The sequence below is a fragment of the Aneurinibacillus tyrosinisolvens genome, from assembly GCF_001015055.1.
Lineage (GTDB): Bacteria > Bacillota > Bacilli > Aneurinibacillales > Aneurinibacillaceae > Aneurinibacillus_A > Aneurinibacillus_A tyrosinisolvens.
On the sequence record NZ_BBWZ01000023.1, the window covers coordinates 1 to 57,671 of the forward strand.

Below are 57,671 nucleotides of genomic sequence, written 5' to 3' on the forward strand. Positions count from 1 at the left end.
TTATACACCTTCCATTCTCCATCTTTTTTCATCCCTCCCATGGTAACCAGCATATGAATATGGGGATTGAAATTAATGCGAGAGCCAAACGTATGTAAACCAGCAATAATGCCGGGTACCACTTTACATTTCTTTTTGAACCATTCCTGTATGAGTTTCACTGCTTCATCCATGAAAGGTTTCAGCATCTCACGATGCTAAAAAAAGATATTTCTCAATCCTTCATCTATCGTAAAAATCACATGTCGGTGGCTTACTTGAAGCATATCTTCCGCCATGAGGCGCCCCCACTCTTCAGTTTCTCCATTAGAGCAACTCGTACAGAATCTCCCCTTACAACGGAAGGCTATCTTTCGGACATCATGGCACCCTTCGCATACAAAGAGTTTAAAGCCGTTCTCATATGTACCACATGTCCGAAATTTATCGACTTCTTTTATCACATTGGCACGCACGCGGTTTCCGTGCTTTTCAACAAATCGGTCCCAATGCTGATGCTCAACGAAAAAGATATACTTCAAAATATTGATCTCCATTTTTTCATTTTACAATGAATGCAAAGAGAAAGGGACCTATCGGTCCCCACCCCAAGTCACTTTATCACTTTAAAGTGACATATAGTTTCTTATACGATAAAAAAGCTATAAATACCCTTTTGAAATCAAGGATACTAAACCTTTTTTCTGTGACATTTTAAATTGAAATCATATGATAACTTAAGATGAAAAGTGTGACAAAATTGAATAAAATCGATACGACGAGTGTCGGATTACCTTTCCAATAACTGCTCTATAGTTAAACTTTTAGCTAGAATCCGTAGAAGGTCAACATTCAATGCCCATGCCGAGCGCACATAAAAACATCCAATCTTGATTAAGACTGGATGTTTTGTAAGTTTGAAGCATAACTTTGCCGTTTTGATTTTGAAGCATAACCTTGCCAAAACGGCAAGGTTATGCTTCAAGTAACAATGAGTTGAGAGCTAAGGATTTTTGATTCATTCCTGAAAATTGAGCATTCTATCGCATCCAACCCATCCTGAAATATATGAATTCCATACCGCACTTCCTTCCGCGTTTCTTAAGCAAAAGTTAATACCAGGTCTAGTGAACATTGAAGCACCTATAGTCTGTCTACTATAATGCCGATCTGCGAGTGCAACACACGCCTTATCTCCTTTATGAGTCTCAAGCCAATGACCATGTGCCAGCTCTTCAAAATGAATCGCATATTGTGTCATGTTCGATTGCCTGCAATTTCTAAGAAAATTAAAAGCTCGATGTCTTTTGTATCAGGAAGCTCCCCATCCACAACCAAAACACCATTTTTAGCACCTTCTAGTAAAAGCCTACCGCCAACCAAGTCCTCATTGAATAAAAGACAGTGAACGGCAGAAGTTTGATTATTCCCATTGGTATCAATGGCTTTTAAGCCGCTCTCTACATCGTAATTTAGTGAAGCAAATTCCACGCCCGCATCCACAACCACGTTAAAATCAACTTTCGAATTCGTAACCTTGATTAACTTAACATCGTTGCCTAATTTTATTTGTATAAACTTTTTCAATGTTTCCATCGACACAGATTCTATCATTTTTCTCTCCTCCATCATGGTCTTTTCAGTTTTATTACCTTCTTATTCCATTATGTTCAATTGTATATATGTAGTCAAAAAACACAAAGTAGACGAACTTCTCCATATAGGAAAAACAAAAACAGCCTATCGGTGTAGTTAACCGCGGCTGCTTTGACTGTCCCAGCTTATTGAGAACCCTTATTGCTATACCAATATTCAAAAATAATTATTATGTAAGCCAGATGCATGCCTATTTTCAAGAGATAGAACAAGGTATCAATTCAAATTCTAAATGGATATCAAATGGTATTTCCTTGTATTCAAGATATAAAACATAGGAGGGATTTTTCTCCTTGTAGTAAATAGAACACTTTACTGCTTTATGAATATGAATCCATACTTGATTTTCCAATCCGATGCTTAATTCTTGTTCACTCTCGTAAAGAAGCTCGAAAAACGAGAAGGTCTGTTTTTCCTCTAATCCTTCTTTCCAAACTTTGATGAACGTAATGGTAGTATCCTCTTGTAGTATCGGACGTAATATGTTATGCAATCTAGGTATGGAAGGATGAATAGCTTCTTCTATGATAGGCTTCACCTGTGTTTGAAAAGCCAGCAGAGCGATTTCATTAGCAGCACGTTCAAGGCTGTCTCTATCCTCATACAAACCAGCAATCCACTTTTCTTCGTGGTCTAAATGAATATCATTCCTGTGTGGCTCCATTAAAATCCGATGGATTTGATCACGAACTTTATAAGATGATTTAATCACTGACTCATCGTAAGGGATAATCTCTCCTTCATACGGATAAATATTACCGTTGAAATCACGATGAATTGAATATTCCTGAAATGTATCTTCGGTTTTCCATATACACAAGTCAGGATTAGGTCCTTTTTTTCCGCCCCAGCCAGGCATAGGAGGCCTTAGCACCGAGCGAATGCGTACCATTGCCCAAAATACCCGTTTTGACCGAATCCATTTTTGCTCTTCTTCGGCCGGTTCTACTAACTCTACTAATTCTGCCACGTATGCACCATTGTCATAAGCCTCATACATTACAAGTTTATTCATATGCTTCTTGGCTTCTGTTCGGTTCATAATCATCCCCCCTTACCATTACCTATTATTCCTAATTTTCAAGAAGAGTAGACTTTCTCCTGCTATGAAATAAAAAACAGGGATACTTTTTATGTATCCCCATCGAAACTTTTTTGTATTTAATTTATTATACTCTCCATCTAATAATGGCGGTTGAACTTTCCTTCTTTAAACTCACGTATCCAACGGTAAACAATTATACTGCTTAAGTGATATTGTCTAGCAATCTCACTTTTGCAACTTGATTTAATCGCCTCCTTCGCTACTTTGGTTTTAAATTCGAGGGGATAGTACTTTTTCATGTCCAATCCTCCTTCATTATTCAACCGGTTATTTACGTTTGGCTTCACTTTGAAGCTGTTTTAGGGACTCTTTTCTCATTACATCTTGATTTTTTATCTTCTGATTTTCTGCTTGCTGAATGATTCCTGGTTGGGCAACCGTTTGTTGAATGGTTGCGTATAATTTCCCATTCTTATCCCTCAAACCGCCATCCTTATATTGCCATAAATCACCTTTTTTACCGGTTATATAAACAATATCCTTTTTCATGTCATATGAAACAACTGAAATGTCTATATCCTGTGTAGGAAGCAGCTGCAAGCCGGTTGAGAAGGTATACTTATATATTTCGTTTTCCTGGTCATTTTTGGCATGAATTTAGAAAAACTCAAGATAAGGAGAGAAAAACACTTCTTGTGCCTGTCTTTTGGTCCCTTCCCACTCGTGCACCATGAGCGGCACTTTATGCTCCAATTGAAACAAATATAATTCCTGCTTATTTTCTTTTTCTATCACGTATAGCAGAGTGTTGGACTCACCAAGCCACTCCATATATTTCACTTTACCATCAGCCTGTCTCAGTAAGGTACCGTTACCATCTTGAACGACCAGCTCCTCTTCTTTATCGGATGCCAGTCTAATATAAGCAATAGCGGTATGATTGGGCGTGAGTTTATATTGAATAGCATCTTTAGGGATAGAGACTTTTTTAACAGGTGCAGCAGTAGGCTTTGGAAGAACCTTTCCCTCTGCATGTACAATATTGCCCCGTTGTACGTCTGGTGGTTTGAGAAAGTCATCAAGTTGTTGTAACCCTACAAATTGGATTACAGTGACACCTAAAACGACACTCGCCCAAAATGAAGTTCTCTTTTTGAATGGTTTTTTAATCGGCATGGTCTATACTCCTATCCACGATAAACGCGGTTGCAACATACCGTTCTCCAAGCGGATTAGATGGTGGTACGAGAAATTCATTTTTATAATAAAGCTCCGTGCTATAACCCCCATCGAGATTGGCCGCAATTACCGCCCCGTTATCCAGCATGATTTTTTGGCAATCAAGTAAGGACGCACCGACACCATTTTTCCCTCTTCCGGATATGGCGAGAAGCAGAATAGCTCCATCTTTTCTTTGCCCGATAACGGATCGGGGGGCTACTCCCCAGGAACCGTCACGATCAGTTAAATAAGGCGTTCCATCTTTTACTAGCTGAGGACCGAATGAGATAGCTTCCTTTACTTTCAGCGTCATTAAGTCCTGGTATGAATACTTTCCAACGATAAGCGCCCCCGCGTCGGTTAGCCCAATCACAGGCTGCTTTCCATCCGTACTACCCGTAATGTATTTTCCGTGTGAAATGGTTATACCCATAGGGATTCCACCTGTGCCTTTTCCTTTCACATCGTAGAACCCCCCAGCATTCAAGCCAGCTACAGCACTATCTTCTTTAACCATTTGACTTACTGTTTGTCCTACATTATTGATATGCTTTGTCACAGTAATGTGCAGGCGCTTTGGGTCTTTAACAACAAGTAAACTTCCATTATATTTTTTTGTTGAAAGAGGGATGACTTGGATTCCGTTATCGTGAACGGCGGAGAAATTATTGATTTTCATACTTCCTTCACTGACCTTATCCATTGTGACTGGTTTGTACTTTGCCAGAGCAGCCGGAGTATAGAAATATTCAGCGTACCAGGGGTGGCGACTGGTGAGAACGGCCCCTATTACGGTGCTTCTCACATTTTCATATGGTCCATATAGAACAAGTGCAACCGATGAAATAAATACATAGATGAAAAATATTAAACCTGAACCTACTTTTCGCCAGTATCTCTTGATAGTCCTAAGCAAAAAGGGTGCTGCTTTTTGCAATTTACAACTCTCCTTTTCTATGTTGTTTTTCTCTTATATTTGTCGGAATTTTTTTGGTAAATTTTAGAACAATGAGCCTGATATATGATTTTAAGCAAGGCTATCGCCCTATTTTTGTGTCCATTTTTAAAAAAAATGACGAAAATTGTCGATAATAATAATAGCTGGTATAAAATGATTACAGTTAGATGGAATGCGACGAGAATCCCATGCACCTTTCTGCCACCTTTTTACGTCATAAATATGAAGCATTCGCTAGCTTAACTTTTGGTTTACACAGAAAGGAGTTATTCTAAAAATGAACTTAGTAGAACAAACATCCACTGTAACGATTGATGATGGTGAAGAAAAAAAATCTGCTGTTTACAACAAAGTACACATCGAAAATGAAGATGAAATTGTAATTACTTACACATTTGTCGGGGAACTATCAGCTCCAAGTTTATAAAAGACCAATGGACCATAACATGGTCATCATAACAAGGCTTACTGCTGCTAAATCTAGTAATCCAAATGACAAAGAAATTAATATGCGTTTAAAAAACGTTTTTATTTAGATTTTGCATTTGTTTTAAATCCTCCCCTTTAACGTTTAATACATGAAATAACATTAAAAAAACCACACAAAGCGTCTAAAAAGACGTTTGTGTGGTTCTTCCACGCGGCAACAAGATGAAAATTTCAGGCGTTTATTCAAGATATTTTCATATTAACATGCCATTTCCAGATATTCAAGGTTAGGTAGACATTTACCCAGAATAATATTTGAACACAGCGCCGAACCCCCAAGTGTTAGTTTTGTCATGTATAAAAAATAGGAAATAAATAGCAACCAACGATAAAAAGCCACGAGTATCGCGACTGCGTGGCTTTTTAAGCATTTTTTTGAATTTAAACTGGACTATTTTTTGGTTTTAATTGAACTTTTCTGATTCATAGAGAGCATTTTCATAGAATCAAAAACCACCTTTTTAATATTGTGGAATAGGAAGTGAGCTTGTTAAAAGCCTCGTATCTGAATAAGTAGCAAGGAAATGCTGATTAAAGATTCGAGCTGCTTCACCGACGATTGTATACCCTTGAAGTTGGTTCGTTAACCTGGCCTTTTCATATAGGAATATAGCTCTCTGTACGGAATCCGGATAACTTTCTAAGTGTTCGAGCGCTCTATCAAGATACATTTCTTCTTGTGCTGGATCTTTCAAAAAATCTTTAGCTATACGTGCATACATCGCATAAATTTGAGCCCATAAAAGATCGTCCTTTAGGTTTCTATCTTGGGCGATGGAATATGATAATAGCACAAAACGTCTGCATGTGTTGTAATCTTTTTCTACGTAGGCAATTTGAGATAACTTAATTAATGTATCAATGTTCTGTTTTTCGAAATCACTGATTTCCCTTGTTGAATTACTTAAAGCCTGTATATTTGAGTTTAATTCATTTGCAATTTTTTGTCCGACATTCACAAGGAAATCCGCGATGGACGAATTCTCTTTTCTATAGATGTAATATTGACAATAAAGTACCTTTGTCCAATTTAAAATATCATTTGTCCTAAAAAATGCTTCGGCTAAATCTTCCAGTGTTTTTTTGATATTTCTCGAATACATTCCTGCTTGAATTTCAATAATGGAACTAAGCAAAGTATAGAGGTTTAATGACTCTGGTTCACAATATCGAATGGCTTGATATATACATTCTCTAGCGTATTGAAAATTATTTAAATAGCAATGAAAAAGAGCTGCATTATAGTATGTAATCGCACGTTCTCTTTTGAATTCTGCATTTACATTTAATAAATAATCTATGGTTTGCTCAGATATTTCAGCAGCATCAGCGACTTTCAAATTTTTATAAGAAATGTAAGCTAAAGCATTATAAGCTCTAATTTTAATTTCCTGATCAAAAAAGGATATAGTTTTTTCATTGATAATCTGATTCAGATATGTAGTCGCGTCATTATATTGTTCTTGGTGAATGTGAAATTGCGCCCAGGCAAAAAGAAAATATAGTTTCATACTTGGGGTACTTGCGATATCCGTTCGAGCTTCTTCTAAACTGGTTTTAGCCGCATGAAATAACCCTGTTTGAATATTAAACAAAGCAGTCACAATATTTGATTTTATTTTTTCTATATCAGGTTCTTCCGGTAATATTTCTTTTTTATCAATGCCTAATCGTATGCAAATCTGCTCTAAATCTTTGTCATCCAAGTTAGATGTTCCTCTTTCGATTCCACTATATTTACCCGAGGAGAACAAACCGTCCCATACATCTTTTTGTGTTAGTCCTTTTTTCTTTCGTATATCTCGAATTCGTCGTCCTATCTCTGCTTGATTAATAGTAATATCCACATTTTTACCCCTTTGAACCCAATTCTACGATGATATTCTACATATATGGCTTCAATTATTCATAACAACCTATATATAGTTGATTAATCTAGTAGGTGTGTTTTTATTTTACACCGTATCATAAATAGTATGTGTGTTTTTATTTTACATTGTATAACAAAGATTGGACTACAGATAGACTTTAATTTCAACAATTTTTACCATTATAATTTATAAATATGAAAATTCGATGAGGAACCGTTGAGAATACGAAAAAAAATCAAAAATTAAAAAAAGATCCCTTAACAATAAGTTAAGGGATCTACTTAATTTATAAATAGCGACTTCCACCCAATTCGATATGCTTATAAAGTCTGACTACATCTTCATCAGCCAATCTACATTCTATGCGAGCCTGTGTCTTAGCAAACGCATGAATGTTGCTACCTACTCGGTGGTAAATCCGATCCCCCTCCTCATTGACTAGCTTACGCATTGGAAGGTTCGCACTTACGGCACCCTCTAACAAAATTGATAATGTAGCAAGTTCAATTGAGGCTTCCTGTCTTGTCATATTAAGGAATGTAATTCTTTCCGCTTCTTTCGTTAAACCTGTAGACTCAATTAATTTTTGTGTTTCCGGGTATTTTGAAAAATCAAATGTATTCATGTTTCTTTTTCCTCCCCTTCTGATACGATTTATATATTTCAGTATGAGGGATTACAAACTACTTTTGCAAAAAATCAGAAGCGGAGATTTTATTTCACAACCACATGTTTCTTGATATGATTCACTACCCTTTCAATTTCCTTATCACTGACAAAAGCAGATTGAAGCCTTATCATCGGCTGCGTATTCGAGACATATAGCATGTCACCCTGCCCAAGCAATTCATTGGCACCCCTGGCATCAATAATCGTGACTGAATCAGCTGAGGAGGATACAGAGAAGGCAACGCGTGTGGGCAAGTTAGCCTTAATCGTCGGTGATAACACGGCTTTTGTCGGGCGTTGTGTAGCTACAATGAGATGGATACCACCCGCCCTTCCCAACTGAGCTAGACGCTGGATAGAATGCTCGGTTTCTGCTGCGGATACCATTAACAAATCTGCCAGCTCGTCTAATACAATGACAAAATACGGGATAGCATCATCAGGATGAAGGGCATTATAAGTCCCAATATTTCTTACTCCTGCTTTGGCAAGAATTTCATAACGATGTTCCATCTCTTGTTCCGCTTTTTTTAACATGACAGCTGCACGACGCGGATCGGTGACAATCGGTGTGATAAGATGGGGCAGTCCTTCATAACTGGATAGCTCCACTTTCTTAGGATCTACCATGAGCATTTTCATCTGTTCTGGCGAATTACTATACAGAAGAGATACGATAATGCTATTAACGAACACGCTCTTCCCGCTGCCGGTACTACCTGCGACCAGAACGTGAGGCATCTGTGCTAAATTGGCGAAAACAGGATTTCCCATGACATCAAGCCCCATTGGGAAAAAAAGCTCTTTTCTTTTGGCTAGATATTCCCGATTTTCAAGCATCGAACGCAATTGTACCGTTTGCGGTTCTTTATTTGGTATCTCTATCCCTACTGTTCGCCTTCCAGGGATAGGGACGCGAAGAGACAACTGACGGGCTTCCAATATCATCATTAAATGGCTCTCTAGTCCGTTGTACTTTTTAATATTAAAGCCCGGTTCCGGAAGAATCTCGTACCTCGTAATACGTGGCCCACGGGTCACATCAACGACCTTACCAGGTACTTTCAACATCTGTAATTCCTTCTCAATCAAACGGAACGTAGCTTTTGAAACATCTTCATTAATGACTTCTGGTAGTGGCTTATCGAGTAAGGAAAGAGGTAACAGGAGATTAGACAGTTTAGGAAATCTCCATGTCAGTTTACCGTTCTCCTCCATTTGTAATACGGCATCAAAAGTAGAGTCTTTGTCTTTTGATTTAAAGCCTTGTTTTAGTTTTGTTTGTCCTTCGGACAGGAGTAAGCGCACATCATCTTCCGTAATCTGAACACCGAGTAACGACTTGCTTATCCAAAAATTACAGGATGGATAACCGCTACATCCATAGAGCTTTTTCTTATCCACTACCTCATTATTGCAGGAAGGACATAGCCCCAAAGGCTTTTTATCCTCTGCCACTTCCTGTCCAACGGTTTGATTTGAATTAGCTTCCGATGACTCTAATGTTACCGCATTTTCTTGAATGCTATTTTTCGGCTTAGCCAGTGGTGAGCTTTCTACCGGTTTTGTACTGTTGTTTTGATTCTTATTTTCTTGGTTGTTTTCTTGTTGGGGCCCTTTATCTTTATCCTTTTTAGATTTCAAATCTACCGGTCGATATATCGGAATCCCATCTTTATTAGCAATGGCCTTATGAACAATTTCATGGATAAATACGGCAAGCTCTTCTAAGAACTGTTCCCGTGTAAATTCCCCCTTTTCAATCTCCTCAAGCTTTTGTTCCCAGCGTGCGGTCAGTTCAACAGATGCCAGGGGAGAATCATGGAGAACTTGTATTAAAAACCGTCCTTTATCAGTTAGGAATACCGTATTAGATTCAATCTTAATGTATTTTCTATCGCAGATGGATTGGATTAAACTAGCAAATGTAGCGGGCGTACCTAAACTGGTTGCCCTCATTATTTTTTCATAATCCCCATCGTTTTCTTCTGTATTCTCCCCGGTCAACTGAATGGAACCCGCTTGTTTCATGAGACGAATGAGATCCGCTTCAATATAACGAGGCTTTGCTTTTGTCATGCAATCTTTCTTTTCTGTATCACTAACAATTCCACTCTCATTTACTGAAACAACCGGCAAAAATACACTTTCATTTTCATCCTTTTCGTCAGATGAATAGAGGGCTTTCCATCCTTCGGATACCACCTGGCGCCCTGTTGACTTAAATGTGAATTGTCCCTCAACGAGCGTAACAATCTTTGTATCTTTATAGAGGGCATTCGGGTAGTAGGCTGCCAATACACGACGAACGATTAAGTCATAAATTTTCCGCTGGTCAGGAGGTAATTTGTCTATGTCAGGATAAACTTCGGTCATTAACAAGGCATAGTGATCGCCTATTTTAGAGGCGTCCGTATATCGCGAATCTTTGCTAATATCCCTTAATGACTCAGGGACGAAAGAAGCGTATTCCACAGTGGAACGGAGCCCTTCTACGATAGAAGGAAGCATAGCCGCTTCGTGTTCGGAAATGTGTACATAGTCAGTTCGAGGATAGGAAATATACCCAGCTAAGTACAGCTGCTCTAAGGCTTCAAGTATAGCATGGGAAGATAGTTTATACCTTTTATTAGCCTCTTGTTGAATGGAAGCAAGGCAATAGAATTGTGGAGGCTTATAGGCCTTTTCTTCTTCCAGAACATTCGAAACTACCGCTTGTTTACCTTTTAAAAACGTGGCAAATCTTGCTGCCATTTCTTTGTTATCGATCCGATCCACATCACCCTGGAACCATTTCCCACGGTATGCCTTGTTATTTATATTGAAATCTAAATAAACCTCATAATAAGGAGTGGATACATGATTTTCCATTTCCATTTCCCTTTGATAGATTAGATTGACGAGAGGGGTCTGACAGCGGCCGATGCTGAAAACTTCCCCTTTGCCTTCCGTTTTTTCACCAATAAGAAGAGTATAAAGCCGGCTTGCCGTCATACCTATAATCCAATCACTTGACGAACGAGCGACACCGCACTCATAAAGCCCTTGTCTAGCTGTACCAGGCAATAAGTTTTGGAAGGCTTTAGTTACAGCATCTTTGGTTAAAGAACTGGTCCACAAGCGCTCTACGGGCTTCTTATTGCCTGCCAGCATGAGTATCCACCTTGCTATAAGCTCCCCTTCACGACCCGGGTCTGAACCTATAATAATACCTGTTACACGCGGATTGCGAATCAATTTCTTAAGCTCATGGAATCGTTTGCTTTTGCTTTTTGTGACCTTATATTTCATCGGTTTAGGAAGAATCGGTAATGTCTCAAGCTTCCATGCTTTGTACGCTTCACTATGCTCTTCCGGTGTAGCAATACCAATAAGATGCCCCTGCGCCCATGAAATAAAGAGTCCGGACGGTGCAACCGGGCAAGGCGGCACCTCGAAGTAATCGCCTTTATCCTGTACTCCTTGAAAGGCAGCGGCGTATTTAACGGCCTGATCTTTCTTCTCACTCAGCACCAATTTACACATGTTATACGGCTTCCTCCTTCTTTAATTCTTACTAGTTCCTGTTAACAACTTCTTAATTTCCTCTGAATTGATTCGTTTTGAACGAATAATGACTTTTGATTCACACTCTATTTCGCCCAATTGATGTAGGAATTTTAACGTTTCCTCCATTTCTCCGCTAGATTCAAGGATGATAATATCTGGATTCAAATGTTGTATTTGTAGAAATGCTTCCGCTTCCTTTCCTTTTTCAAGCAAGATGATATGAAAACCCTCGTTTAAGGATTTTGAAATAAGCACTTTCATGTCACACGCATTATCTACGCGAATGGATATCATCCTTACCTCCAATTAGAATGGAAAAAGGGAAGCCACCCTCCTCCACGCCGCAACCCAACAGTCCTGTTGGGTCGGCGTGTTCGAAGGTACTTCCCTCTTTCTGGAATATAGCGGTCTATACTTCAAATTTTATTAATTTTTTATAGGGAGTACAATACGTCTGAACCAATCTGTTTAAATAAACAATTTGGTCAACCCTCTTGACTTTTCCTCTCCTTTATCTTCCTGCCCATTTTTCTACCCCTGCTTAACTAATCTAAACAAGCGAAGAGGCCGGAACCGAAGTGCCGACCTCCCATTGTAAATTAAAAAGGTAGTGGCGGTAACGGAATGGCTTTAGCAGCCGCCGCTTCTGCCGGTAGTGTTATTGTGGTGGCGTTATATCCGCTTACGGATAAATTTTGATTCACACTCAGTTTTTTGAAATAGCGACTATCCTTTGGCACAAGACTTATAGTAAAATTCGTTCCTTTTGTTAGGAACGTTTTCGGATCAATGGTTAATTTTCCGTTAAGGACAATGCTTCCAGATACGGTCTTGAACACAGAGAGAATATCCTTTGGCACACCAACACTTTCAAGCATTTTAATTGCATCTACGGAAGAAATAGCACCGCTATAGGTAAATTCTCCGTTTCCTTTATAGACCAGGGATAGAGTCTTAAGAAGGTTAGGTTGAAGGAACATCGGTGAATTCCTTAAGGATTCTACAACGACATTGTTACCCGCTTGTTTTTGTACCCAAGAGTATTTACCAGGAACAAGAGGAAGCTTAATATACTGCTTGTTGTTCATATAATAGTTTTCAATGGACACAGGCTCTTTTATTTGCTTTCCATTCGAGTAATTGACAGCTACCTTCGTATACATGTTGCCAGGAGCTTGAAAAGCAGTCTGGAATGTTCCTTTTGTATTATTAACGGCCCCTTTGATTTTTGAGAAAGCAGTCGAAAATAAACCGGTAGAGGTGGTCGGCGCATCAAGTGTAACGGAAAATTGACCATTTGCCCGCATAGATTTAACCGACTGTACTTTAACTACATTCTTTTGCAATTGGTTTACTATTGTTGATTTAGACAGCGAAGCTAATTGAATCGGTTTTGTCATTTCAGTCTTTTGTTCAGCTGCCATTGCCATTGTTGGACTTAATAAGAGGCAAGCACTTAATAACGAAGTCATCATTTTATGTTTCAATTGATTCACCATCCATATTTTTGTAAGTACCTCAATTATAAGGTTAGGCGTTGAACTGAACAAAAAAATCTTAGATATTTTTAATAGAGAAAAATCATGGAAAAGACAACCCCATGCTCTTAGACCGATTTATGCTTGAGAATAAAATTTAACGATTAAATCATCTACTTTTTGACTAATGATTAGAACATCAGGATGTAACAAGTTTTTTTTATTTTTAAGAAACGTTTCGATTAACAGATTCTTCATTCCCTCTATTTGAGAGGTATTTACCATGCTCATATCGCTCCGCTTTCCTTTTGATAAAGTGTGTGATAAAAGGGATTGTATTTGCAGATCATTGCCATGCAGCTACATTATAACCAGTGCGGGTCACATAACCCTCATGCTGATAAATCCCTATTTTCTTCTTCATTGCTTCTGCTTCAAGTTTTTTTAATTCAGGCAGCATTTTAGCATCAGGGAACGTAAAAGCTACCCGAGCAAGACCCTTCTTCACTAGCTCTTCCTCAAGTGTGGTTCCGTTGACATGTATGTAAGCCAATAGGCGTCCATATTTGTCTTTCTCGTTTTTACCGTCGAACTCGAGTTCAACCTTTTTTCCATCGAGTAATTTATGCGTAAAAGCACTGCTCTCTTTACCTAATGGCTGGGGGGTAGGAGCCTTTTTAGAAGGCTGGCTTTCAGGTGAGTCAATAAGAAGAGCGCGAATTGTCTGTGTCCCGCGCCCCTCTACTCTTGCCTTAATGGTGTCGCCATCCACCGCTTTTAAAACGGTGGCGGATACATGCCCTCCACTTGCATAGCCGTACTCTTTACCAACCGCTCCGGATATAATTCCTACTGCCTGGTCAACTTGTGCATCTGCATTGAGTATTTTATCAACTTGCTCGACCTTACCTTTTAAGTCCGTACCGGCAACTGCATCTACAATACCAGCAGCTCTTGATACTTTATCCGTTGCTTCTACTTGAGATACCGCACCAGGAGGAGTATTTTCTACTGTACCAGGCGCATATTCCTTTGGTTGATTACAACCGCTGAGAAGAAGAACCGTTGCTATGACTCCAAAAAACCTTATCTTTTTCATTTCTACCCTCCTAAGTGCGTACCTTTCTTATTTTGTGAGCAGACCGACAACAATCATAATGGCCGCTGCTGCCATTATCATATATTGAATTCGTTTCTTATCTTTCGGCTTATTCGGTTTGCCAGCTTCCCCACGTTGATCCTTATGGAACTCCTTCATCAAACTGCTGAATTTGTTTTTCATAATAAAAACCCTCCTAAAAGATTTAAAAATTGACCAGATAACGAGAAAAACAAAAAAGGCAGAAGCTCCGCGCGGGCATAACTAAATAAGACTAGTTATGTCCGGCAGTGCTTCTGCCTGTGTTTTCCGTATTTGGTTATTCTCCGAATAGATTAGCATAGAAACAATCTTAATGCAATAGTCCTATTTCGTTAGTTTTCATTCTAGTTAAGATAAGAAATACAAAAGAGTAACCTCCATTTTACAAAGTTAGATAGGATGCCTTAATTCTTTGCTAGTCCTTCGATGATTTTATAAATAACAGGCAATTGTCCTTCCTTATCCTCAAAATCTACTTTAGCTGCATGCGTTTGGATGGCATTCAGCATCATATCCGCCATCACTTGCGGTAATTGTATGAGTGCATGATGTTGACCTTTATAATATTCAGGAATCGAAACAGGACCACTTGAAAACTTCTCAACATCGGATAAGCTTGCTAGGATTTGATGCGGCATTTGATTACCAGGGCTAAGGTAAAACAGCAAATGAGGAACCTTTCTAATCAGTTTTCCCATGAACCGTCGAACCTGTGAAATTTCATACAGTTCCTCGGGTACATCATTCCATCCATCTATCGATAGCATTATGGACGAAAAACCTTTATCTTCCCTCTTGTCCATCTCAGCTAATTCTTTTAGGAGCCTATCAAATTTGTTATGTATGACTTCAGCTTTTTGAAGTTGAAACAACAGAATATCCGTACCTTCCATCATAATTCTACCCCGATTAAACTGCCACTCCTGACTCATACCGACCCTCCTGTGCATTGGCACCAGTTCATTATAATTTCAGAACCGTTCGTTAATTTTATAATAGCATATCCAAAAACAGTATGTTGTAAACTTTTGCTAGATAAGCCAGTCAAGAGGACAAGAAAAAAGCCTGCGAATTAACTGCTTTTTCGCGGGCTTTCTCGTTTCTTTTTTTGGCTATGAGGAATACCATATTGAAATTATCTATTTTATAGAATGTATTCAAGGAGTGAAAATATTGCTAGTGCAGTTGGGACTAGGCACCAATTGTTTTCCATAATCATAAAACATTAATTCCAATACCCGATAGATTATTTGATGATATTACCGAACGGAACTTTTTTTTTCGCATAAAGAGCAACCTTCCTTAAATTGGAGGTTAACTGGAACCACAGGAGATTCATAACCGATAGGCGGCTTTCCATCGTGGTCAGTCATTAAGATTCCTGTAAAGGTTAACGATTTCGGTTTGCCGGTAGCGCCTTTAAACAGAACAGGAAAGGTTGATTCTAACTGTTTTTCATCCAGCCATGATACTAGCGGCTGCTCATAAATTCCTTTGTCTGTTTTTAATACTGCTTTTGCTGTTTTGGCAAGTTCAGTTTGATACATTTCAGATTTTTGAAGCTGTTTCGCATGAAAGGTAAGGGCGATCCCATCCTTTTTCTGCCCCGCTTTTATAGAATCAATAAGAAAGACTTCATTTTGATAGCGTGCGTTCAATGACGAAGTGGGTCCGTCTGAGGTTGCCTTTTGGACATTTTGTAATTGCGGAAGTCCCAGGCTAGCTTGAGAGGATTGCCCCCCTACCGCTTGACTACCGATGACTAGTGCAAGCGCAGCCACAGCTCCGTAAATTAATCGTTCCATTACCAAATGACCCCCTTAGATATCTGATTTAGAGCTGTATGAGATAGAAGAGAAGCTTCCCCATCCCATTCAACATAACGATAGCCTTGCTCCACATAATGTTTCTCTTTTTCATCCAATCGATAATGATAATCTTCATTTCTCATACCCGCAACTTCTACAACGGTATAAGGAGTTGTATCAAGCAACATCATGTCTGGACGTGCATCAAGGAAATACTGAGTCAGGTTTCCTACGAGTGGTTTTTCAAACTTACGGTCAGTCAGAAGTAAATGAGCAATCATTTGTTCCTCATAAGAAGATTCAACCGGAATCATGCTTTGCTCTTCGGCCGGCACAAAGATTAATTCTTTATCCACTAACTTGCCCGTTTTCCCATCAAAATCCCGCCAGAGAACCCAGTAGCCAAAGTCAGTATCAACCCGAGTAGTTGTTGCGTTTTTGAAAATGGATTCAAAAACAGTCAGATTACACACGAAAGATTTATCATCGAGGGATAACAAGGGAATGGTCATGATATTTTTACTTCCCTCTTTGTAGTAAGGCACATATTCACTGTTACGGTTACTTCCCCATCCGATGACAAGCTGGTGCTTTCTAAAATCATATTTACGGACCGATGCGGTCTTTTTCAGCACTCCATCTACCTTTGCGTGTGTACGAGCCAGGAACAGGGAGTCCTTTATCCATTTGCCATTGATTTTGGTACGCGTTCCTGCTTTATAAAGCCTGCCTCCAATGTTCCTCAGTTCACCAGGATTAAACCTATTAATGTTCATTTCTTGTAGAAGGGTGGAAAAGAGTATACGCAGACTGGCTTGACCTTTTGTCCCTTGTGAGCCGGTGTTGGTTCGGGTAGATAGGGAAATCACCCTGCGTTCTTCAATGGATGGCAGTTCATCCTTCTTCTTTTTTTGCGGGGCTGCTTCTTTTAAGGTACAAGAAATCACATCTTCATCATCAATAATGATCCCTTTTTTTCTAAGCATCCCTTTATAACCTTCATCCCCGGAGTTATAACGACAGGAGAAGGAATGTAGAATATCCTTTTTTCGATTAGAAGCATTATTGGCGATAAAGTATGTCCTGGATTCCTTCTTGTATTTCACATGAAGGATCGGAGCAATTCCTACTCCTTCTTGGCATAAGCAGATAATTCGGGCCTTTTTTTGATGCCAGGCTGCCAGAAGCTCGACCAGCTCTTTTTCACTCTTTTTATCAAAGTCGTCAAATACCTCATGCTTGACCATGAATCTTGCCTCTTTGATTTGTGCAGTGTCAGTCACATAAAATCCCTCCTCAACGCAAAAAGAGGAATCACCACTAAGGAACCTGTAAATAGGCTCTTAGAGGTGCTTCCTCCGCGTTTTCGATATCAAGTTTGTTATTTAGATTCTACTATATTTTGTTAACAGATTCAACGATTCCCTCATTTTTAATGGTAGAAAGTACATGGCTGTCTAGATTATCGGTATCAATCGTTTGATTAAATTGAAAGGAGATCACTAATTCTTCATCTGTCTCCCTGATTTCTTTCTTGTACTCACTTAGAGAAGCTTCATTTGTTTGTGTATAGATGTAACTGCTTTTCATCTTAGTCCCTCCCATAATTTTGAGTTAGTTATACGTGAATGAATTCAATGATAGTTGGTCAATTTCTATGGAAATGATTTTACAGATATCTACCCTCTTCTATAATTTTACAGAGAAAGAGAGGAAGATTCAAAAAATCAAGGAAGTAAAATAAGCTTATGTACTATGACCATTTTACTGCGATGCAATTTCATCACAAGCGCAAAATTTGCACCATACTGGTAATAAATACCTAAATTTTTCTTTTTAAGCAATAAAAAAGACCAGTTTAATAGACTGGCCGGTTGCACTACTCGCTCCTAGTCATCCAAGTGCCCAGATACAGATGACTATTCATCGCTTCCTTCATATGCGACTTTAGAATTACAATCACTCACACTAAACAATTTAAAAACATTATATAGGATAAAATAGACTATATGCAATGGGAAGATGTTTATTGACTGAATTTTTTTTAAAATATTTTCTGAAATCTTACGATAAATGTTTCGTTGACTTATAGCATTCTTCTTAAAATACCAAAAATGAAGAGAGGACCGGCTAAGCCTAAAACCCACATCATAGATGTAAACAACATATTTAAAGCATCTGGCACGACAGACATATCCTTTTCGGTATTCTGCTGGACCGGTGAAAGGTTTGAATTCGTTGCCATTAATTGTTCTACTTGCGGGAGCAATTTCCCACAATCCTGATCCCCTGCTAATAAATCATCCACATCACAATCGCTTCCATCATCATTTACATATAAGACACGATTTTCATATGTACCATCCGAGGCATCGGTTAAAATGCTCGTCAATAACGCTGTTGATATGATTTGATTAGTAAGTTGATTTTTTGGTGCACCAGCTGGTTTTGTTGCATTGGGCTTTTGCTGCTTTCCCTGTTGTGGGGGAGTTTTCCCTTGTGTTATGACTGTAGAAGTGGAGCCCAGTTTAGGACTTGATACTGATGGTTTTACGGTTGTTCCGGCCGATATTGGTGAAGTAGACCGCGGTGAGGTTGATATAGAAGTACTGATGCGCGGTGCCGGTGAGGGTGTGCTTATTCGAGGAGTGGAACTAATACTAATACTCGGCCTCGATGACGAAATACTCACGCCTGCTGCTTCTACACTGGTTATCGAACCGCAGAAAAGAGCTCCAGCTACTATGACCATTGGCAATAACTTTTTCAAAAGGGGTCCTCTCTTTCTGAAATTAGGTAAAAAATAAAGCAAGCAGAAGGAATTTCACCTAATCCACTCACTTTTATCCTGGCTTATCATTCCTCTTTTTCTAAAAATGAAATCGAATTCGGATCTGTTTCCGCTGGTAGACCTAAACGTTTTCTTGCTTCTACAAAAGCGGCACTGTTGACATGTCCTCGAATTGCTTCTTGCAATTCTTCCGCCTCCTTTTGAGCTTGTACTTTCTCTTCCGGAGTTCCATTTCTGAGTTTACCCAGTACCAGGATTTGTTTTTCCAAAAGAATAGCGATATCCAATTGATTTAAGTCTGTTACAGTAGGTTTTTGATTGTTTTCATCTGCTTGCAGCATCCGTATACCCCCTAGAGATTTTAATATTTCAAGCATACAAGGTAATTTTTTAACCTGCAAATTTTACAAGGGTATTTATGCTAATCGATTTCTTATCTATAGGAAGGATTAAAAAGGTTTATTCGGAATTACAACTCTCAGATACATTGTGTATCCTTATGTTATTTAGAGCATTTCAACATTATTTACCAGAAATGGCTTCACCATTAAATATCTTATACCCTTTGAAATAGCTGACATCAAAGACTGGCTCGTCGAAAGAACCAAAGTAAGTATAGATTATAGTTACATCGGTGTCTGGTCCATATTGATAATCGTAGTATGCGGGGACTTTTCCACCAAAGTTTCCTCCAAACTTAGCAACAACATCCCCATCTTTTTTCACCAACACACCCCAATTAGGCGGAAGATTGTTCACGATAGGGAACCTTAGTTTTCCACCAGAAGGATTCAGATTAAGTACCGTATTACCAATAGCTGTACCTAAACGCTTAATCGTGGCTTGGTCAACCATATTTGATTGAGTAACCGCAACAACTCCGGATACAGTATTCCGCAAAACAGACGAAGATGAAGGAGCAGAAGGTACTTGGCTCATGTCATCAGAAACTTTCGATGGAGATGCCGGACGAGTAGCCAGTGATGTTAATCCATGCTCAGTCAGTGTTTTCACGAACGAAATAGCTTCCGCACGAGTCAATACATCGTTTTCTGCATAACCAGATACGGTCGCTGACGTTTTCCCTGCGGACAATCCTTTTGCTAACAGGTAACGAATCGCAGTGTCTCCGGAATAGTTGTAACCGAAGGCTCCGGCCACAATTTCAGCTACGTGTGTACGCGTCATTTTCACAGAATCACGCTGTTGATTGTTTAGAGCCAACAGCGGGTAATTCTTTTGCTTTGCTATGTTGTAAACCGGGTCTGCCCAATGACTTGTCCCTTTTGAAAGGTTCTTTTCAAACGCATTTACAAGCATAGCTAAGAATTCAGCCTCACTTACGGTCTTAGCTGGCTTAAAAGTTCTATCTGAATAGCCAGAAACGACACTGTTTTCTACTCCCCACTGAATCGCACGGTACGCCCAAAAGCTTGAAGATATGTCCATAAATACTTGTCCATTTACTTGTACTACCGTGTCAGTAGATTGTGTAGTCGCTGCCATGACAGGTGAAGTCGTTGATACAGCAAGCGGCATTGCCAATGATGCAGCCAGAAAAGCTGTTAAAAGTTTTTTGTTCCTCATGTCATTCCCCCTGAGTTTTTCTGCATCCATCAAATGTACCTAATACAATGTTTTTGTAGGATAAAAGTTTGATAATATCTATATCGGTAACGGAGTCTACACAATTTAAGAAATGTTCAAATATGGGAAACTTATATGAAAAATTTGAAGGAAAATGGTAAAATGCAGGTTTGATTTATTCGTTTACATATCCCGAAAATAAAAATCAACAAAGGACTCCAAGCGTTCACCTCTTTTACGCCCATCATGAGCATTTGATGTAGATAAGGGAGGAAACAAAGATGACAACCATAAACATAACTCCGAGATAAAGATACCGTAATTCCGGAACGCCCCAAATAATTTGAACTGCTAAAATAAAAGAGTCTACCAGCAAATCTATCACCTGCCATAAACATTTTTCAAATACGAATGGATTTCCTTATATATACATTTAGCTTGTACCTTTATAGTAGATGAAAAACAAAATAAAGATCGCTCCGATAGACAAGGCAGTTAGGAAGGAAAACCTTGCTACTGGAACCGCCCAAAGGATTTCAATAGGTACACCAAAAGGTCTATGCAGCACGTTATCTCTTCCCCTTCCGCAATAGTATATAAACATCCACAATACCAAATAGAGCAAAGACGAGGACCCAGCCTAGTACCTCTAAATGTTCAAAATCCATTGGCATGCAAATCCCCTCCTTTCTTTGATATTCGGTCCAACTGATACGGTAAATCACTGGATAGTTGATGGTTAATTCCTGCCCGCCATCATTTCACGAAACACCATCACGCTATTGTCCCTCTCAAGGAACTGTCCTGCGAAATACACGCAGGATAAGAGGCCGCAAAGACCGAGAAACATAGCGAACATAAAGGCATAAACTCTGATTCGATTCTTCTCCACCTACTCCACCACCTTTACGATGAACAGCATCGAGTACACGACCATATAGCCAAAGGGAATCGATAGAATCGGAGAAGCAATAAATAGATACCGGGCTACACGGGATATGACTATATTTTGTTCTACTCGCCCTACTCGATAAAGCAGGGCAGCACCCATGCACAGAATCGTGGTAAAACCCATGCACAGAATGAAATATGAAGAATTCACAACAACACACCTTTCCTATCCCGCTGCCCGATTTACATTGCTCTCTTCCTACACATTGCGGTCAAACGCACGCAGAACAGACCGAAGAAAAAGAATCACTTCCCCCATTTCATGCTCTACGTCTTGCGCCTTGAGCTCCACTATCTGTAGCCCACGGTCTGTAATCTCAAAAAAGCGACGGGACCGTTTTTTATCATCATCCCATTTGGAATGGATCCACTCATTTTCTACTTCCAGCCGGTGCATGACATCGTAAAAATGACCATGTGACGGTTTCCAGCCGTAAGTTTCGCCTATTTCATTCTGAATGTCTTTCGCAATCATCCTTTTAACAGGCTCACTACGGAGACGAGCATGATGTTCTTCTCGAAGCCGAGTTAAAGCGAAGTAGGCAATAATATTAAACACATTGGCAATTCGACCAAAGAAGCGGCGATCCGCCGTGGAGATTGGCTTTATCTCTGGCTTGTTTCCACGCCGGTTAATGTCATATCGTATCACCGATGCCTGGTTAAGCAGCGATGAAAAAGAGGGGTAATACTTGTCATAGGCCACTTTATACTCCGCTCGCCCTTTTTCGGTAATCTCGTACAGTTTCTTTTGTGCATCCTTGCCGACAAATCTAATGAAGCCCACTTGCTCCATCTCCGCCAGGCGTTCATAAAAGTGTTTCCTTGAGAACTTCTTGCCCGCAATTTCCCCTTTTAGGGAATCATACAAGGGGAGAGCGGAAGAAGGGCCATAGGACAGCTCTTGCAGCACGGCATACAAAATCAACTTGCCATAATTCACGCCTAACTTTTGCAACGACAGTACGGGGGATTTTTCATCCGTATCCAAAATTGAAAAGCTCCTTTCACATGTCAAATTTTGAACATGCCTATCTTGTTCCCAATTCTAGTATATCCCGTACAATCCGTTAGGTGAATATCCAGTTTGGTTATCCGATTTCCTTCCTGCCTCTTCCCGTACTTCCCTACCTTATCTTTTCTTTTGCTTTCTTTTATCGTGCCCCCTCACCATTTTACCCACACGATATCATATCGTATGCCTTATCCGGTTTTCCGGTGGGGTGTTTGCCTGTTTGTCGTGCGCGCCAGGCATCATCCGGCAATGCAACCGACAAAGATAAAACGATAAAGTTCAATTTAAGGGTAATGAAGGGGGGAAGAACATCAGCCTAAATCAGACAGACGAACGACCAACCCAAAAGGTATATAGGGTGAGCGGATAAATGATCGAGAGAAGTAGAAAGTTCATCGGATAGCTAATATTGGATATTCACCTAACGGACTGTACAAAGGGGTTGTAGAGCGGGATTTAATCCGCTCTACCCTCGGTATCCTTGTGTTTGTGTTCCTCTTTCCATCTCGGGTACTCAACTGCCAGGGAAAAGCCCAGGACGAGCAATATGGGAATCGCACAGGCGACAAAAATGATACCACGAGCCAACCAATCATACAACCAAATCATCCGGTAATCCTTTCTCTTTAAATGCAGGTCGGGGGATAGACTTCTTTTCCAGCCTTCTAATTTCATCGTATAGCATTTTTTCTTTTTGTTCCCAACAGCGTAGAAAATCCACATCGGCTGCATCCATATTGACCGATAGGAACTGTTTGATTTTTTGATACTCAGCAAGTTGTCCTTTTAATTCATCCAAGCGACTATCGACTTTGTTTCCAGTAAAATTGACCATCGTGATATTGCCCTCTACTTCTTTTTCTCGGACCGTTATCAAAGTACTTACCCCTTTCATGCAATTGTATAAGAAGGACAAAATGGCTGTACTTCTTATATCATCAAGAACTTTACCAAATTGTTAATAATTTCACATTTTACTTCCGCTTTTCTCATTCATTTCTAACCCAATTTTAATGTTTACTTCTGTTTTCCCACTGGTTCCGCAGCGTGTGCAAGATTATGTTCTCCTGCATGTCCATCCGTTTGCCCTGGCTCACCAGCCTGTTCAAGATGATGGTCGTGTCCATCGTCATCAATCCAATCCTTCTCTTGATCCATTCTCTGTTGCTCCACCGATTTACTTCTTGTCATGTTGGAAATAATTTGGAACAAATCAAAGGATGCATAGAGCTTTCCATCCACCACGCAAGATTTTTCGGAAATCCGATTGGGTGATCCATTAAGAAGAATCGTATCGGTTCCTATGATGTGCTTGAAGGTAAGTTGCTTTCCTGCCTTGTTCCTCACAGCTGTCATAGCGTTGGTTTTACTATCCGCCTTAATCTCCGTGAATCCTGACATCCTTAAAACCTCGGTAACGCCAACAAACATTTTGTTGTTTACCGTCACATACGATGGATTTTTCTTTGCGGTTTTTTCTCCTGGTGCTGTATGGTTGCTCACCGGAACCGCTCCTTCTGGAATAATCACCTTATTTTTATTCTCCGCTTGCGATTTCACCGGTAATTTAATACTAGGAGATGATGATTTTGAGTCTATGTAAGAAAAGACCGGTATCGTCGCAAAACCTAACAATGCACAAGAAATACTTGCTGTTTTGATCCACTTTTTCATTTTTATTCTCCTCCCCACATCGTTCATCATCCCCTGTTCGTCTGAGCTCAATCGTTACCTTTTATTATACGAACATATGTACCTATATTCAACGCCTGTTTCGTAGAAGAGCTTCTATATTACCAACCAAACTCGCATACGGAAACATAAATGGGTGATGACCCATCCCTTTTGGTACGGACGAAAATTTCTTGACAATTGCCCTCCTGCTCATTGACATTTTTAAACCAAAAAAAGGAAGCACACTCCAACGGATAGACTTATAGCGTCATTAGCCGTCGGAGGTGCTTCCTCCTATTCAAGATATTCATTTATGGCCAACGTATTTATCATACGTATGCTGGAAACTATTATATTGGATATATTACCATGTCGATGTACCTATTTCAACAGTTTTCTACAACAAATGTTGATTTTTGTGTCCACGTTCCGCTTACACCACAATCGGTTCAGCCTTACGTTCTGGACTTACCCTAACCGTATGCGTCTTTAATGCGAACAGAAAGGGATCTGCAAAACACTTTTGCTGTTCGGGTGAAAAGTATATACCAAAGAGTCTTTCGAGGTCTTTTATCCCTCCGCATGTTAAATCATCTTGTATCACAAGGATGCTGGAACATGGAAATGGACTCGTCAGTTTTTCCTGAATGGTTTCCATCTTTTTTGGTACCAGGACCACTTCGGAAAGCAATACCAACTCAGCTCGCTTAGAGATTCCCCGTTCTTCCAATAAAGAAATTACCTGGCTATGTTTTAAGTCCCTGATATGGATGTATAGATGTTGATTCATTACGGCTCCAATCCTTCTCTACTCTAGAATACAGGTTATTTCTCTTTACCCCTTTTCTTTCCCTTATAAACTTAGCAGGGCTTTTTTCTCCTTTATGATGTATTTGTTTCTTTTTAGTCGAACTTCGAAAAGTTCTTTTCCTGTATAAACATGATAAGCTCCATCGGCCTTATGTTCAAATTTCGTACAGGTACCAAATTCAGAAACAAACAATTCTTCCAGCTTCCGGCATTGCCTCTTATAATATAAGTTTTGTACATAGTGGAGAGCCATAACGACCCCCAAACAAATCAGTAAAAATGTGATAACTTGCGACATCATTTTCCCTTCTTTCTTTATCTTAATAAGATTGGCGTCACGAGCCCTTCAATCAAAGCAGCAATGGCTAACAACGGCAGAACCACCCGAAAATAAGAACCAATACACATGAGCAACAGTTGTCGCTCAGAAAAATCAATCCTTCTTTTCAAAAAGAAGTATTTCGCCATTTGTATACTCACATATGTCCCTACCGTGGCTGCGTAAACCAAAGCAGTTAATTCGAATATCCCGTGAGGCAAAATTCCCAAAAGGAACATTTGGAACGGATCATGACCCGAAAAGTCTGCAAAGGCTAATATAGCTCCTACCGCCATCATCGTCATTGATAAGAGGAGAGGCGGAATGAAAATCACCGGCACTAAACCTGTCCATATGGAATGTAACGCAGCTAAAGCATTATTCTGGAACAACTTAAGACTAAGCGTAAGCGATGGATTATCCTGTAACATCCCTTTATTGCTGAGCGAGTTCGTTAGCGTATTCACCATTTTCTTCATTACATCCGGCGCCATGACAAAGGAATAAAACATGACGATTATCAGACCAATAGATAGGTAAAGAAGAAAGTAGAAAACCGGGCGGTACCTCTCTTGAAACATTTCCCATTCCCTGTCATATCCGAGCAAAACAACACCTCTTTCTCTAACATAAAGAAAACACCTCAAGTATGCCGAAAGAACTTGACGACATAGTTGAGGTGCTTCCTCCACGATAACAAACCCTTACACAATATAAAGTGGCAAAGGCTTATCTACATTTAGCTAGTAAGAATATACCATACAATGTTATATAATTCAATAAATTAATAGCCTACTAAACAAGAAATATTGATTTAGATAAAACCCATGAAAATAAATTCAAGAAATTTTAAGACATGTCCATGAAACTATACTAACTCCAAAGCTTTAAAAGTGTTAAGGTCTTATCCTGGCCATTAACATTTTATGAAATCAACCTTCTTAATTAATATTTATAAAACACCTCAACATATTTATAGCAGATGCGCTCAGGCCTGTTTGGGCAAAGGAAATGGACTCCTAAAATAAAGGTTATAAATCTAAAATAGGATTGGCTAAGTAAAGAGTTATTACTATGGATTAATAAGAGAACAAAATTCTTTCTTTCGTATATAAGTGACAACTACGTAACAAAAAGAGTCCTCTTACATTATTTAAGAAGGACCCTTTTGCATTCTCCAAAATAGCTTTTCGGACATTTGATGCAAGTATTACAATGAGAGTTAATTAAATACGAAAATGAAAAATCAAAGTGTTTTTAGCACAAAAACAATCATAATGACTAACAAAAACCTACCGTTTAATTTTAAAACGAAACTTATATAAATTGGGTTTAACCATTCATCCTACCTATCGTTAATTAAGGAAAAGTGATTTACGCATATCGCCATTTTCCCATTTAAAGAACTTCTCAAATCCTACAACAGCTGTTTTATATTCCTAAGATTTAATATTGAGAAAAGTAATAACTCCTATTCAAATTATGTTTAATGGTGTTTTAAAATCATTAAAGTAAGTAGGTTGAAATTTACCTATTTATTACACTATCAATTAAATAGTTTAATGGTACTAATTATTTATAATTTTTTAATAATATTGATTAATCAGGTACTTATTTCCTGTTTTTTCTAATAAAGGAGGAAGTAGCACAGTTATGTCTAAATATAATAAATATAAAAATACCATCAGCAACTTAGGTTTCCAGTTCTCTTGATGATGGTAAGGTGCAGCCTTTAAAAAAAAGAACAATTATTATCTTACAACTTAGCCTTCATATTGTGAAATTTAGGGGCTAATATTACCAACAAGGGAGGAAATGAAATGTGAGTTTCAGAATATAAAAGAGAAAAACAGAAACTTAATGTTAAAATTTTTAGTATAAAAAACATAAAATTATCTATTTATAAAAACTGAATATATAACACAGATGCAGATTGAAAAACTCTGTTAGAAAATAACAGAATAGTCAGAATTAATATGTGTTATTTTAAGTAATATGGTTCAGATGTATAACAAATTGGAGGAGAAAAAATGGGGAAAAGAGCTATTTTCACATCACTAGCTACTGTAGCAATTTTAAGTATGTCCTTGAATACTGTATCAGCAACATCTACTCAGTCTTCAACCTTGTCTATTGAACAAACGATTCCTAAAACAATGCCTCCAGGTACCACATTAACATACGATAAAAATGGTAAAATGGTTGTTCAAAGTCCAAAATTAGAAGGAGTTAAATCAGGAGCAAAAAAAAATAAAGTTCCTGACATTTCACAGGATAAAATACTTCAGCTAGAAGCCAAAGAAAAAGAAATCCTTAAAGAAATGGAACAAGCGCGTGCTTCTCTTCCAGTTTACCATCTCGATGATCCTGTACTCCCTAAACCTCAGCCTGGTATGACAGTCCTTTATGATGGAATGGGTTATCCAACAAAAGTCGTCGATGCTAATGGAAATCCAATTAGTGAAAAATCAGCTACTGGAATTAACATAATGTCGGATGCAGGTGTAGGGACTTACACTTACGGGGCAAGTAACAATAAAATTACAATTTCTTCAACCAATGTACTTGGTGAGGGTACAGTTACTTGGTATGATGGAGTTGGAGGAAAGGGATACGATCAAACGATACTAACAGAAGAAGACTGTGCTACAAAGCAATCCATTGATAATCCACCAAAAGCTACTGAAATTAATGTAAGAAATTTAGAAAATAACATTGCTGGTATCGTTTATAAGTATGATGTTGGAAGTTTACCTAACGCTATAATCGATATAATGCCTAATAAGATGTCCTTTTACTTTGAGACAACAATAGGAACTTATCCAACGCCTTATGGAAGTTTTACTGGACGCTACTTTCACTACAGATAAATTACAAATTGATGACTTTGCTGCAAAATAGGTGATACTTTATAACGGTAAATAGGAAAGTGTTGGGCTACAACTCCAACACTTTTTATTTTATGTATCAGGAGGATTTCGAATGAAATACTTTTTCTGCTCATTTTTGTGTTTTATTATAACTGTTGCATTGAGCGCTTGTTCATCTCTTGAAGGCATTAGTAGCAAAAGTGGGTCTTATACTTCTCTAAAACCAGATAGGTCTCCTTATTTATCTATAACTTTAACTTCACAAAAGGACGGGAAGTTTACAACTCAATTTTTCACTTATAATCTTACATCAAAAGTAATTACGGAAGTGGGGCAAGTACCGATGACTGCCCAATACCCTTTGGGTGTTGTTGACCGTAATAACAATGTTCTGTATTACTCTGAACGCGATTCAACCGGCTCGGATCAATTAGTCGAATATGATTTAAACTTAAAAAAGAAAGAACAATTAACAACAAATCTGTCTGCGATTAATCATATGATTCCGGTTGATAATAAAATCTTTATGTCTGTGTCACAGAATGTATTTGGCAAAGAAAAAGTGCAGAGTTCGGCAATGGATGTTATTCATCAATATACAATAATATTCATCATTTTTGCATAGATTTGACATGGAGCCTCTAGGGGCATGATTTGCTACGAACTGCTGGGAACTCATAGTACGCTTGGCTATCTAGCCTATCATGCCCCCTCTCCATGTAAAATCTAATGAATGGAAAGTGTATCAAAAATGGTTGCCGAACTCTGCACTTTTAAATTGCCATCTACAACAGAAGGGTGAAAGAAATATTCCATTGGCAATCTACGATTTGCAATCTAAAAAGTTAAAACTTTTGGATCAAAGTGACCACGATACTTCTGTTCGCTCATTGACATTCAATCCATTTACAAGAAAACTTTATGCTTCCCTCTATTCTTATAAAGAAAGGTTGCAAAAAGGACATAAAGCTGAATTGGAACAAACACCGGATGTAGTACCTGCGGTTCACCGAGTACGTGAATATGATGTAGACGGAAAAATGTTAAAGGAAATATATAAAGCGGAAGAAATGGTCATGCTTTTTTCTAGCTCAAGAGATAACAAGTTCGCTCTAATCAGAACTGCACCAATGGTATTTAAAGAAAGAAAATTATATTTACTTAACCTAAAAAATGACAAGAAACAACTACTCAAAACTGAAAATTATGGCGCCATTGAACATGCTTACTTTTCCCCTGACAATCAGGGTTTCTTCTTTACAGGTAGAGAAAATTCAAAAAATCAGGAGGGAACCCCAAACGCATTATATTACTATCATTTACAGACTGGAAAAATTGAAGAAATATTTGCGAAACCAGGTGGGTATATAAATAATTTTGTGTTGCTAAACTGAATATTATGATTTCGCTTTTACTCCGGATTTGTAGAAACAATAATGAAAATATAAAGGAATGATATTTACCAAAGAAATCTACAAAGTGCAAATGTAATCGGTTATATAGATAGCAATAAAAAGATAGCACTTGAATTTTGGTATATTAATAATAAGTTTAGTATGATTAACTTTGATATTCCACCAATGAATCGAACATTTGATATACAGAAAAGTACATCAGTGAAGTAGGGACGCCTCTCATTGGAAATGCATTAAAGTTCGATAAAAATTTGTATGAATGCCTCCATCATTTGCCGCCTTTAATAGCAATACGTATTGCATTATATATTACAGTTCGTGTTTTCACTCAGGATGTACCTTGCCATAGGAATGTAAAATTCCCCATACACTACTCTCTTTCCGGGAAAGGGGAGTTTTTTGTTACATCAATGAAAGTATGATTAGGAAGCATTGTAATAAACTGTTTTACTATGAATTATAAACTTTTTTAGGAACGATAAAGTCGCCCACTAACTAATTAGCAGGCGGCTTTTTATGTTTAAAACAGAAGTAGTTGCCCATTGGCATCTGCACTCTCCACTTCTTCCTCTTCCTTGTTTTCCTGCAAGGAAGGTGTCTCGGCAAACAGAGGCTCAACAGGCTCGTTTGCTTCCATTAAGAATGGCCCCTCTTTTAGTATAGGCGTTGTCCTTATACTCACCTCAACTCCCTCAATCGGTGGGTATATCAAGCCTTGCTGTCTTAGGTACACAGTACAAAGCATTGAATAATCCGGATCCACGTCAACATGTACGCATTTTTTTCTTCCCATCTCACATAGATGGTGCGACCCGCAGCAACCAAACGACGCTCCTTTTGACAGCTCACTTAACTTAATTTTCTCCATGATTTTCTCCCCCTATGGTTACGCGCCCATTCTCTCAAGAAACGACTTGAATTCTAATTTTCTAAACCCTTCAATCATGCCCGCACGATTTAATTGTAAGGAAAGGCGGGAAACATCGACATTTTTCAATTCTGGTACATCTACAATCGTAGCAAGCTTTTTGGATAGGATAGCTGAATCATAACCCGCTTCCAGACTTTTGTAGTACCGCTTGAACTCCGATGTTTTGATTTCTTCAAGATTAGCGTATAAATTCTCTACTGACTTGTACTTTTGAAGCATAGCGGGTGCTTTTGAATCGCCCACTCCTTTAACACCAGTAATCCCATCGGATTTATCACCTACCAGAGCTTTCAGGTCAATAATCTGATGGGGTTCAAGTCCATATTCCTCCGCCAGCATATCCTTCGTATATGTTACGTTGTTTCCATTTTTGTCTTTACGAATGATATGAATGCGCTTATGGAGCAATTGGTAAAAATCGCGGTCATTACTACAGATGTATACCTCTCCATTCGTTTCATTTATCCACTTTCTGGAAAAACTACCGATTATATCATCGCATTCATAAGGTTCCGTGACCAGCTGCGGAACTCCCATTTCTTTTAACAAATCCCAAATAAGAGGCTCTTGGGCGGTCAATTCAACAGGTTTTTCCGAGGAATCTCGATGGGCTTTGTAGCCGTCGAACATCGAGCGGCGAAACGTCTTTTTGCGGTCACAATCCCATGCCACACATACGCTACTCGGATTGAATTCCCTCAGCAAATTGAAAAATATTTCAATAAATGTGCGTACTGCGTTCGTTGGCGTTCCATCACTCCGTTTCAAGATATATCCTCCGCTTGATGACCCATAAAATGCCCGATTTAGAATGTTTGGACCATCAATTAATAGTAATGTGCCCCCTGCTTTCTGTCCCTGTTTAGGAACAAGCGGTGTTACATTTTGCTTTGGTTCCTCTTTTCGGACAGGTTTGTTTTCGGCCGCAGGAGCAGATGTATCTCCTTTTACCGTAAAAACTCCCTCATGAAAAGAATAGGAAAGAGGACGGGTTAACGCACTATGCGGATATTTTTTTCGCATTGCCCTGGTGAAATGTTGTATTTCTTCAAGAAAAGCAGAAACACTCGTTTCGCTGATAGGGAAACGCACCTCATTTCCTTCCTCCATAATTCGGGAGGGAATCGATCCCGGCATGTCACACGGTTCTGTCCCTAAAGTGACCTGAAACGCGTTAGTGGAATCCAACGTAACTCCTTTGACATTTGAAAAAGACGAGCCTCTTAACCTACTCGTTATACTATCAAAAACCGTTTCTAAACTCACGACAGTTGCTAAAGCTGGCAACACAACTCTGACCACATTTTCTTCTTTTCTCATAACCATAAAGGCATCCTCCTTTTTTTAGACAAATAAAAAACGCCTTTTTTGCTGGCTACGAGTAAGAATCATTTACTCTTAGTCACCAAAAAAGGCGTATGTAGATGGACATAATAATCCCTTGTACTAACAATCAAAAGAATTTAAAACACAGCTCTCTCCACGCTTGCGGAAAGATGAAACATAAATGAAAAGTAAAATTATGCCTTTATTATACATTACCGTTAGGAAAAAAAGATAGAGAATTATAGAAATTAGAATACATTTATTTAACAGGTAATCGTAGGAAAAAAGAAAAGGGATATGTGTTCCTTTGTATTTAATGAACCTGCGTGAATGTGCATAATCAGCAAACCTTCCATTTTCCCTGTCATAACCCCCTCCCTACTCTCATAAGCTAGTCACGAAGAAACGAATTAACGAACTCACGCAATCCCGATATTGAAAAATTAAGGGGGCAACTCGATGAAGGGCCGTTGCTTAGGGGAGATGAGAGTATCAAAAATCTCCTTAACATTCACAGAAAATTTTGCGGTTAAAATTAACCGATTAAGTTTAGCTTGTTCAAAATCCGCGTCCGAACTGCTATTCGAAATTGTTTTTGGCTGCTTAAATCATTCGGACTTCGTTGAAGATATTCAACGAGTATATAGTAAAGGGGAATACCAGGTAAAAACTGAACCAGGTGAAAAATGTTTGGAGTATAAAGTAGAACCATTAATGAATGCGCCAATAAAAACAAAAAAATCCATTAAAAAACATAAATTGTTTCAACTTGGAAGAAGGACTGAGAAGGTGGACGTGAACATAACAATTCATGTTGAACGGCAAGCAAACATTCTCGGCAAAGCGCTCGGTTGCAGTCGTGCACAGCTCCTTGCTTTTCTTATCATGTACCAGTTAGAATCACCACAAGTACTAAACGGTTTCATGGAGCGGTATTTGGTCAATCCACAACTCCGATTACTTCATGTAAAAAGGGATGATGAAGTCTTTTTTGAGTATTTTTACGCACAGTAAATACTATTTCACCGGCAGCCACTTATTAATAGTTTTCATTACACCCTCAGATACTTTTTCGCACTTATTGCATCGCCCGTTATTCTTTTTTACGGTATTTTCTTTTATTTTTTTGCCACAAAAACTGCATTCTTTCATAATTTATCACTCCTTAGAAGTCAATATTCCTAGCATTAACAATAAATTGAATTTTAAACCTGTTAGTGTACCTGAACAGGGAAAAACATATCCGTTAGTCCCTGTAAAATAAAATAGAGGCTGTCTCAAAAGTCATGAGCCAGCCTCTTTAACATGAAACGATATCAACATATAGTGATTTGTTTGCAAAAAAACCTAAATACAGTGATTCAGGTAATAGAAAACTTCCTCACTTGTACTTTTGGGACAGCCTCCGTGATTATCGAATTACAATTACTTATGGTATTGATAGAACCACATGCGATATGAACGATAGGGATGCCTGATAAATCGCCAGATAGATGAATCCTCGTAAATCCCTTCATCTTCAATTTCATCCTCAGCTTCATTTTCTATTTCTGCATTGGGTTCCTCCGTTTTTTGCCTTTCCAGCAGGAACATAATCGTGACAGGCAGCCAGAAGAACATACCGGATATCAGATAATATAAAAATCCACTTAAAGAGTTTATGATGATGTCCCAGTTTTCTTCAAAACGATCCATTCCTTTCATTCTAGACCAAATGAAAATGAGAACATTAAGGACAAAACCAATAATGAAGTACATCGTCAGCACACCGCAGCCAAAAATTAAAATAATGTCCATTTCCGGGCCACCACTCCTGCCGAAAGTACGATGTGGAAACTTCGTTTCTTAACCTTCTGTTCTATTCGCTAAAGCACGCGCCAGTATAACAAACGCAATTCCTAAAGTAGCAATTCCTCCAACCATAAACAAACTTGCGATATATAAGGTAACGGTTTCAGACATAATTAATCTCCTTCTTATGAATAGTGTTGTTGCAGGAATATGACAATTCCAAAGAGCGTTAGTAAATAAGCATACACACTCGGCACACTAATCCCTACTTGGTCATTACTTTTACGTTCCATCTTAAGCCAGCTCCTCCTGTTTTTCCCCCTGTCCATTTGCAGTCTCTATTTGAGCCGCTTCCTCAACCGGCATATCTGTTGGTTCTTCGCCAAAATCATCCATAAAGGACGTACCGCTACGGCGGAATTCAGATACATAACGAACCATAGAATGGCTATCCTCCCACATTCCTACATGAGAGAAACCCAATTCCCAGGCACCGTACAATTCCGGCATCTGTAATGCTTCCTTAATTTCATTGCTTTCTATCGCAATGTCGGAATCCTGTGTCTGGAAGAACAAACGGTATCGGAAGTTTTGCTCTGCCGCTGGATAGAGTGTTTCCGAGGAAAGAACCAGTGTCGTTGTAGTGACAACAGTTAAATAATTCAAGATACGCAATGCTTCCACTACAATACGCTGCACGTCCTCCGGGGCCTCCTTATACACAAATTCTTTCGGCAACTCCACAATCATCAGTAATTGTTGAGGATTGTCTAATGAGCCTAAATAAGCCCAATATGACCAAACGGCTTGCAAGAACGCCAGTGCACGCTCATATAGCGTTTTCTCTTTTGGTAGGGTAAACATAGCCCCATGCTCCTCAGTAGCCTTCCAGACAACATGAGAAAGCTCATTCAGACGAGCCTTTATCCATTCCTTATTTTCCCCATCTTCCATCGACTCCACTACACGTTGATACCCCATAAGCGGTCCCTCAACATGCGCTCTAAAAGAGGCGGGAGGGAGAAGGTCTTTTCTATTTACCCCTTTAACTTTTGCTAATAATTGAAGATATGAAGAAGAGAAGAAATTACGGTTATTAATGAAGTCTTGTCTATCTGAAAAAATCTCAGGCGGATCCGGAAATTTCTCCACCCACTCAATTGCCGTTATGTCCATATCTTGAGCTGTAGCTGGAACTTCTTCTTCACCCGTAATCCAAAACACAGCTTTTTTATCATGCTCATGAACCAGGCGGGCAAGCTCTTTCACCATATCATGTTTCGGACTGAGGGAATTGTCACCAATAATCGCTAAGCGACTATGCTCTTCCAACCACCAAGCCCACGCCATTTCTCCGCCATCATTTAAGAAGTTGCCAATGATAATAGGTTTTTGAATCGTCTTTTCCATTCTTTTCCCTCCTAGACGCAAAAAAGCACCTAGCAATAGACAGACTTGTATTCTGTCCAGCATAGGTGCTTCCTATTTTTGCTATCATTTATTGAATTATTAGATTTACTATATTGTGAGTTGAACGCACATTAATATAAAAGAATTATAGCATTACAGCTATTCCATTTCAAGGAAGGAACGAAGCAACGCTACTTTCTTTTCCAAATTTCCTTCATCCTCTTTTTTATTTCTTCTCTTTTTTCTTCTCTTTCCTTCATGATTTGATTCATATCTTTAAAAACTACCGGTCTCGCAAAGCGATTAATGTTAATGACTTTATTATCTTTTCCCATTTAAACAACACCCTTCCCTACATGTAGAGTTAATTTAAAAGAGGAACCTTAATTATTTTCCCTTCTAATCCTCAAAAAGTTCATCCATTAGTTTGTTTATGTTCTTTTTTCGTTCTTCCATTTCCTTTTTATCAATAGAAATATGTTTTCCATCCATCACTACAATGTCACCAGGTTTCACTTCTGATGGAAATAAGGATTTAGGGAAATCATGCGTCTTCCCCTCAATTTCTACTACAACTATTTCTCCTTCAAAACGATCAACAATGCCCTTCATCATCGAAAAAACCTACCTCTCTGTTTTAAACGAAAGATTTTTTCCATCGCTGATAACTTCAACAGCCCCTTGCTCATCTGTGCGGAATATTTTAATGTTTGCTTTCTTTAATTTATCTAGTGTCTTTTGGGTTGGATGTTGACTCTCCCACGGCTAAAGCCAGTGGGATTCTTACTTTCAAGACCTTCTTTGTCTAAAACGAAGAGGATTAAGACAAAGCAATTCTTTGGGGGTTCGTCAAACAACCCATAGCCACTCTTCCGAGGAATCTGTGGTTACTTTTACGCAAGATATTCGCGGCACCATTTACATCCGCATTAATGACCTGACCGGTCCCTGATTTATAGAGTCCACGTTTGATTCTCCTTCCGGAGAAAGAATATTTTTTTCCTTCCTCGTAGATAGGAACGGGGTCATTATCAAGAAAAGAAGCCTTGGAGGTATAGGATTCCTCTTGTCTTATCATTTCAATTCCATATCTATCACACAAATTTTCTATTTTAGCCATAAATTGAGCATGTGGAATCTGAACAAATTTTTGGTTGTTTGCTTTGCTCATCTTCACTTTGTTTTTCCAACCTGGATTATGACCCATGACGATTTTGCCGATTCGATTATTGAGACAATAATTGATAAGGTAGCGAGCGGCTTTATTTAAATAGTCACGGACAAAGTGGTTCCGTTTGGTGACAAGACGAACCTGACGGTTCGTAAGAACCTTAATCCCCTGTTTATCTTTAATGGATTGTAATCGCGCGTTTTCTTTGTTGTACCAATGGTTATACGATTTTAAGGGTTTGCCGTCAAGAAGAAAGGACGCCCCATTGGTAGCCACACAAGCAGCCAGATTATCCACACCTAAATCAATCGCAAGTGCCTGCATCTTATCTAAAGCCGGTTGCTGAACATTCAATTTGTACACATATTCAATTTCAATAAACTGGGCCTCATATTTAGGAAGCAGCCTTACTTCACAAATACAGTCAGGGTCCAGATTGGTAGGGAATTGTATTTTCACTTTCCCATACTGCCTTTTAAAAGCAGGAGACATCGGAAGAAAAAAAGGAGCCATCCTTCTGTATTTTAATTCGAGGGAAAGTAAGCTCAAAGAATCCTTCCTTTTCGAGGTACTTTGGAATTCGTGCCCTTTTGTCTCCCTTTTTAAGCAGTCCAAAAAAAGACGTAAATGCTTCCTCCACTTTCTTGAGTGTTTGCTGTGCTGCGTCTGTGTTTAGAAGTTTATAGTTTTCATTTTCCTTGCTCAGCTTATTGTTTTGAGGATAGGTTAAAAATTTTTTTGTCTCAAAAAAATGCTGCCTAACGTGATACAAACCCACGTTGTACATGTTTTTTGTTAAACGAAATAAAGCTCGAAGAGTTGTATATTCCCGTTTACTTATATTACGTAACTGACACTTTTGAACACCGTACATTTGTTCTCACTTCCTCTTGGGATTATTTTACTAAAATCGTTCATTCACTACAAGATCAGCAACCATAAAAAGACGCCATTCCTCCCACAGCTAAAGCAATGGGTTTCCTGGCGCCTATTCTATGAATTCATTCCTCCCCTTCTTTTTAAACTAACGATTAATCATCTCGATGACAAAGTTATCATACACATTGCCAACAACCTTCACGGATTTAACCGTTTCGATCGACTTAGCACCTTTATAAGCGGTGAATGAAATTGCATAATCACCATCTTTTGTCGGTAGCGGTATAATAACGCTCTTCGACCAATCGTTCGCTTTGTCACTGATTGGCTTGCTGTTTGTTAGCTGAATCGTTTCATTGAGATCATCGAAATCCCCATCTCGGTTCCAATCCGCTCTTGCAATAACCTTTTCAGCTCTTCCAAGTGTTTCGGATGTCAACGTAATGGCCGCACCTGATTTCTGAGTCGGAGGCGATACTTCTGCCTTGATTTTCAATGGCTCCTCGATGGTTAAATTCTGAACCTGATAATCAGACCATAAAGCAGGTGACAATCCATTTGGCGTCGTATCTTTTACGCGGTATTTAACCGTGTAGGTTCCCACCCCTTCGTTCGGGAATGAGGACGTTTCAAAGATGCTGATGAATTTACTGCTCATATCCATGCTTGCACCTGAACCTTTTGCGTAGACACCGGTGAATTGTTTGGATACACCTGTTTCATTTTGCGTGATGATCAAGTCGTATGCTTGCAGATTCTTACCCTCTGGATCTGTTGATTTATCAGTCCATGCTAAAGGTTCATCTGCTGGGTTTGGATTCGGGCTAAGAACGAGATTCGCTACTGGTTTTTCATTACCTTTGCTAACCGTAACCACCTGCTCGTACCAATTTGACCAAAGCGGAGTAAGAGCTGCAATGGCTGGTTGGTCTTTTACCCGTAATTGAATTCGGTAGACTCCCACACCTAATTTACCAATATCCGTTGGTTGGCCGGAAACCCATGCGCCACCATTTTTGGAATAGCGCCACTCACGAGATACAATCGGGTCATTGTCCGGATCATAAGACGTGTCTTTATAAGTTTGTTGCACATCCTCTGGCACCGGATTTGGCGTAACCGTAAATCGAGCAACAGGAGCGCGGTTTGCTGGAATCACATCAATAATTTGAGTGTACGGAGTGGATACCGCACCAAATGAATCCTGCACCTTTAATTCAATTTTAAATTTCCCTATTTGATTGATTCTGCTAGGGAAGCTAGAACCGTAGTCAAACCATTGTCCGTCGGAAACTCGTTGTAATCTCCAATTTCGATAAGCAATGTAATCACCTGGATTCGGATCATACGAATGATCAGTTGGCGTAATGAGCTGTCCAACTTCTACCGGATTTGGTGATGCTGCGAAGGTAGCCACAGGCGGTAGATTTCCGCTTAAGCTCACTACCTTAATCATTGGGTCAGACCATTCACCTTCTTTATCTTTGACACGAAGATAAATGGAGTACACGCGTCCACCATAAAGCGTAGTTGGTGTACCATCCTGCCATGAACCTGTTCCTTCTTTCCATTTCCACTGGCTTGCTACAATACCTTGCCCACCCTCATACTGATGATCCAAGTCATAAGATACGTTGGAGTAAGAGGCACCGTAATCGAGCGAATTGATTTTCCAGGTATTCATGTTAAATTGTGCAATCGGTTTGCGGTGTACAAACAATTTAAACGCTTCATCCGGCTCTGCCGACCATAGACGATAATTATCAAATCTATCATCGTTAAGCGGATTATCCCTAATCTGGAATTTCACATCATACTCACCGACCTTATCGAACTTATAAATTGGGCTCGGTTGAGGTTGTAGATGGAACCCAGCTAATCCTAAACTGTTTTGGAAATAGTTCGGATCGTGATTGTACATCCATTTCTGAGCATATTGCGGGTCATTTTCAACATCATCGTAATAATAATCATACTGAACTTCCTGACCTAGCAACACATAACCTTGTAAAACGCCTTGCTTTTCATTGACCTTCTTCAAAATATAATCAGCATAAGAAGATAATGCTGTGTTCATATTTGAGTTATCAATGAAGGTACCTTTGTTATCATTTTGTTGAATAACATTTTGTACTTGTGACTGGTTCTGCCATGTACCTAGAACAGAATAGTCAAGGTCATTCTCAAGGAGACGAGAGTAAATAAATGATGATTTTATCGGGTCGTTAAATTCTGCAATTTGTTTGTCCGTAATCGTGTCAACAAAACGCAAAGACCCATCTCTCCATTCCGGTTCTTTCAAGACTTCATCTAGCGATTTACCTGTTACAGTCTCCATTTTGATGTTTTTAAAAGTAACCTGCGTTAACTGGCTACATCCATGACCAGCATAACTCGCCATCGGACCAAAACCATTTCCAAGCTGCTCGTCCAACTGTAATGCATCCACTATCTTAACATTGTTGTCCCAAACGTCAATTTGGGTAGGAGTAGCCTCAACATGGAATTGATGTTGTGATCCATTTTTCGAAAAGCTTCCAACGGTTGTGAATGGAGCGCGATTCCAGCCCAGATCCCCTAACGAACCTTCATGGAATTGATTCACGTTAGCATTTTTAATTTTTACAATCTGTATTTGATAAGAGTTGGAGAGAATGGCATATCCATTTAATACGGCACTATCTCCTGACCCACTAATACTGGCATTGAAGAGGTATCCTGCACCCTCAAGCGAGTGATAACTAGATTGGGTTTCGTCTACTGCAAAATCAAACGTCTTTCTACCAGGTGTGTTGTTTGGCAAAAAGAGCCAGTCTTTGCGGTTTGGTGAATCATAACCATAGAACGTAATGTTCTTTCCATTTAGTACGATATGATTCGTTGTTCGGCTACCATTTGAAGTAGAACCACCATACGCACTATCTGTATTGTAATGGCTATACTCCTGCCAAGCGAAGGTATCCTGCATACTCAATGAGCTTGTTTGCATTGAGGTGATTTTGTAATCAACCCCAGCTGCTCCCAATTTCGCTTCAACATTCTGTGTAATTTTAGTCGCTAAGTCGGCTACTTTGGCATTATCCACATTCCCAACGGTAAAGACAATATCGACCTTTTTCTTTGCTCTAGGTACGAAGTCTCCATATGGTTCTAAGTTAATAACCTCAACAACCTTTTCTTCTAGCGGCACATCACTCGTATCATCCGTCCGTTTATCTGCTGGACCGATAAATTCAGGAATGGTTGGCTGCCCGAACGATTCTTCCACGTAAAGCTCAAATTGGTACTTCCCTACTTTGCTTGTAACTAGGCTTGGCGTAGGATTGTTATTATCACTTAGAAGCACCCAGCTTTCATCTTCAAAGTTACCGTCGTTATTGGAATCATAACGATATTTCCATGTACGCTTTGTAATGATGTCACTGTCTGGTGATACCGTTGTATCTTCTAAATTGATTGTGGCTTGTCTGCCGTTTGCTGCATCCCGTATTTGAGCCTTTGATACATAAAAACTAGCTTCGGGCTTTAAATCAGGATAAATGATAATCGGGAACTCATACCATTCAGATGTATTACCAGCTGCATTCGTTACCTTTAATCGGGCAACATAATCACCTGGCTCCTTAAACAGAACGGTGCGAGTCTTCTTATCAGGTGAAGTTACAATTTTGATTTTATCAGCCGATACACCAGCAGGCGGGATAAACTCCCAATTGTTTTTACTAAAATCAATGGGATATCTTTGCGAGCTCGTACTTGCCGACGAATCGAATACTACCTTTCTGTTTTGCTTAGGAAAACTGTCCGGCGTTAAATCAATAAAAGCTGTCGGAATCGCTGGCTTTACCGTAATGGTATGTTCATCCGGCTCCGACTTTTTGCCCTGATCATCCTCGGCCACTAATGTAACTTTATATGTTCCTGGCTTATTAAAATAAACTTTGTTCTCTTCCCCTTGCAAAACATGAGGTAATCCTGTTTGCGAATCTAACATGGTGCCATCAGCAGGAGAACTACTCCATGTGATAGATTTAATTTCACCATCCGGATCATACGAGTTGCTTTTAATGATTAAGTCGTCACCTTGTACTATTTCGTCCGGTGCGCTTATCCGAGCAACAGGCGGTCTATTTTTTACTGTAATGTCCCGTTCATAAGTGTCTGTTTCGCCATCATCATCGGTGACAGTAAGTTTAAGCGTATAGTCTCCCTCTTCATCAAATGTAATGGTTCCACCGGTATCCCCTAAGTCATCCTTAACACCACTGCTCGGAGAGATATCCCAATCCCAATCTACAATGGTTCCATCTGGATCCGAAGAAGAATCGAATACATCAACGGTAGCCCCTTGTTTTGCATTACCAGGCATGGTGAATCGTGCAGTTGGCGGCAGATTCATCGGTTCTGCCGGAGCCGGGGCAGGTGTAGGTGCGGGAGCGGGAGCCGAACCACTATAAACGTTAATGGTATGCGTTACAGAATCGGTTCGTCCTTTTCCGTCCTTAACCGTTAATGTAATATCAAATGTCCCGGTTTCGGTAAATGTGATACGACTCAACCCGTACCCACCAAGCAAGCCCGTTCTCTTCGCATTTGGCTCAACCTTCCAAGTCCAAGAAGAGATTGGAGAATCACCCGCTTTAGAATGTTCCAATATGTCTACCTGTGTGTTCACTTTTGCGCTGGTCGGCAAGTCAAAAATGGCTTGTGGCCCAGTTGTAGGCGCAGAGCTAGTGGGCGGTTTAGGAGTTACCTGGTTAGGACCAGGCCCAACTGTGATAGTAATACTAGATGTTGCAGTTCTTCCAACTCCATCTAGCACTGTAATGTTGTAAGTAAATGTACCCTGATTCATAAGTTTAATCGTCTGGTCGGGAGATGTCATTTTAGCTATGCCATCTTTACCATCAGCCGAATAATCTTTTGTTTGGGTATAGTTAAGTCCTAAATCTTTTCCTGTTGCCCCTTTCATAGTCATGGTGATAGTCCGATGGTAATGAACATCGGACTCTCCGTAACCGATAAATGTAACACTATCCCCTGCCTTAAATGTTGTAGCGCCATTTTTCGTTTTAATAGAAGTTTTCGGTGGACTAGAGGTTATGAATTTGTTTGTACCATATACCCAGTCATCCCCTCTAGCTCCACTAAGAACAGCAATATCGGCTAGACTATAGAGTTCTACGCCTGCTATTGTTTTTTTGTTGTAAATGATATGGGATTTGAATTGACCGATTTTACTTTTTACATAGTTAAGGTTTCCACCAAAAATTTGAACCCACGTACTCAATGAGTTTGCATCAACTTTTGGATATCCACCTAGCCGATCCCCTGTATTCGATCTTTTTTGTAAACCTAAATTTGTACCCTCATTACGACCGTCTACTAGAGTATTCCATACCTCCAATATATACTGCCCTTTGTCATATCCATCAATATCAATCTTTGCACCTATCGGGATCCCATAAGTTGACTGAGAATAGGCAGCCTGAGCAACACTTGGGACAAAAATGGAACTAAGGAGAGAACTGCATAGCGTAACCATACAAAGTAGCAATCTTAATAACCTTCCCCACAATCCATTCAACCCCTTTCCTTTTTATTTTTAAAATCATAAAAATGAAGAAAATGGAAAAAAAGACATAAAAAAACGCACCACCCCTATTGATATAGGGATGGTGCTTCCATCTTCCGTCACTTTTATTTACTTAGTTACATTTTACCAGAATAATTTTTGCGGTCAAGAGCTTACTTTTTCAATCTATCCGCAACACGGAGAAGAACTACAACTCCTTCTGCTCTTGTTGTATAACCATCGGCTCGAAAATTACCATTTGTATCACCAAACATAAGCTTTTCCTCATTGGCTAACTGAATAAAACGAGCCCATTCCTTGTTCAAATTATTTGTATCTTTAAATGGTGCTTTTACATCAGTAATCGCCCATGCCTTATCTTCTAAACCTAATGCACGAATCGTCAATAAAGCCATTTCTTTACGTGTAATTGCATCATTTGGGCCATATTTTTTGTTCGCTACATCGTTTTCTTTTAAAATTCCTTTGTCTAATGCTGTAGCAATTGAACTTTCCGCCCAGCCGCTTACATCGGTAAATACAGGCTTATTCTTTGATTTTTCATATCCTAGTGTATTAATTAAAATGGCAACAAATTCAGCACGTGAGATAGAATTATCAGGACAGAAAGTTCCATCAGGAAAACCGTTGACCATTTTTAGATTTGCTGCACGAATAATGGAGTCTTTTGCCCAGTGGTTAGCAATATCAGAGAAACGATCAACTTGTAATTGTTGCTGCTTTTTTTCTTCATCCATCTTGATTTCTTCATTAAATTTTTTCTGATCCTCTTGAACTTCTTTATATACTTCTAATTGCGTTTCATCAGATGTTTTCGCTGTTAGTTTCTTCGCCTTATCGTCCCATATATATCGAATGCCGTAAGCAAAACCTTGAACTTCTTCTTCAATGTCAACCTTAATCCAAGTTTCTTGACCTTTTTTTAACTTAGCCGTTACGGTCTTTCCACCCTTACCGATATGTAGATCGATGTTGTCATTATCATCTTCCATAGTAGCTACCCAAATATATTTACCGGTTAGTTGCGGGAGTTTTAATTCAACCACACCTTGCTTTAATTTGGTAGTATCAAGTTTTGCGTTAGTTACGTTTAATTTTGCGTACTCATACATCGCTTTAGTAATTCTAGGTGAGAAAGCCTCCCTTACTTGATCAGCTGTTGGTGTTTGTCCTACCGGCAATATTTCTGATGCTGATGCTGGTTGTGTCATTAGTGGAATCACAAAACCTGTTGACAAAATACCCACTACCAAAGTTGCAACAACAATTTTTTTACTTGTTTTTTTCATTTTGTTCACCTTTTCCCCTTACGAAAGTTTCATCTGTTAGCGTTATTGTACTATGCTTATCCTATTACTGCAAAAAATGGAAGGTTTTTTTACTAGATTTTTTTACTATATAAGTTGAACAAAATGGTTTCATGTAAGAAGTTTTATTCAACGGGTAAATCAAAACCATTGTTCGCAGTATTGCTTGAATGTCATCTCATAAGATCGTTTAATATCTCAGCTATTTTTTTGTTAATCCTAAAAGACCACAGGAATCCCATTGCTTCTTTTCTTGTTCCGAGTAGCTTGGTGCTTGTAAATCCGGTGTAATACAGCCAACTATCTGCTTGTTTGGATTTATCGTTAAATCAAAGCCATAGGCCCTATATCCATACTGAAGCAACGTAATGTTATAATCCTGTTTTGCAGAGGAGAGCCATTGAATAAGATAGTCAACATCCGAACGGGTGAATTGACGTTCAGAGGAATCAATACTGTTAAAGGTAAAAATAACATGTATCTTCCCTGAATTTTCTTTTGTTTTTACATTACTATCCTCTTCGTAAAACTCATATTTTGTATTTAGCGTATTCTTTTTCTTTCTAACTTCATCAATAGCATAATGCCAAGAAATTGCTTCATATTCTTTCTTTTTTTGGTAATCCTCATAGATGTTTACTATTGGTTGGTAGAGTACAATTCCAATCATAGCGGCTGGAAAGGGTGTAATACCAATAATCGATAGACATTTTTTTGCTAACCCTTCCGTTTTGCCTAAATCGTCAAATCGACGCGCTATAAGGAGAAAACCGATCAAAAAAATTAAGTATACTCTCGTTCCTATACTGATTCCTGTTCTATTAGTTGGGGCATCTGTAATTTTGAAAAGAAGTTCTATCAATCCAATTCCCAAAACAATGTGCCACAAGAGTCCAAGCAAAATACTTACAATATTGACTTCCTCCCCCACCTACATTTCATTTAGAGGTGGGGGATTCCCATTCTCCAAACTAAAATAGATGGATTCATTGGTTACCGTTACCTCGATTCAGTCCCGCCCAAGATGACTGACAAGAAGTGGCGGGTAGAACGTCAACAGCTAGGTGTACAGCACTGTCGGGTGCCTTGCGTAAGGTATCGAGCCAAACACAGCAGCTTACGCCGCAGAGTTGTCTTCTTTGACAATGGATGGTCTTCTTGCGATATTGAACGATGCGTTAATATCCGCATTCTCTTTATGTCCACAAGAAGAGCATGTATACGTATCTTTTCTTCGGTTTGATTTTTTAATTTCTCCACATTTTGAACATTCTTGGGAAGTTTTATATGGGTTTACCTTTTCTACTCGTAGCTCGGCTAGCGTTGCTTTATAGGTAAGTTTCGTTTCCAAATCAAAGAAAGCCCAAGAGTTAATGTTTCTATCGGAAAGCTTCCAAAACTTTTTCATGGAACGTATACTCGTTAAATCTTCGATTTTAATGACACATGCACCGCAGGAGAGGGCAAATCGAACCATCTTTTTGGAAATCACATGATTCCAATACTTGATAATGCGTTGTTCTTTATCTTCCAACCTTTTTAATGCTTTTGTGTTTTTTGCTTTTTGCAAAGCATGGCGAAGGCGTGCAAACTTTCTTCGAATATGACCGATATGTCTGCCATTAAAGGTAAGATATTTTCCTGAATTGGCATCACCCGCCACAGCAACCAATCGAAGCCCACGGTCGACACCGATGGCTTTTTCTTTCTTGTCTGTTTGTTTCATTTCAAACGTAATGGAAAAAGAGAAAAACCATTTTCCGTTTTTATAATAGAGTTGACCATTTCCTTTCTTTGGCTTCGAAATGCCTTCGTAAGAAGGTTGATAGTGCCGATTTGCCTTATCCATTTCGTTCTTGAGTAAATAACTCACCCAAAAAAGGGAATATTCATTTGCTTTGACAGGCACATATTTATCAATGTTTAGATTTCCTTCTTCTATCGTAGGAATGCCCACTTTTAAATATCCTTTGTCAAAACGTAAATGCCAATTTTGATTGTTAAACAGGATCGCAATTTTATTTTTAAAAGAAGGGAAACCTTTGGTTTTCTGGTTCTTTTTCCAATCTTGATAACGGCTTAACGCTAGTTTTCGTGCTTCCTGTCGCAAGGTAGAAGGTAATTCGATGCCGTCCAATGCATGATCGATTTCCGTTGCCTTCATTTTTAAGTTACTTTTCTTTAATTCTAGTGTTTTATTGCAAGCATCAGAAAAATGAGAACGCATGGTTTCATACATTTCAAGCTTTGTTTTTGTTGGCTCAAACAACAGTAGTTTTATCGTGATTGTGGGCATCGTTTTTCTCCTTTCCTTACGTATTTACAGGTTTATTTTACAAAATATTCTCATAAGAAACAATGAATTAAGAATTTTAAAACAGGCAATTCATCCCCCACTTACGTCACGATGTTCCGTTGAAGTGGGGGTCTTCTCGCTAATTATGATAAAATAAGCCGGAACACCCCGGCTTCGTTTGTGTAGAAAAACATTTTATCCCTTACAAGTCGTCTTCTAAGTCCGTCACACGACTGGCTTCTGCATAATAATAGTCACCAAACAGAGGGAAATAAAGTTTTATTGGAACTTTAATTTTGGAGTAAACAGCTACTTTATCAATGAAATAACCATCGGAATTCGTGAGAGGCAGATCATCTTTCAAATACACTTCAAAACGTTCGATCTGCACCGGACTGCCAACATCACTTTTTGCACTGATTGGCGTAAGTGCACCAGGATTGAGCTGCATGTTCTCGGCCAGCTTCTCTTCATACTTTGCTAAGGCATCATTATATCCATCTAATCTTGATTCTCCATCGTTATGAAATTGATAAATTCCATATGCCATTTTGTCCATGTCTAAAACCGCATAGGTAGAACCGTTAGCAAAGTCCATATCATTTTGAATTTTAGCTTTGGCAAGATAGACATGTCCCATCTCCACAAGTAAAAACATGAGCGTAAGGCCAAAAGACAGAGCGACAAATCCGATAAGAGCAGAGCCTATACCGCGTTTATCATTATGAAATCTTTTAAGGTATTTACTTAAAATAAACACGGCTCACCGAGCTCCTTGTCGATTCCATCACTGGTTTATCTACTACCTTTACATAATTAAAGTTTTTAAACTCATAACGCTCATAATCATCGGTATATTTTACGGTTAGATTAATGGTGTCGCCCCATTGAATCGGCTTCTGCGTATCACTGTATACCTGGATTTTGGATTCATCAAAACCAAAGATATGAAGCTTTTCACGAACAAAGTCACCGATGTTGTCCGAATAACCCCCTTCTTGTTCCATTTGAAGAAGAGCAATACGGTTCACATTTTCTAATGCAAATTTTTTGATTTGGAAGGTTACAGGAGCCTGAAAATTGATGACCACAAGCATGAGAATAAACATGACGCCGAGAAACCCAATCGCTTCCCCGCTGCCACGTTTATCCTTTAATAAACTGTTTTTCCCCCTCCGTCTTTTTTAAAATAGAGGTGAATAGTTTTGCCATAGTATTCCTCCCATGATAGCTACTGCATATGGAACTGACGGCGACCAGGTACGTGTCTTAATCATGTAGAACGCAAAAAGCGGAAGTGCTACGATTAAACTATAATAAAAAGCAGAAAACGTCCAGGTAAGTCCCCTACATACAGCAAGTGCAATAAAGAATTTTAAATCTCCTCCTCCGAATACATTAAAGCGGAAGAGAATCAGGCTGATTAGATACGTAACAATAAGAGAGACAATAATGGAAACGTAGTTACCCTCAACCACTTGATAAATCACGCCATATGCCAAAAAGATAGCGACCAGGCGATTACTAATCTCCCTTTTGATAATATCTGTAATGACAGCCCATAGGGTAAAGGCAATAATCACAAGTAGGTGGAATGTTTCCATAGATTTATTAAGAAGTCCAGAGACACCACGTATCCCCGGACTACTCCTCCTCCTACTTAATTGTTGAGTTCAGCTTAGAAGTTAAGCTGCCGAAAATGTTACTTACTGCTTGTCCTAAGCCCTCCAAGTTACTGAAAATTGCCAGTGCAACGAGGGCGACGATGGCAACCGTCTCGATTGAAGGCGTCGCCTTTTTATTTTCATTAAAGCGTTGTGCAAAAGCCACAGTTTTAGCAGCTACAACCATCATTTTTTCTTGAGTTTTTTGAATGTGTTTTTTGAACATGAGTTAGATCCCTCTTTTTCAATGTTATTTTTTAAATGTTTTTATTCAAGTTCTGTGCACCTGGCACGATTATCGACTATTAAGGTGGGCTATTCGAATTTCTTTCCGCTTTCTGAACGGTCATCATCCGAATAGCCAGCAAACCGGTATGAAGCTTTACACTTACTTAATTGTTGCGTTTAGCTTAGATGTTAATGAGCCAAAGATGTTAGACACCGCTTGTCCTAATCCTTCAAGATTAGAGAAAATTGCCAATGCGACAAGAGCAACAATAGCGACCGTCTCGATTGACGGAGTACCTTTTTTATCAGCCTTAAGATTTTGAGCTAATGCGTGTGTTTTAGCAAAAGCCACCATTGCTAACTGCTGAACTTTCTTTTTCATACGTTAAGTACCTTCTTCCGTTTAGTTATAATTTTTGGCGTAAAACCAAACTGATTTTGATTACTTGATTGTTGCGTTCAGTTTAGATGTGAGGCTACCGAAGATGTTAGATACAGCTTGCCCCAGACCTTCCAAGTTCCCGAAGATTGCGAGTGCGACTAAAGCGATAATCGCGACCGTTTCAATTGAAGGTGTACCTTTTTTGTCAGTCTTAAGTTTTTGAACCGCAGCATGAGTTTTTGCAAAAGTGTACATCGCCAATTGTTGAACCTTCTTTTTCATAAGTAAATTCCCTCTTTCTTGTTTTATAAATGTATTAATCAGGCTTTATCAGCTTTTTAGTCACTGAATGAGCATAGATTTACAGTAGATATGGCTTATTTAAAGAAACCATTATCCATGATGCTTAAAATCATCGGAACAGCAACCAGTAGGAAGATGGCAGCTACCATCGCAACGGTTGTGAGCGGTAGAAAGTTCGCACGGTTTTTAAGGCTTTTTGCAGACAGGAAGCTTTCTTTCTTTTTCAGAATTTCCGCCTGTTTTTCAAGGATTGTTCTCATTCTCCCTGATTGTTCAGACTGAATCATCGCCAGCGCCATGTTATCTATTTCCTCCATTCCGATACGGTCACAGAACATCGGCATACAATTCGCGAGATTCCCGTCTACATTGTAACGGGCACTCAGTAGCTTTACTTCGGCTCCAAGCGGTCCCTCTAATCGTGTGGAAAGAACAGTTAAAACATCTCTTATCGGCACCCCGCTTGCTGTAGAACGGGCGAGCTTCGTGAGCATAAAAGGAAGCTCTTTTTCAATTTTTTGTACCCTGGCTTTCTTTTTTGACCAGAGCAGAACATCAAGACCAAAAAATCCAACCGCTAGATAAACCATTTGCATCATTTGATTGTCTTTCGGAGCAAGGAAGTAATATAAGCCAGCTGTTAAGAGGATCTTCACCACGATATACTTGTTAAAATTCAAGTTGTAGGGAGAACCTGCTTGTAAGATGAACTTCTCGATTCTTTCCTTCTTCGGAATCTTATTCAATAGCGGCGCAAGGTAATTGCCAAGACGATCTAAGATATGATCGTTTGGTGCCACCTCCTTCTGAAAGCTCTTGAGTTTTTTATAACCATGACTCCTTTTATGTTGGAGATACAGGATTACCTCATTAAATAGAACGTAAAGACCCAATGTTGTCAGTAGCAGAAAAACAAGTTTCATAGCCACCTCCCGTTATTCTTCGCCTACATCTGTCATTTCTTTGGTTACATACAAGACAGCGAGGATTATACAAATCATAGCGACAACGACTACCTTTCCAGCAGGCGTTGTAACTAAGAGAGACATTGCTTCTGGTTGAGAATTTCGCATCATAACCGCCATCACACAAAAAAGACCAATGAGGAAGTAAGTAATCATGACAGTAGCGGAAGTTTCCGAGGATTGTTCCATTGACTGTACCTCCTTCTCAATGCTTTCCTGTACATATTGATGAAGCGTGTTTCTAAATGAACCTCCGAATCTCAGCTGTAGTTCAAAGTCATCCAGGAAATCTCGGAGTTGCTTATTGTCCAGACGAGCTTTTGCCTCAAGAACCGCTTCACGAATGTTTCCATCCGGTCGGTTTAACTGGTTAATAAAGAATTGTAAATCTACCTTTAATGGATTTTTGATTTTTTTGACTGTTTCTTGCAGCGCCCACATGGCATCACTTCGAATTTCATAGAAGTTAGTCATGGTCAGATAAAAGCTAGGCGCCTGTTTTTTTAATTTTCGTTTACGATGTTTTGCATCCCAACCCAATAGATGGAAGAATAAGTATCCAGCAAAGCCGGTCAGCATTATGCCAGCGTAAATATTGTTGAGCGATTTAGTTGATAAGTAACCAACGATAAGGCTAGTAATCGCTAAAATCACATAAAAGATGTATTTGTTTAAAGGCTTTCCTTTAATCCTGATTCTCGATTTTGATAGAAGGCTTGTGACATACTGATTGATTTTAAAGGCACGTTCATTTTTCCCCATCAAATCATCAAGCCTCTGTTCAAACAATCCAGCCGTTTTCATTAACTTGATGGAACGTTTCTGTTCGGCTGGTTTTTGCATGACAAGTAGCGAGTATAAAAGGAAGAAAAGGCTAGCCCCGGTAAGCACTAATCCGCTGAGGAGCTGCATAGTTACCTCCTTTAATGTTTGCGGAGCGAACGACGTAATGCCATCTTCTTTAAAAGCTGTTCACTCGGCTCATATCGTGTGTGAGTTCCTACATCCGTTTTAGGATCAACAACATACTCCCAAAGCGGTCTGGTAATAATTTGCTGGTTGGTTGCATCGAATTTCACCACTTCGGAAATATCGACAACCTTATGTCGTTCAATATGCACCACAATATCTACTGAATTGGCAATCATACTTAGCAAATGTTCATATTTTAATGGTGTATTGGCGTACAGCATGAGGAACGCTAGCTGTTGTAATGCTTCTTTTACACCATTGGCGTGAATGGAGCTCATGCCTCCATCATGGCCTGTTCCGAAAGCGCGAATTAATTCTAGTGACTCCCTGTGCCTCAATTCTCCCAAAATTACTCGGCGCATTGATAGACGCATTGCATTTTTTACTAGAATGTCCATCTCAATCGGGTGGTCATCTTCACCCTTTTTCTTTTTCGTCTCAAAAGAGACAACGTTTGCCATCCCTAAATTGCCTAACTCCGCTTCTTCTTCCAGTACAGCGATACGTTCATATGGATCATTTTCCGCAATAAATTGGGTGTATGCCCGAAGGTGGGTGGTTTTCCCGCTTCCAGTAGGTCCAGAAATTAATATATTTTGCCAAGAGCAAACGTATTTTTTTATGTCCTCCGCCATTTCTAGAGGCAGCGAACCTACTTTGACTAGCATATCAATGTCGAACTTATCCATATGGTGCTTACGGAAGGTAAAGTAAGGCTCAGAAACTACCGGTGGCAAACCACCATTTAAACGCATTTGCCTTACTTCATCTTTTGTATCTACCAGCGGGTCAAATTGGTCTGCTTTTACTCCTAAACGAGTACGAATACGCCGGAAATATTCATCTAGCTCTTCCGGGCTATTAAATTTAAAGGGTATTGGATAATCACGTCCCTTTACACGTTTGAGGAGCTGATTATGCCGGTTAATAAAAAGGTCCGTTATCTCTGGTTCATCTAAATAGGGTTGCAGCACACCGTAACCAAACAGTTCGTCCAAAACTAATTTTTTTAGTTCTGCAAACGGGATTGGGCATTCTATTCGTCCGGACTCCAAAATGCTGTCTACTACATCTTCCGCAGCCGATTTCGGGATTTTTTTGGCATAAACGTTATTCACTAATTCCGGTTCGGTTTCCGTTAAAATCTGTACGGTTTTTGATATCGCCCGTTTAATTTGAGGCACCTGGTACGGCGAATCTTCAAAATGAATTTGAATCTTTTTTGACTGCTTCAACTGCCCAAGCTCGTCATATTTAACCAGTGACAATGTGTAATCCCCTACCTTTCCTTGAATTTTTAATTACGCCAGAAGGCAAATGTTTTCTTTTTATCTGATTCTGCTCCCTCAGCCACGTTAATCGCCAAGCTTTCATAGAATGCTTCAAGTTTTTCAACCGCTTTACGAACAGAACGTGAGCCTTTTCCTTCCACTGCTTCACCACTAACAACGGCAGCACCCATCTCTTCAACATAAGGCAAGGAATGTTCCACCGGGACTCCTAATGTTTTAGCAATATCATCTAATGAAATTGGAGCTTCACTATCGTTATAATGGTTGACGATTACATGAATATGGGGCATATCGTCTGTGCGGTTTTTTCTCAGCCAGTCAACGAAGTACCTGGCCGGTTCAATCACCCGCTGTTCAGCTCGAATCGGGAGAATAATGTCTGTACCCCTCATTAAAGCAACCGCAGATGGAATGAACATTGGGTAGTTTGAAATCTGATAAAAGGCGACTTGTTCAGGTTGCTTTTGGAAGTAATCCCAGAGGTGAAGAAAATGTTCAGGCAACCATTTGCTTGCTTCCATATAATTGAGCGACATATTTGTAGCGATAATATTCTTCTCTACTTCGGTTTCATACTCACTCATGTCAAAAGGAATACGATTACGAAGGTGACTCAATGCCAGGATTAAATCGTTCGATTCCGCTTTTCCCTCAAAGTAATTGTGGAGTGAAGGCGAGATAGAGTCCCAATCAATCATGCGAATTCTCTGGTCTTTTGCTGCTCTTTTTCCAAGATAGGTGGAAACCAAGCTTTTTCCACAACCACCCACCGGTTGAACAGCCACAAACGAACGACGGCGGGTCCTTTCAAGCTTTGTCACTTCATCTAAAAATCCACTTAGTGTCGAAATTTCATCCTGCCCATTAACAATGAACTTCACTCGTTCACTATTGAATTTTTGTTCCCATCGATTCAGCTCATAGTCTTGTAGGATAACAACAAAATCTTTTCCAGTCAGTTTGAGCCGTTCCAGATGTTCCAGCACTTCACTTTCCTTAAAATTAAAGAGGGAAAGGAGAACTTTTTCTTCTGCAATATCGGTGGAATTTGTATAAACAATCGTGTCATAGCGGGACAGAAAATCCGCTACGCTGTTGCCGATATTCGCTGTTTTCGATAATATAGCGATCTTCACCGTCATTTCTCCCCTCCTATTGGATATTCTTACTAGCAAATGTGCGGCCTAACAGACGTAATTTCACTTTTTCATTTCCTGCCAGGGCATTTAATACAACCGCTTGCTGTACGGAGACTTTAACCGTAACGAAAGCAGGTACATAAGTTCTTGTATCTGTATCGTCCGGTTTCTTTTCCTTCATATCCTGTGCTTCTTTCGTCATGACTTTGGTTACATAGACATTTTGCATAACAAGTGAAGATTGGATAACAGGGTTATTCGCATCTCCTTTTTGAACGGCAGCCATGATATCTACTCGATCACCAGGTTTAGGTAATCCCGCTGTTCTTGCAAGGTTCACCTCAATGTTCATGGTACGTTCGTCAGGGGCAAACTTAAGAACTTCTTTGTCAGATAGACGATCCTTACGAATTTGTTCACCTGCATACATATCAACCTTTGCATGCTTCCCAACCACTTCTGATGCATCACGGACCATCCAATCTTTCACTTCTGTTTCTTTGACATCTACTTTCTTAATATCTTGTTCCGTGATTTTCTTATCAATTGGCACATTATTCTTTAGTTCATAAGCCGCAAGCACTTTTACAGGCTCATTACTTGGCGTGGCACTTGAAAAGATGGCTAAAGAGCCAACTACAGCGCCAACGGCTGATAAAATAATGCGTTTGTTCTTTTTGTTCAAAACAACACCCTCCTACATTTACTTTATTTACTAGAAAACCAACCCCATCGCTTTTTCTCCGGTTTGTTCCGGATAAATTGCTCTGGTAGAATCCGCTCTGATAATGACCGAAACGGTTCTTCTAACAACTCATTCCCGCTCTCTGTTTTAATCACTTTCTCTCCTGTCCAAGCGGAAGGTAAAGTGAGATGCGACATTTCAGGAATGGTTGCTATCATTTCAAAGCCAGTTTGTTCTTTTATAATGAGGGGTGTGACGTATTCCTCTATCGTTTCACACCACTTATTACCGATTAAGTGAATATGTCCATTAGGAGCTTGTCTTTTTAGGATTCCTATTTTTTTCTCCATATGGATATTAATTTGAATAGGATCCGGAGCTGTAACCAACCAAACTTCATCAGCTTGAGCCAGGGCAGCACGGGATATCGGAGAATCTAATGCCGAACCAATATCAGCAAACATCACAGGAATATTTTTGGTTAGGTAGAAAAGTCGTAATGCATCTTCATCGGAAATTTCATTTAGCGCATTTTCTCCAATAGGCATGTAATAAATATTTTCATGCTGCCATGCTGTTTCTTGCCGGATACTCCCGTTGTTTTTGACTTGTGTTATCCACGGTTTCCAGTCATGAGGCCGTTTAGCAAAACCATCAAGCATCTGTGACCAAATAGGCATCTCGATATTAGTTTCCACTACGCCAATAGGTACGTTATGTTCAGATAGGTATAGAGAAAAATTATCGGTGAAGAATGTAGAGCCAACTTGCGGATATAAACTGACCACAGCGACTACCTTTGGTGGAATCGGTATGACTTTGGGTACTTCCACTAATTTTTCTACAAGCCTTTCCTTCTCGACCTCTCGAATGACTTCCTTTTCAACTGGAACCTCGACTTTAACTTCCTTCACCACTTCAACCGGTACTTCTTTAACGACAATGTTTTCCTGAATAATAGGACTATTCGGAAGTTTTTCTCCGTTCTCCGTTTTTATGGTGACGGTTAATGCATGCCCAGCGTTATAAAATTTCCTCCACTGTATAGTGGTATCTACTTCTCGGAACTTCATCGCTGACGCAAAGGGTGTTGGCTGAATAAAGGCTTGCATCATCGTATTAACATCCAGCGAAGTATTTGCATCATCACGTAGGATAATATCGTAAATCCCCATATTGACCAGCTCCGCTAATAACGGATGACCGATTCGTTCATCGGAGAGAAATACGACAGGAAAGTTATATCGGTTACGGATGGTTAAGAGCGTGTCAGACAGCAACTCTAAATTTTTCTCCGTCCCTTTTTTAGCTATTTCACTGGCTATGATTAATCCGTCGAGCGTTGACCCGTTATAAAAGCAATTTTCAATCGCTTCAATTAAGTGCTCAAAAATGACAACCGTATCAACAACAGTAAAACCTTTCGTCTCAATGTACTTCTTTAACCTGTCTGCAAATGCAGCATTAGGCAAAGCAATAAGTATTCTCTTTTGCACTTGAGTTTGCATCACACACCCTCCCTGTTCCAAATCCTCACGCCCAACAGCTGTTCAATTTTTCGTTTTTCATATTCGTCAGGTATTGTAATTCCTCGCTCAATGCGACTTACATGGATTTGTGAAGCATGGATGAAAAGAGCAATCTTTAGTTGCGTAATGTTTTTCCTCTTCCGATAAATCTGCATAACTTCATGCGGTTTAATCTCAGGGTTAGGCATTGGGAATAAATTGCGTTCCCTTTCAATGTCAGACAATAGATAAGCTAGCAAAACGGGCTCCTTTCCCAAAGCACACGCAAAAAAGCACCCACCTATCCCCCCTGTAAGAGAGATAAATGGGTGCTTCCCATATACTTTGTTGCTCACGTCGTTTTAAATTTGAATTTATCATATATTATCTTGCCAGTAAGTGTCAAACGTTTTTTGAAAGTTATCTTCCAAACAATCTAGCAAAGATACCTTTTGGTTTTTCCGGCGCTGGTTCCTGCCTGGAAAGACGCTGTTTTGTCTTAGCATCATAAAGCAAATGATAAAGTTTCTCCTGATGATCGGGATGATCATTAAATAACTTTTCCAATTCATCCATTGCCCGATTTCTTTGTTCAACCGGTATGGACTCATTCATAACTTTATTATGTAATTCTTTTGCTTGATGCTTTAACTCTTTATCCGATAACTCTTTCAAAGCCGAAACTTTGTTAACAGCATAAGTGTGGTAATTCATAATGAGATCCCGATGGTCAGGATAGGACTCCACCAGGGTATCATAACGTTGTATCAATTCCTGTTTTTCAAGAACGGTTGATTGAGGGTCATTAATCAAGTCGTAGATTTCATTGCATTTTTCTTTTACAAGCATGAGCTCTTGATTAGCTTTCTCTATCTTTTCGCGTTCCTCCATTTGCTCAGCGAGTTGGTTTTCCAATACCTCTACCTTTTCCTGCAAATCGCTAATTGGGGAATCCAAGAGAAGCTGTTCATTTCTTTCGAACATGTCTTGAGTATCCTCGAAATACTTTTTCATTTGAGCAAACATCTGATGCATTACTTCTGTTTGTGGAATCTCCGTTGTTTCTTCTAAGTCTCCATATAGCATGGCCTTAATCTGCCTTAGCGAATAATCCCCATTTTGCCCTGTTAACCCAATAATCATCTTTAATTTAAACACCGAAACATAATCATGTTTCCAGTTTTTCGAATTCATTTGCCTGTATTTCGGATCAACATAATCAACCAGTGCAGACCGTCTGTTATTTATGGTGTAATCTACTACCTCACAAATAGCTGCCGCTTCTTTCGAAGAATACTCTCCGAATTCATCCATATCCAGTATATTTGCCGTGAACAGCTCATGAAGCCTGCCCTTTTTTTCATAGAGTTTGTATAATACTGAATCCTGAAAATGGGCTTCGAGCAATTGACGCATACGGTCACGCTTCTGTACTTTTTCAGGACTCAGCACCTCTATTTCGGTACCAGGAACGTTTTTATTCGCGTGCTCTGCCATAGCCTTCCCCCCTTTTTCATCAAATCAATTTTTTATTTGAAGTTATTTACCTACTACGTCTATTGGCATGGTGACTGGCATACTTTTATTTAATCATAATTCCGTTTTTATTTGAATATACTAAGGTAAATCTATTAATTATAATTTATAGTTAGTTGAAATTAGTCATGTTTATTTATATCTATCTCAAATTATTTATAATTTAATTAAATAAAGACAAATCGTTTTTTAATTTGAAAATAAGAGCGAACACACTACAGTTTCGCATCATAATTATTTATATCTATCTCCAATTATTTATAATTTAGCTAAATAGAAACGAATTGATTTTTAATGTGAAAACCATGCTTCCCGGGGCTTAAATAAACTCAAATTAAAATTTAATTTAGGTAAATAAGTTTGATTTAAAATCTTACTCAACTTGAACGGTAGCAAAGCAAATGCTAATAGAGAGAAAATGACCAAATTATGCAGGAGAAAGTTGGCGTTTAATGAAAAAATATAGGAAAGCCCCTGGCATGAAGTATGCAGGGGCTTATTTTATTATGAGGAGTATGGACTTCTAGTTTTTTTGAAAGGACTTTCATTATCATCATTGTTAGAATTTGTTTCGGTTCTATTACCAAACGGACTAGCCGATGTATCCCTGTTACCGAATGGACTAGGGGCTGCGGTTCTATTACCAAACGGACTGCCGGTTATTGGCTTTTCAGGTTGTGTCTCAATTTGCATATTAGAAATTTTAGCGAAAACATCACTTTTTTTGCGAGTACGCTCAGCTTGTAGAAGCTCCTCACGCAAATCGTACAATTCAGAAACCCTTTGAGGCCAATCTAATCCACCAAAGATAGAGAACATATAAACCACGTGGCTTTTATCTTGATTGAATGTTTTCTTTACATCGGCCACATAAGTCGAAACCGGCTTTTCTGTTGCGGTTGGCGCATAACTATCAAGAATGGATTCAATTTGATTCGTAAATGATAGCTTATAAATTCGATCAGCAACTTGTTTTCTAGTAATGATGCTAGTC

60 protein-coding genes, 1 pseudogene and 1 riboswitch (1 of these 62 running past the window's edge) are annotated in these 57,671 nt (G+C 39.2%); of the genes and pseudogenes, 6 read left to right on the forward strand and 55 right to left on the reverse strand.

What is annotated here, in order from left to right:
• From MBEAL2_RS34380 to MBEAL2_RS17960, 7 genes and pseudogenes are all read right to left on the reverse strand, one after another.
• A pseudogene (locus MBEAL2_RS34380) lies at positions 1-536 on the reverse strand (IS91 family transposase); the annotation flags it as partial.
• 700 nt (positions 537-1,236) lie between these two features.
• A complete protein-coding gene (locus tag MBEAL2_RS17940) occupies positions 1,237-1,593 on the reverse strand; it encodes a hypothetical protein (RefSeq protein WP_047153650.1) in 357 nt (118 codons plus the stop codon).
• A gap of 238 nt (positions 1,594-1,831) precedes the next feature.
• Positions 1,832-2,677 (reverse strand): hypothetical protein, encoded by an 846-nt coding sequence (locus MBEAL2_RS17945; protein ID WP_047153651.1) that lies wholly within the window; start codon positions 2,675-2,677, stop codon positions 1,832-1,834.
• Positions 2,678-2,817: 140 nt separating this feature from the next.
• Positions 2,818-2,979, reverse strand: coding sequence for a helix-turn-helix domain-containing protein (locus MBEAL2_RS31860; RefSeq protein ID WP_161798233.1), 162 nt, complete (start codon positions 2,977-2,979; stop codon positions 2,818-2,820).
• A 28-nt stretch (positions 2,980-3,007) separates the two neighbouring features.
• Complete coding sequence (locus MBEAL2_RS17950; protein ID WP_152667835.1) at positions 3,008-3,229, reverse strand: hypothetical protein; 222 nt, start codon at positions 3,227-3,229, stop codon at positions 3,008-3,010.
• Between the two features lie 108 nt (positions 3,230-3,337).
• Positions 3,338-3,856: a hypothetical protein gene (locus MBEAL2_RS17955; RefSeq protein WP_047153653.1), complete on the reverse strand. Its 519-nt coding sequence runs from the start codon at positions 3,854-3,856 to the stop codon at positions 3,338-3,340.
• Positions 3,846-4,838 carry a phosphodiester glycosidase family protein gene (locus MBEAL2_RS17960; protein WP_052947806.1) on the reverse strand — a complete coding sequence of 331 codons (993 nt, stop codon included), beginning with the start codon at positions 4,836-4,838 and terminating at the stop codon, positions 3,846-3,848. Before MBEAL2_RS17960 ends, MBEAL2_RS17955 begins: the two co-directional genes overlap by 11 nt.
• A 298-nt stretch (positions 4,839-5,136) precedes the next feature.
• Between MBEAL2_RS17960 and MBEAL2_RS31865 the strand changes: the two genes are divergently transcribed.
• Positions 5,137-5,286: a hypothetical protein gene (locus MBEAL2_RS31865; protein WP_161798234.1), complete on the forward strand. Its 150-nt coding sequence runs from the start codon at positions 5,137-5,139 to the stop codon at positions 5,284-5,286.
• A 523-nt stretch (positions 5,287-5,809) separates the two neighbouring features.
• Here MBEAL2_RS31865 and MBEAL2_RS17970 read toward each other — a convergent pair.
• The 13 genes from MBEAL2_RS17970 to MBEAL2_RS31190 all read right to left on the reverse strand — a co-directional run bounded on the left by MBEAL2_RS17970 (position 5,810) and on the right by MBEAL2_RS31190 (position 18,172).
• Positions 5,810-7,195, reverse strand: a complete 1,386-nt coding sequence (locus MBEAL2_RS17970) for a helix-turn-helix domain-containing protein (RefSeq protein WP_082130011.1) — start codon at positions 7,193-7,195, stop codon at positions 5,810-5,812.
• Positions 7,196-7,505: 310 nt separating this feature from the next.
• Complete coding sequence (locus tag MBEAL2_RS17975) at positions 7,506-7,844, reverse strand: hypothetical protein (protein WP_047153656.1); 339 nt, start codon at positions 7,842-7,844, stop codon at positions 7,506-7,508.
• An 89-nt stretch (positions 7,845-7,933) separates the two neighbouring features.
• Positions 7,934-11,413 (reverse strand): DNA translocase FtsK, encoded by a 3,480-nt coding sequence (locus MBEAL2_RS29445; RefSeq protein WP_052947807.1) that lies wholly within the window; start codon positions 11,411-11,413, stop codon positions 7,934-7,936.
• 21 nt (positions 11,414-11,434) lie between these two features.
• A complete protein-coding gene (locus MBEAL2_RS17985; RefSeq protein ID WP_047153657.1) occupies positions 11,435-11,731 on the reverse strand; it encodes a hypothetical protein in 297 nt (98 codons plus the stop codon).
• 305 nt (positions 11,732-12,036) lie between these two features.
• Entirely contained in the window at positions 12,037-12,924 is an 888-nt protein-coding gene (locus MBEAL2_RS17990; protein ID WP_047153658.1) for a hypothetical protein, read from the reverse strand.
• 129 nt (positions 12,925-13,053) lie between these two features.
• Positions 13,054-13,206 (reverse strand): aspartyl-phosphate phosphatase Spo0E family protein, encoded by a 153-nt coding sequence (locus MBEAL2_RS34015; protein WP_082130012.1) that lies wholly within the window; start codon positions 13,204-13,206, stop codon positions 13,054-13,056.
• Positions 13,207-13,261: 55 nt separating this feature from the next.
• A complete protein-coding gene (locus MBEAL2_RS29450; RefSeq protein ID WP_052947808.1) occupies positions 13,262-14,014 on the reverse strand; it encodes a thermonuclease family protein in 753 nt (250 codons plus the stop codon).
• Between the two features lie 27 nt (positions 14,015-14,041).
• Complete coding sequence (locus MBEAL2_RS31870; protein ID WP_161798235.1) at positions 14,042-14,197, reverse strand: hypothetical protein; 156 nt, start codon at positions 14,195-14,197, stop codon at positions 14,042-14,044.
• Positions 14,198-14,460: 263 nt separating this feature from the next.
• A complete protein-coding gene (locus MBEAL2_RS18000; protein ID WP_052947809.1) occupies positions 14,461-14,988 on the reverse strand; it encodes a hypothetical protein in 528 nt (175 codons plus the stop codon).
• A gap of 327 nt (positions 14,989-15,315) precedes the next feature.
• Positions 15,316-15,861 carry a hypothetical protein gene (locus MBEAL2_RS18005; RefSeq protein ID WP_047153659.1) on the reverse strand — a complete coding sequence of 182 codons (546 nt, stop codon included), beginning with the start codon at positions 15,859-15,861 and terminating at the stop codon, positions 15,316-15,318.
• The gene (locus tag MBEAL2_RS18010) at positions 15,861-17,147 is read right to left on the reverse strand and encodes a DUF1173 family protein (RefSeq protein ID WP_047153660.1); all 1,287 of its coding nucleotides are present in this window, start codon (positions 17,145-17,147) and stop codon (positions 15,861-15,863) included. The genes MBEAL2_RS18005 and MBEAL2_RS18010 overlap by 1 nt, the downstream gene beginning before the upstream one ends.
• Before the next feature lie 112 nt (positions 17,148-17,259).
• Positions 17,260-17,454 (reverse strand): hypothetical protein, encoded by a 195-nt coding sequence (locus MBEAL2_RS18015; protein ID WP_047153661.1) that lies wholly within the window; start codon positions 17,452-17,454, stop codon positions 17,260-17,262.
• Positions 17,455-17,723: 269 nt separating this feature from the next.
• Positions 17,724-17,806, reverse strand: a riboswitch (cyclic di-GMP riboswitch).
• A 144-nt stretch (positions 17,807-17,950) separates the two neighbouring features.
• Positions 17,951-18,172 (reverse strand): hypothetical protein, encoded by a 222-nt coding sequence (locus MBEAL2_RS31190; protein WP_152667836.1) that lies wholly within the window; start codon positions 18,170-18,172, stop codon positions 17,951-17,953.
• A 196-nt stretch (positions 18,173-18,368) separates the two neighbouring features.
• On the opposite strand from MBEAL2_RS31190, the gene MBEAL2_RS18025 reads away from it, so the two are divergent.
• Positions 18,369-18,671, forward strand: a complete 303-nt coding sequence (locus MBEAL2_RS18025) for a hypothetical protein (RefSeq protein ID WP_047153663.1) — start codon at positions 18,369-18,371, stop codon at positions 18,669-18,671.
• 49 nt (positions 18,672-18,720) lie between these two features.
• On the opposite strand, the gene MBEAL2_RS18030 is transcribed toward MBEAL2_RS18025, so the two are convergent.
• The 9 genes from MBEAL2_RS18030 to MBEAL2_RS29460 all read right to left on the reverse strand — a co-directional run bounded on the left by MBEAL2_RS18030 (position 18,721) and on the right by MBEAL2_RS29460 (position 25,703).
• On the reverse strand, positions 18,721-18,996 hold the full coding sequence (locus MBEAL2_RS18030; protein WP_047153664.1) for a hypothetical protein: 276 nt from the start codon (positions 18,994-18,996) through the stop codon (positions 18,721-18,723).
• 181 nt (positions 18,997-19,177) lie between these two features.
• The gene (locus tag MBEAL2_RS29455; protein ID WP_052947810.1) at positions 19,178-20,242 is read right to left on the reverse strand and encodes an S-layer homology domain-containing protein; all 1,065 of its coding nucleotides are present in this window, start codon (positions 20,240-20,242) and stop codon (positions 19,178-19,180) included.
• Between the two features lie 739 nt (positions 20,243-20,981).
• Positions 20,982-21,134, reverse strand: a complete 153-nt coding sequence (locus MBEAL2_RS31875; RefSeq protein ID WP_161798236.1) for a hypothetical protein — start codon at positions 21,132-21,134, stop codon at positions 20,982-20,984.
• Positions 21,135-21,344 (reverse strand): hypothetical protein, encoded by a 210-nt coding sequence (locus MBEAL2_RS18040; protein WP_047153665.1) that lies wholly within the window; start codon positions 21,342-21,344, stop codon positions 21,135-21,137.
• A gap of 48 nt (positions 21,345-21,392) precedes the next feature.
• Positions 21,393-22,184 carry a PadR family transcriptional regulator gene (locus tag MBEAL2_RS18045; RefSeq protein WP_047153666.1) on the reverse strand — a complete coding sequence of 264 codons (792 nt, stop codon included), beginning with the start codon at positions 22,182-22,184 and terminating at the stop codon, positions 21,393-21,395.
• 616 nt (positions 22,185-22,800) lie between these two features.
• Complete coding sequence (locus tag MBEAL2_RS18050) at positions 22,801-23,085, reverse strand: hypothetical protein (protein ID WP_047153667.1); 285 nt, start codon at positions 23,083-23,085, stop codon at positions 22,801-22,803.
• A 140-nt stretch (positions 23,086-23,225) separates the two neighbouring features.
• On the reverse strand, positions 23,226-23,882 hold the full coding sequence (locus tag MBEAL2_RS18055) for a hypothetical protein (RefSeq protein ID WP_047153668.1): 657 nt from the start codon (positions 23,880-23,882) through the stop codon (positions 23,226-23,228).
• A gap of 433 nt (positions 23,883-24,315) precedes the next feature.
• Positions 24,316-24,672, reverse strand: a complete 357-nt coding sequence (locus tag MBEAL2_RS18060) for a hypothetical protein (protein WP_047153669.1) — start codon at positions 24,670-24,672, stop codon at positions 24,316-24,318.
• Positions 24,673-25,007: 335 nt separating this feature from the next.
• Entirely contained in the window at positions 25,008-25,703 is a 696-nt protein-coding gene (locus MBEAL2_RS29460) for a stage II sporulation protein M (RefSeq protein WP_152667837.1), read from the reverse strand.
• A gap of 1,338 nt (positions 25,704-27,041) precedes the next feature.
• Here MBEAL2_RS29460 and MBEAL2_RS18075 point away from each other — a divergent pair.
• The 3 genes from MBEAL2_RS18075 to MBEAL2_RS18085 all read left to right on the forward strand — a co-directional run bounded on the left by MBEAL2_RS18075 (position 27,042) and on the right by MBEAL2_RS18085 (position 29,275).
• Positions 27,042-27,881: a hypothetical protein gene (locus MBEAL2_RS18075; RefSeq protein WP_047153671.1), complete on the forward strand. Its 840-nt coding sequence runs from the start codon at positions 27,042-27,044 to the stop codon at positions 27,879-27,881.
• A 112-nt stretch (positions 27,882-27,993) separates the two neighbouring features.
• Positions 27,994-28,506, forward strand: a complete 513-nt coding sequence (locus tag MBEAL2_RS18080; RefSeq protein WP_052947812.1) for a hypothetical protein — start codon at positions 27,994-27,996, stop codon at positions 28,504-28,506.
• Positions 28,507-28,696: 190 nt separating this feature from the next.
• Positions 28,697-29,275 (forward strand): hypothetical protein, encoded by a 579-nt coding sequence (locus MBEAL2_RS18085; protein WP_052947813.1) that lies wholly within the window; start codon positions 28,697-28,699, stop codon positions 29,273-29,275.
• 541 nt (positions 29,276-29,816) lie between these two features.
• On the opposite strand, the gene MBEAL2_RS18090 is transcribed toward MBEAL2_RS18085, so the two are convergent.
• A complete protein-coding gene (locus tag MBEAL2_RS18090) occupies positions 29,817-30,164 on the reverse strand; it encodes a hypothetical protein (RefSeq protein WP_047153672.1) in 348 nt (115 codons plus the stop codon).
• An 18-nt stretch (positions 30,165-30,182) separates the two neighbouring features.
• Complete coding sequence (locus MBEAL2_RS29465; RefSeq protein ID WP_052947814.1) at positions 30,183-31,553, reverse strand: 5'-3' exonuclease; 1,371 nt, start codon at positions 31,551-31,553, stop codon at positions 30,183-30,185.
• A gap of 459 nt (positions 31,554-32,012) precedes the next feature.
• Between MBEAL2_RS29465 and MBEAL2_RS18100 the strand changes: the two genes are divergently transcribed.
• Positions 32,013-32,567 carry a hypothetical protein gene (locus tag MBEAL2_RS18100; RefSeq protein ID WP_047153673.1) on the forward strand — a complete coding sequence of 185 codons (555 nt, stop codon included), beginning with the start codon at positions 32,013-32,015 and terminating at the stop codon, positions 32,565-32,567.
• Positions 32,568-32,978: 411 nt separating this feature from the next.
• Here the strand turns inward: MBEAL2_RS18100 and MBEAL2_RS18105 are convergent, their stop codons facing one another.
• The 24 genes from MBEAL2_RS18105 to MBEAL2_RS18215 all read right to left on the reverse strand — a co-directional run.
• On the reverse strand, positions 32,979-33,350 hold the full coding sequence (locus MBEAL2_RS18105) for a hypothetical protein (protein WP_047153674.1): 372 nt from the start codon (positions 33,348-33,350) through the stop codon (positions 32,979-32,981).
• Positions 33,351-33,638: 288 nt separating this feature from the next.
• Positions 33,639-34,754 (reverse strand): hypothetical protein, encoded by a 1,116-nt coding sequence (locus tag MBEAL2_RS18110; RefSeq protein ID WP_047153675.1) that lies wholly within the window; start codon positions 34,752-34,754, stop codon positions 33,639-33,641.
• 191 nt (positions 34,755-34,945) lie between these two features.
• Positions 34,946-35,089: a hypothetical protein gene (locus MBEAL2_RS31880; protein WP_161798237.1), complete on the reverse strand. Its 144-nt coding sequence runs from the start codon at positions 35,087-35,089 to the stop codon at positions 34,946-34,948.
• Positions 35,090-35,153: 64 nt separating this feature from the next.
• A complete protein-coding gene (locus MBEAL2_RS18115) occupies positions 35,154-35,369 on the reverse strand; it encodes a DUF3006 domain-containing protein (protein ID WP_047153676.1) in 216 nt (71 codons plus the stop codon).
• Between the two features lie 205 nt (positions 35,370-35,574).
• A complete protein-coding gene (locus tag MBEAL2_RS18120) occupies positions 35,575-36,474 on the reverse strand; it encodes an RNA-guided endonuclease InsQ/TnpB family protein (protein ID WP_236692933.1) in 900 nt (299 codons plus the stop codon).
• A gap of 475 nt (positions 36,475-36,949) precedes the next feature.
• A complete protein-coding gene (locus MBEAL2_RS18125; RefSeq protein WP_152667838.1) occupies positions 36,950-42,382 on the reverse strand; it encodes a PKD domain-containing protein in 5,433 nt (1,810 codons plus the stop codon).
• A 170-nt stretch (positions 42,383-42,552) separates the two neighbouring features.
• On the reverse strand, positions 42,553-43,689 hold the full coding sequence (locus MBEAL2_RS18130; protein WP_047153678.1) for an S-layer homology domain-containing protein: 1,137 nt from the start codon (positions 43,687-43,689) through the stop codon (positions 42,553-42,555).
• Positions 43,690-43,909: 220 nt separating this feature from the next.
• A complete protein-coding gene (locus MBEAL2_RS18135; RefSeq protein WP_047153679.1) occupies positions 43,910-44,638 on the reverse strand; it encodes a hypothetical protein in 729 nt (242 codons plus the stop codon).
• A 186-nt stretch (positions 44,639-44,824) separates the two neighbouring features.
• Complete coding sequence (locus MBEAL2_RS18140; RefSeq protein ID WP_161798238.1) at positions 44,825-45,976, reverse strand: RNA-guided endonuclease InsQ/TnpB family protein; 1,152 nt, start codon at positions 45,974-45,976, stop codon at positions 44,825-44,827.
• Positions 45,977-46,205: 229 nt separating this feature from the next.
• Positions 46,206-46,763 (reverse strand): hypothetical protein, encoded by a 558-nt coding sequence (locus MBEAL2_RS18145; protein ID WP_047153681.1) that lies wholly within the window; start codon positions 46,761-46,763, stop codon positions 46,206-46,208.
• Positions 46,747-47,112, reverse strand: coding sequence for a DUF4320 family protein (locus MBEAL2_RS18150; protein WP_047153682.1), 366 nt, complete (start codon positions 47,110-47,112; stop codon positions 46,747-46,749). Before MBEAL2_RS18150 ends, MBEAL2_RS18145 begins: the two co-directional genes overlap by 17 nt.
• Before the next feature lie 75 nt (positions 47,113-47,187).
• Positions 47,188-47,607, reverse strand: a complete 420-nt coding sequence (locus tag MBEAL2_RS18155; protein WP_047153683.1) for a prepilin peptidase — start codon at positions 47,605-47,607, stop codon at positions 47,188-47,190.
• Positions 47,608-47,659: 52 nt separating this feature from the next.
• Positions 47,660-47,893, reverse strand: a complete 234-nt coding sequence (locus MBEAL2_RS18160) for a Flp family type IVb pilin (protein ID WP_047153684.1) — start codon at positions 47,891-47,893, stop codon at positions 47,660-47,662.
• 162 nt (positions 47,894-48,055) lie between these two features.
• Positions 48,056-48,277 carry a Flp family type IVb pilin gene (locus MBEAL2_RS18165; protein ID WP_047153685.1) on the reverse strand — a complete coding sequence of 74 codons (222 nt, stop codon included), beginning with the start codon at positions 48,275-48,277 and terminating at the stop codon, positions 48,056-48,058.
• Between the two features lie 60 nt (positions 48,278-48,337).
• Entirely contained in the window at positions 48,338-48,559 is a 222-nt protein-coding gene (locus tag MBEAL2_RS18170; protein WP_047153686.1) for a Flp family type IVb pilin, read from the reverse strand.
• A 95-nt stretch (positions 48,560-48,654) separates the two neighbouring features.
• Positions 48,655-49,503, reverse strand: a complete 849-nt coding sequence (locus tag MBEAL2_RS18175; protein ID WP_047153687.1) for a type II secretion system F family protein — start codon at positions 49,501-49,503, stop codon at positions 48,655-48,657.
• Between the two features lie 12 nt (positions 49,504-49,515).
• Positions 49,516-50,457 (reverse strand): type II secretion system F family protein, encoded by a 942-nt coding sequence (locus MBEAL2_RS18180; RefSeq protein WP_047153688.1) that lies wholly within the window; start codon positions 50,455-50,457, stop codon positions 49,516-49,518.
• Between the two features lie 11 nt (positions 50,458-50,468).
• Complete coding sequence (locus tag MBEAL2_RS18185; RefSeq protein WP_047153689.1) at positions 50,469-51,785, reverse strand: TadA family conjugal transfer-associated ATPase; 1,317 nt, start codon at positions 51,783-51,785, stop codon at positions 50,469-50,471.
• Positions 51,786-51,814: 29 nt separating this feature from the next.
• Positions 51,815-52,951, reverse strand: coding sequence for a nucleotide-binding protein (locus MBEAL2_RS18190; RefSeq protein ID WP_047153690.1), 1,137 nt, complete (start codon positions 52,949-52,951; stop codon positions 51,815-51,817).
• A gap of 10 nt (positions 52,952-52,961) precedes the next feature.
• Positions 52,962-53,633 (reverse strand): Flp pilus assembly protein CpaB, encoded by a 672-nt coding sequence (gene cpaB, locus MBEAL2_RS18195; protein WP_047153691.1) that lies wholly within the window; start codon positions 53,631-53,633, stop codon positions 52,962-52,964.
• Positions 53,634-53,656: 23 nt separating this feature from the next.
• Positions 53,657-55,141: a P-loop NTPase family protein gene (locus tag MBEAL2_RS18200; RefSeq protein ID WP_047153692.1), complete on the reverse strand. Its 1,485-nt coding sequence runs from the start codon at positions 55,139-55,141 to the stop codon at positions 53,657-53,659.
• Positions 55,141-55,401: a helix-turn-helix domain-containing protein gene (locus tag MBEAL2_RS18205; protein ID WP_152667839.1), complete on the reverse strand. Its 261-nt coding sequence runs from the start codon at positions 55,399-55,401 to the stop codon at positions 55,141-55,143. Before MBEAL2_RS18205 ends, MBEAL2_RS18200 begins: the two co-directional genes overlap by 1 nt.
• Positions 55,402-55,561: 160 nt before the next feature.
• Positions 55,562-56,638, reverse strand: coding sequence for a GumC domain-containing protein (locus MBEAL2_RS18210; protein WP_047153694.1), 1,077 nt, complete (start codon positions 56,636-56,638; stop codon positions 55,562-55,564).
• Positions 56,639-57,181: 543 nt separating this feature from the next.
• Positions 57,182-57,671 carry the end of an FtsZ/tubulin family protein gene (locus MBEAL2_RS18215; protein ID WP_052947815.1) on the reverse strand. The gene runs 911 nt beyond the window's last position, so the window shows 490 of its 1,401 coding nt (coding positions 912-1,401); its start codon lies beyond the right edge, outside the window — the gene reads right to left on this strand; it ends in the stop codon at positions 57,182-57,184.

Bases quoted from the DNA above. Each gene is read 5' to 3' on its own strand.
- MBEAL2_RS17940 (WP_047153650.1), bottom strand. From the start codon at position 1,593: ATGATAGAATCTGTGTCGATGGAAACATTGAAAAAGTTTATACAAATA.
- MBEAL2_RS17945 (WP_047153651.1), bottom strand. From the start codon at position 2,677: ATGAACCGAACAGAAGCCAAGAAGCATATGAATAAACTTGTAATGTAT.
- MBEAL2_RS31860 (WP_161798233.1), bottom strand. From the start codon at position 2,979: ATGAAAAAGTACTATCCCCTCGAATTTAAAACCAAAGTAGCGAAGGAG.
- MBEAL2_RS17950 (WP_152667835.1), bottom strand. From the start codon at position 3,229: ATGAAAAAGGATATTGTTTATATAACCGGTAAAAAAGGTGATTTATGG.
- MBEAL2_RS17955 (WP_047153653.1), bottom strand. From the start codon at position 3,856: ATGCCGATTAAAAAACCATTCAAAAAGAGAACTTCATTTTGGGCGAGT.
- MBEAL2_RS31865 (WP_161798234.1), top strand. From the start codon at position 5,137: ATGAACTTAGTAGAACAAACATCCACTGTAACGATTGATGATGGTGAA.
- MBEAL2_RS17975 (WP_047153656.1), bottom strand. From the start codon at position 7,844: ATGAATACATTTGATTTTTCAAAATACCCGGAAACACAAAAATTAATT.
- MBEAL2_RS29445 (WP_052947807.1), bottom strand. From the start codon at position 11,413: ATGTGTAAATTGGTGCTGAGTGAGAAGAAAGATCAGGCCGTTAAATAC.
- MBEAL2_RS17985 (WP_047153657.1), bottom strand. From the start codon at position 11,731: ATGATATCCATTCGCGTAGATAATGCGTGTGACATGAAAGTGCTTATT.
- MBEAL2_RS34015 (WP_082130012.1), bottom strand. From the start codon at position 13,206: ATGAGCATGGTAAATACCTCTCAAATAGAGGGAATGAAGAATCTGTTA.
- MBEAL2_RS29450 (WP_052947808.1), bottom strand. From the start codon at position 14,014: ATGAAAAAGATAAGGTTTTTTGGAGTCATAGCAACGGTTCTTCTTCTC.
- MBEAL2_RS31870 (WP_161798235.1), bottom strand. From the start codon at position 14,197: ATGAAAAACAAATTCAGCAGTTTGATGAAGGAGTTCCATAAGGATCAA.
- MBEAL2_RS18000 (WP_052947809.1), bottom strand. From the start codon at position 14,988: ATGAGTCAGGAGTGGCAGTTTAATCGGGGTAGAATTATGATGGAAGGT.
- MBEAL2_RS18005 (WP_047153659.1), bottom strand. From the start codon at position 15,861: ATGGAACGATTAATTTACGGAGCTGTGGCTGCGCTTGCACTAGTCATC.
- MBEAL2_RS18015 (WP_047153661.1), bottom strand. From the start codon at position 17,454: ATGAAAAGCAGTTACATCTATACACAAACAAATGAAGCTTCTCTAAGT.
- MBEAL2_RS18025 (WP_047153663.1), top strand. From the start codon at position 18,369: ATGACTGTAGAAGTGGAGCCCAGTTTAGGACTTGATACTGATGGTTTT.
- MBEAL2_RS18030 (WP_047153664.1), bottom strand. From the start codon at position 18,996: ATGCTGCAAGCAGATGAAAACAATCAAAAACCTACTGTAACAGACTTA.
- MBEAL2_RS29455 (WP_052947810.1), bottom strand. From the start codon at position 20,242: ATGAGGAACAAAAAACTTTTAACAGCTTTTCTGGCTGCATCATTGGCA.
- MBEAL2_RS18055 (WP_047153668.1), bottom strand. From the start codon at position 23,882: ATGAAAAAGTGGATCAAAACAGCAAGTATTTCTTGTGCATTGTTAGGT.
- MBEAL2_RS18060 (WP_047153669.1), bottom strand. From the start codon at position 24,672: ATGAATCAACATCTATACATCCATATCAGGGACTTAAAACATAGCCAG.
- MBEAL2_RS18075 (WP_047153671.1), top strand. From the start codon at position 27,042: ATGGGGAAAAGAGCTATTTTCACATCACTAGCTACTGTAGCAATTTTA.
- MBEAL2_RS18080 (WP_052947812.1), top strand. From the start codon at position 27,994: ATGAAATACTTTTTCTGCTCATTTTTGTGTTTTATTATAACTGTTGCA.
- MBEAL2_RS18090 (WP_047153672.1), bottom strand. From the start codon at position 30,164: ATGGAGAAAATTAAGTTAAGTGAGCTGTCAAAAGGAGCGTCGTTTGGT.
- MBEAL2_RS29465 (WP_052947814.1), bottom strand. From the start codon at position 31,553: ATGGTTATGAGAAAAGAAGAAAATGTGGTCAGAGTTGTGTTGCCAGCT.
- MBEAL2_RS18100 (WP_047153673.1), top strand. From the start codon at position 32,013: ATGAAGGGCCGTTGCTTAGGGGAGATGAGAGTATCAAAAATCTCCTTA.
- MBEAL2_RS18105 (WP_047153674.1), bottom strand. From the start codon at position 33,350: ATGGACATTATTTTAATTTTTGGCTGCGGTGTGCTGACGATGTACTTC.
- MBEAL2_RS18110 (WP_047153675.1), bottom strand. From the start codon at position 34,754: ATGGAAAAGACGATTCAAAAACCTATTATCATTGGCAACTTCTTAAAT.
- MBEAL2_RS31880 (WP_161798237.1), bottom strand. From the start codon at position 35,089: ATGGGAAAAGATAATAAAGTCATTAACATTAATCGCTTTGCGAGACCG.
- MBEAL2_RS18115 (WP_047153676.1), bottom strand. From the start codon at position 35,369: ATGATGAAGGGCATTGTTGATCGTTTTGAAGGAGAAATAGTTGTAGTA.
- MBEAL2_RS18130 (WP_047153678.1), bottom strand. From the start codon at position 43,689: ATGAAAAAAACAAGTAAAAAAATTGTTGTTGCAACTTTGGTAGTGGGT.
- MBEAL2_RS18150 (WP_047153682.1), bottom strand. From the start codon at position 47,112: ATGTTTATTCTCATGCTTGTGGTCATCAATTTTCAGGCTCCTGTAACC.
- MBEAL2_RS18155 (WP_047153683.1), bottom strand. From the start codon at position 47,607: ATGGAAACATTCCACCTACTTGTGATTATTGCCTTTACCCTATGGGCT.
- MBEAL2_RS18160 (WP_047153684.1), bottom strand. From the start codon at position 47,893: ATGTTCAAAAAACACATTCAAAAAACTCAAGAAAAAATGATGGTTGTA.
- MBEAL2_RS18165 (WP_047153685.1), bottom strand. From the start codon at position 48,277: ATGAAAAAGAAAGTTCAGCAGTTAGCAATGGTGGCTTTTGCTAAAACA.
- MBEAL2_RS18170 (WP_047153686.1), bottom strand. From the start codon at position 48,559: ATGAAAAAGAAGGTTCAACAATTGGCGATGTACACTTTTGCAAAAACT.
- MBEAL2_RS18175 (WP_047153687.1), bottom strand. From the start codon at position 49,503: ATGAAACTTGTTTTTCTGCTACTGACAACATTGGGTCTTTACGTTCTA.
- MBEAL2_RS18180 (WP_047153688.1), bottom strand. From the start codon at position 50,457: ATGCAGCTCCTCAGCGGATTAGTGCTTACCGGGGCTAGCCTTTTCTTC.
- MBEAL2_RS18190 (WP_047153690.1), bottom strand. From the start codon at position 52,951: ATGACGGTGAAGATCGCTATATTATCGAAAACAGCGAATATCGGCAAC.
- MBEAL2_RS18200 (WP_047153692.1), bottom strand. From the start codon at position 55,141: ATGCAAACTCAAGTGCAAAAGAGAATACTTATTGCTTTGCCTAATGCT.
- MBEAL2_RS18210 (WP_047153694.1), bottom strand. From the start codon at position 56,638: ATGGCAGAGCACGCGAATAAAAACGTTCCTGGTACCGAAATAGAGGTG.